Source organism: Kitasatospora sp. NPDC043949 (genome assembly GCF_056435365.1).
In genome coordinates, this window is the sequence record NZ_JBWKEQ010000055.1 from 1 (window position 1) to 51,693 (window position 51,693).

Genomic DNA, 51,693 nt, shown 5'->3' on the forward strand with positions numbered 1-51,693 from the left:
TGGCACGCTGTTGAGTTCTCAAGGAACGGACACTTCCTTCGGACCGCCTTCCAGCGGGCCCTCCGGGCGCTTCGTTCTTTCGTGTTTCAAGCTTACCAGATGTTTTCCGCTCCGTTTCCGGCGCTTCGTTCATCCAACTCGCTGGTGTCTTCTGCGGCTTGACGCCCCGTCCGACGTTTCAAACTCTAGCCGATCTCCACTCCGAAAAGCGAATCGACCGCAATCCAATAAAACGAGCACACCGATATACACACCGGGCCTCGCTCGCACATGGCAAGCCGACCCGGCCCGAACCCGGGACGTGGTGTTTCGAAAGGATTGGCCGCCCCGGGACCGTCCGCGCCGATGCGTGTCCGGTGCTCCCTGCCGAGCGACTGGCTGACAGTACCCCTACTCAGCGCCCGAAACAAATGCCCAGCCCAGGGCGCGCCCGCCAAGGCGAGCACGGACAGACCGTGCTCGACCTCGGCGGACGCACCCCCTACGAAACGCGACGCGCAGGGTCAGCCGACGGCGCCGAGGATCGGCGCCCAGGCGGCACCGGTGAGTGCGGCCACCGCCTGCTGCTCGGAGAGCGGAGGAGCGGCACGGGTCGGCTTCGGCGTCTCGGCGCCGGTGCCGCCGCCGGTGCTGTTCCACTGCACCATCTGAAGCTGCGCGCCGGTCGACTTCAGGGTCACCGTCACCGTCCAGCGGCGGGCGGTGTCGGGACGGACCGGGTGCGCGGCCGCGTTCTGCTGGAACATCACCAGGGCCCCGCCGGGAATCTCGGCGCTGCTCGGCAGCTCGCTCATCTTGCAGGTGTCACCGTCACGCTTGGGCTGCCACTCGCAGCTCAGCCCGTCGCCGTCCTTGAGCGGCAGCTGGAGCCGCACGGCCGAGACACCGACGAAGGCGGCGCCGTGCCCGTCGTCGAGGACCAGTCCGCCGTTGGCGACGCGCCCGTTGGACGGATCCGAGGGGTTGTTGCTCTGCCCGCTCTCCGCGCTGAACCGGCCGCCGGGGAACGACGCCTCCAGAGCCTGGATCATCTGGGTGTCGGTGATCGCGGAACGCGGCATCGCCATCGCCGCCACCCTGATGTCGGATCCTTCGGAGTGCATCCCGGCGAGCACGTCGGGGATCACCAGGCCGGCCGCCGCGATCACGGTGCAGGCGCCGACCCCGGCGATGACGCCGGCCGTGCGCCGACGCCGGCGGCTTCGCCCGCGCTGGACGGCTCCGCGCATGAGCGTGGTGAGGTCTGGTTCGAGGGAGTCGGTCGTGCGGTCCAGGGCGTGTGCGAGGTCTGCTTCGAACGGCATGCTGGCGTCACCTATTTCTGTCGCTGATGGGGGCTTCGTGGCGGTTTCGACCTGCGCGCACCGATGCTCAGTGCGGAACCAGGTCGGACAGGCTGTCGCCGAGCAGGGCACGCACCCTGCCGAGCGCCCGGGTGCCCTGGGAGCGGACCGCGCTGCTGCTCAGCTTGAGCATCCGGGCGGTCTCCTCGATGCTGCGGTCCTCCCAGTAGCGCAGCAGCAGCACCGCCCGGTCGCGGGGCGGAAGTTGGCCGAGCGCGTCCAACAGGGTGAGTCGCAGTGCGGTGTCGGGGCCGGCCGCCGCGCTGTCGGGCATGTTCCCGATGGGGCGCTCGCCGCTGCTCCGTCGACGCCGCAGGCTGAGGAAGGTGCGGACCAGGACCGTCTGGGCGTAGGCGGCCGGGTTGTCCGCCTTGGCCACCCGCTTCCAGTGCACGTACACCCGGCTGAGGGTCTCCTGGACCAGGTCCTCGGCAAGATGCGCGTCGCCGGCCGCGAGGACGTACGCGGAGCGGTACAGCGCCTTCGCCCTCGCCGCCACGAACGCCAGGTACTCATCCTCCTGTGCTGATTTCACTCGGTTCCCGCCTGTTCCCTTGTCCTGTGATCCCCGTGCATACCCCTCATGACTACGTAAGGCGTCAGCATGTCGCGCGGGCGGGGCACCTTCTTTTTTTTCACCGCTGCCGCGTCGGCCGCCCTCTACGGACACCTTCGTCTCCCCGCGGCCGACCCCGCGAGAAGCAGCCCCGGCCAGCGGTGATGCGGTCGGTATCATGCGCCCGGGGGTTCGTTTGCAGGCAGAGGGGAACGGTCGGTGGGTGGGTTGCGGTTCACGGTGCTGGGACCGATACGGGGGTGGCGGGACGGCGGCGAGCTCGCACTCGGGTCGCCGCAGCAGCGGAACCTGCTGCTCTCGCTGCTGCTGAGGGCCAACCACCCCGTGTCGACCGGTCAGCTCGTCGACGACCTGTGGGGCGAGGAGCCGCCCGCCAAGCCCGTAGCCGTGATCCGGACGTACGTCCACCGCCTGCGCCGCGTCCTCGGGCCCGCCCCGCTGACCTCGCTCAGCGGGGGCTACCTGCTCACCGTGGATCCCGGGGAGCTGGACACCCACCGCTGCGAGGAGCTCGTCGGCGCGGCGAAGGAGCTCAGCGGCGCCGGGGAGCACGCCCGCGCCGCCGCGACGCTGCGCCTGGCACTGGCCCTCTGGCAGGGCGAGCCGATGTCCGGACTCTCCGGCCCCTATGCCGAGCGGCAGCGCGGCGAGTGGACCGAACGCCGGGTGACCGTCCTGGAGTCGTGTCTGGAGGCCGAGATCGAGGCCGGACCGTCCGGCGAGGCCGTCGCCGAACTGACCGCGGTCGCGGCCGAGCACCCGCTCAGGGAACGGTTCTCCGAGCTGCTGATGCTCGCCCTCTACCGGGCCGGGCGGCAGGCCGAGGCCCTGAGCGTGTACCGCGACACGGACCGGCGGCTGCGGGCGCAGCTCGGCGTCGCCGCCGGGCCCGGTCTGCGCGAGTTGCAGCGCCGGATCCTGGTGGCCGACACCGCCCTCGTGGCGCCCGCGCCGCCCCGGCCCGACACCACCACCACGGCCCGCCCGCCGTACCACGCGCCGATCCGGCCGACCCAGGTACCGGCCGACCTCGCCGACTTCACCGGCCGCGAGGCGCAGACGGAAGCGGTGCGGGCCGTCCTGCTCGCGCCCCGCACCGTGCCCGTGGCGACGGTGTCGGGCCTGGGCGGCATGGGCAAGACGGCCCTGGCCGTCCATGTCGCGCACGGCCTGGCCGCCGACTTCCCCGACGGCCAGCTCTACGTCGACCTGCACGGGGCCGACGGCCGCCCGACCCCTCCCGAGGAGGTGCTGGGCGCCTTCCTCCGCGCCCTCGGCGTGCCGGCGGAGGCGCTGCCCGCCGGGCTCGCCGAACGCTCCGCCCAGTTCCGCTCGCTGCTCTCCGGCCGACGCGTGCTGATGGTCCTCGACAACGCCCGGGACGCCGAACAGATCAGGCCGCTGCTGCCCGGCCGGCCCGGTTGCGCCGTGCTCGTCACCAGCCGGGCCAGGCTCGGTTCACTTCCCAACGCGCAGGTCGTCGAGCTGCCGGCCTTCGCCCCGGAGGAGGCCCTCGACCTGCTCGGCCAGGTGGTCGGCGGGCAGCGGTTGCGGGCCGAGGCGGACACGGCCCGGGAGCTCGTGCGGCTCTGCGGTCACCTCCCGTTGGCCGTGCGCATCCTCGCCGCCCGCCTCTCCTGCCGGCCGGGCTGGACCATGGCCCGGCTGCTCGACAAGCTGTCCGAGAATCGTCGCCGGCTGGACGTGCTGCGCACCGAGGACCTCGCCGTCGAGTCGGCGTTCCGCTTCGGCTACGACCAGCTGACGCCCGACCAGGCCCGGGCCTTCTGTCTGTTGGCGGTGCCGGACGTGCCCGACCTGTCGCCGGGCGCGGTCGCGGCGGTGCTCGACCTGCCCGAGCACGAGGCCGAGGAGCTGGCCGAGTCGCTGGTCGACTGCTCGATGCTGGAGACCGCGCCGCCGGACCGCTACCGGTACCACGACCTGCTGCGCGCCTTCGCCCAGCGGCTCGTCCCGGAGACAGCGGCCGACGTCGAGGCCGGCACGGGCTCGGCCCCGGAGGCGGACCGCCCGGCCGCCGTCCTCACCCGCCTGGTGATCCGCCAGCACGCCGAGACCGTCGCGGCCCTCGGCCCGGCCGCCACCCGCGCGGCCCTGACCGGCGCCGGTGCACCGTACGCTCCCGACTGCCGCGCCGTGGCCCGCGGTCGCGGCGAGTACCACGGCATCGGCGCTCTGGTCGGCCAGTACGCCGGGCTCCCCCGGCCACCCCGGCTCGATCTGGTGGCCGAACTGCTGCTCGGGGGCAGCCTGTTGTGCGAGACCGGCCAGGCCGCCCGGCCGCTGGGGCACGCGGCCAAGGTCCTGCTCCAGGCCGCCGTCCGGCAGGGCGACCGAACGGCCGAGGTCAGGGCCCGGCTGGTGCTCGGTCGGCTGCTGACCGAGGTCGGCTCCGAACCCGCGGCCCTCGGCGAGCTGATCAGGTCCCGCGACCTGTGCATCGCCCACGGCCTGCCGGGGCCGCTGCTCGCCCTGGCCCACGCCTCGCTGGCCGCCCTGTTCCTTCAGGTCGGTCGGCCGGGCGACGCGGTCGACGGCTTCGCGGCGGCGATCGCGGTCTGGGAACGGCTCGGCGACCGGCGCTCGGTGGCGGGCGAACTGCTCAACCTGGCCGGTGCGTTCACCGAGCTCGGCCGGCCCGAGGCGGCGGTCCGCGTCGTCGACCAGTCCCTGCTGATCTGCCACCAGCTCGCCGACCACGAGCTCCAGGCGCTCGCCCTCGACTCGTTGGGGACGATCGCCCACGATCGCGGCGAGTTCGAGCAGGCCCTGCGCCACCACCGCGGCGCCCTCGCCCTGCTGCGGCCGGACGACCGGCGCCGGACGGGCCGCACGCTCCTGCGGCTCACCGAGTCGCTGCGAGCCGTCGGCCGCGGCGACGAGGCGGTGGAGGCGGCCGACCGGGCGGTCGAGGTGCTGACGCTCGACGGCGACCGCCGCGGGCGGGGGCTGGCCTTGGCGGCGCTCGGTGACGCGCTCGCCGACCGCGGCGCCGCCGAGGACGCGGCCCGGGCGTGCCGGTCGGAGGCCTACGACATCCTGGCCTCCATCGGCTCCCCCGAAGCCGACCGGCTGCGCGCCCTGATCGGCCTCGGCGGGGCCGCCGACCGGCCCCGCCGGCAGTGGCCGTCCTGGCTGCCGGCGTGATCCTCCCCTCGCCCCGGGGGTGTTCGGCTGGCGGGCCGACGGCTCAGCGCAGCTCCCACACCTGGTTCTCCGCGTTCGAGCAGGCCGCCACCCTGACGTAGTAACCGGCTCCGTCGGACGTCAGACAGCCCTTGGTAGCGCCGTTGACGATCTGGTAGCCGCCCCGAACCTGCGTGAAGGACCAGAGCTGGTTGTCGGTGAACGGCGGGCTCGTCCAGATCTGCACGCGCCCGTCGCCCGTGTCCAGGTCCAGCACCTTGGTGTAGTTGCTGGAGGCGTTGCGCAGGAAGTACTTCCCCTCGAAGACCTTCTCCAGCCGCCACACCTGGGCCGACGTGCCGTTGACGCTGAAGGTGCCGACCCGGTTGCCGTTCTGGTCCCCGGAGTAGGAGTTGTCCAGCGCGCCGCCGACGCTGGCGATCTGTGCCTGGGAGGGCAGCTGTGGCTGCGGTTTCGGCTCCGGTGTGGGCGGCGTGGGCGGCGCCGACGTCGCGGACGGTGTGGGCGTGGGCGGTTCGTGGGAAGCGGGCGGGGACGGGAGGGCGGAGGTCGGCGCGGGCGGGGCGGGGTTCTGGCCGGCGGTGGGCGCCGTGGAGGCCGGAGCCGGCACACCGGGCTGGGACGGGGAGGCGGAGGTCGGCGCGGGCGGGGCCGGGTTCTGGCCGGCGGTGGGCGCGCCGGAGGCCGGAACCGGCACACCGGGCCGGACGGGCCCGGCGGAGGTCCGCCCGGCGACCGGCTCGGGCTCGGCGCCGGGCGTGGGGCTCCCGCCCGCTTCCGGTCCGGCCGACGGCACCGGGGCCGTCGGCTCGGCGGGCTGCTGTCCGGCGGGTTGGCGGTCGGCTGCCACCGCCGCGGGAACGGCCGGGCCCGAGAGGCCGGCCACCGGGCCCGCGACGGCGGCGGCGTCCGGCGCGCCGTCCTCGTCGGACCGGATCACCGTCGCGCCGGAGGCCCCGACCACGCAGAGCAGCGACAGCGCCGTCACCCCGATCAGCCCGCGCAGGCGGAACCTGGCCCACGGTGCGCGTCCGGCGACCGGCCGGGGCCCGACCGGAGCCGGCGGCGCCGTCTCCTCGGCCGGTGCGAGGGCGTCCCGTACCGCCGCGGCCATCGCCGCCGCGTCGGGCCAGCGCTCGCCGGGATCCTTGGCCATCGCCCGCTCGACCAGCGCCCACACCGGCGCGGGCACGTCCTCCGGAAGCGGCGGCACGGGCTCCGTCAGGTGCTTGAGGATCAGTTCGAGGGCGGTCTCCCCGTCGAAGGGGAGCTTGCCGGCGAGGCATTCGTAGAGGACGACGCCGAGCGCGTAGAGGTCCGCCGAGGCCGTGACCGTCCCGGTGGAGGCCTGTTCGGGCGCCTGGTAGGCGGCGGTGCCGAGCACCATGCCCGGTACGGTCAGCCGGGCGTCGCAGCCGGGCCGGGCGATGCCGAAGTCCGCGATCACCGTCCGGTCGCCGCGGACCATCAGGTTGGCCGGTTTGATGTCCCGGTGGACCACCCCGGACTCGTGCGCGGCCTCCAACGCCTCCAGCACCTGGAGCGCCATCCGGAGGGTCTCCTCCACCGGCAGCGCGCCGTGGCGCTCCAGCACGGCGCTCAGCGGTTCCCCGTCGATCAGCTCCATGACCAGGTAGCCGACCGAGGGTCGCCCGTCCACGGCGCTGTGCCCGTAGTCGTAGACGCCGACGATGCCCGGGTGGCGCAGCTGCGCCATGACGCGGGCCTCGGCGTGGAAGCGTTCGGCGAAGCCGGATTCGTCCAGCAGGGCCGGCTTCACCACCTTGACCGCGACCCGGCGGCCCAGGACCTCGTCCTCGGCGAGCCACACGTCGCCCATCGACCCGCCGCCCAGCAGGTCCACCAGCCGGTAGCGGTCGGCGAGCACGGTGCCGCGCATGATACTCCCTGAATCAAGCCCGAGGACCGGAGCGAATCCGGAGACCGGCCCGGTTCCATGGGCGCACCTTGGTCCGGGGCGCCCTCCGAGGATCATGACACCGGCAAAACAACTACTGGCTGTCCATCATATGAATCACGATCGACTCAAGCCATTCCCGCCCCATGCCCCACCCCACGCCCCCGCGTCTCGACGGCCGCGTTGACGCAGCCGACCGGGTGGGGTGTCAGGCACACTCCCCCGGCTGCGACCGGTCACCGGTCACCGGTCCACTCGAAGGAACGCCGTCGTCGAGCCTCGCGGAAGCCGTCGGCGGGGAGGCGGCTCGTCCTCGGTCCCGGACGGCCGCGGAGCAGGCCGTCAAGGCCTCCCGAAGCGCCGGACCGACTTCTCGCGCTTCTCGCGCCAAAGGTTCGTAGCAAAATTACCTGTCACTGGAATGCAGGTCACCAGGCCTTTTCGCATCGCGCCCCCGGACCGGCCGACCTAGCGTGGTTCGCGGCGCTCCTCCCCGACATTCCTCGCCGCACGCGAGCCATGGGACTGAGCCTCAGATCCGCCCGAGCACAGCTTCGGCGGCACACGAACAGATGAATTCAGAAAGGCTCACGCATGGGCTTCAACCGTGTCGACGCGGTGATGGCCGTTCCCGACAAGCCGAACCAGCTCTGGGTGTTCTCCAACACCGACTACCGGCGCGTCGAAATCACCGTGACGAGCAGCCACCCGTACCCGGACAAGCTCATCCTCAAGGGCACCATCCGCGAGGACTGGCCCAGCCTGTCGGACTTCGCGAAGATCGACGCCGTCATGAAGGTCCCGGACGGCAGCAACGAGTACTGGGTCTTCTCCGGCGACCGGTTCGTGCGGATCAACGTCGCCAACGGGGAGCCGCACAAGGACACCAAGACCTACGGTCCGGCGCCGCTGAGCGAGTGGGAAGGCCTCACCAAGGGCTGACGGCCGCCTCGGGTGCCCGGACCGCACCGGACCCGCCGCATCCCAGCGCTGGACGCCCGGCCGGGCCGCCCCCGGCCGGGCGTCTCACGTACCCGTACGTGCCCCGAGCCGTCGGTCCCTTCGTCCACCCCACCTCCCCCGCCCACGTTCGCCCGCTCCGATCGGAGACCTGCCCATGGGTCAGTTCGTCACAGACGTCAACGTCCTGGTCGCCTACGACGACCCGGTGCGGAGTCCGTTCCACACACCCACCGGGTGGGAGTGGATCGACGTCGACCTGAACAAGGGCGCGCACGGCGCCTACCTGTACCTCGTCTTCGAACGGTCCGCCGACGACCGGCCCGTCACCGGCATCCGCGTCCTGAAGGACGACGAGAAGCCGCCCGCCGGGTACCAGAAGCTGCCGGTCGACCTCAACAGGGGGACGCCCGTACACGGCACGGCCCTGTTCCTGGCCGTCACCCGCCAGGAAGGCGCAGGCCGGCCCGTCGTCGACCTCACCGTCACGCACTGGAAGGACGGATCGCAGGAGATCCCTCCCGAGACGGGCTACACCCGCGTCGACACCGATCTCAACAAGGGCGCCAAGGGCGACCTCATCTACCTCGACTACCTCCGGGCCACCGGGAACGCACCCTCCGGTTCGCCCGCCACGCCGGACCAGGAGAACGCGTGAACACTCCCCACTCCCCGCAGAGCGCTCCGTCGCTGCCGGACTCGCTGCTGAAGGCCCTCAAGCGCAAACCCCGCCCCGGCGGTCTGAAGGCCATCCGACACGTGGTCTTCCTGATGCAGGAGAACCGTTCCTTCGACCACTACTTCGGCAGCAACTTCCGAGGAGTGCGCGGGTACGACGACCGCAACCTCGTCACGTTCCCCGGGACCGACGGCCGCACCGTCCTCGACCAGCCCGACCCGGACCACCCGTCCACGCCCCGGAGGCCCTACCAGCTCAGACCGGACCAGGGTACGGCCGAGCCGGCGGCCCACACCTGGCCCACCGGCCACCAGGCGTGGAACAACGGCCGCTACGACCAGTGGATCAAGGCCAAGGGGACCGTCACGATGGGCTACTTCGACCAGCCGGAGGTCGTCGGCACCTACCGGGCGCTGGCCGAGCGGTTCACCGTGTGCGACGCCTACCACTGCTCGGTGATGAGCGAGACCACCTCGAACCGCAACTACCTCTTCAGCGGATTCGGCGGCTGGGAGCCCGACGGGTCGCGGGTCACCGGATCGGCCGCGCACGACCGCGAGAACCCCGATGCGACCTACGCGGGGGACCGGACGCCGGGCTACAACTGGTCCAGTTACCCCGAGATCCTGGAGGGCAACAACGACCCCTTCGGCTCCGACGGGATCAGCTGGCGCGTCTACCAGGGCTGGGACAACTACTACGACAACAACCTGGACTTCCACGCCGAGTTCAAGCGGATCTTCCAGACCGTGCTGAAGACGGCCAAGCTCGACTACCTGAGCCTGTACGACTTCTACAAGGATCCGAAGCGCGTGCGCCCGGAGGACGTGGAGGCCCTCGCCAAGGCGGTCGCCGACCTGCCGCCGGCCGACCGGAGCCTCTACGACCGCGGGCTCTTCCGCTGCCCGCCCCCGCCGGACTCGAAGCAGAACCCGAAGAACTACCGCGACTTCGTCTACGCGTTCGCCCAGGACGTGGCGGCGAAGAGGGTCCCCCGGGTCTCGTACCTGGTGCCCTCGGACGCGGACTCGGAGCACCCGGGCGACGGCGGTTCGGCCCCCATGACCGGCGAGGAGGTCGTCGCCCAGGTCCTGGACGTCATCGCCTCCGACGAGGACATGTGGGACTCCACCGTGCTGTTCATCAGCTACGACGAGAACAACGGCTTCTTCGACCACGTGCCGCCGCCGGTGCCCCCGCAGGGCGTCGACGACGAGTACGTCGGCAAGGAGCCCATCGGCCTGGGCATGCGCGTGCCGATGATCGTCGTCTCCCCGTGGACCGTGGGCGGCTACGTCAACTCCCAGGTCTTCGACCACACCTCACAAATCCGGTTCCTGGAGGAGTGGTTGGGCGTACGGCAGCCCGCCATCAGCCGCTGGCGGCGCACCGTGGCCGGCAACCTCACCTCGGTCTTCGACTTCGACCGCACCGGCGACCCGCCACCGCAACCCGCCGACCCCACCCGGCGCCTGGCCCGCCCGCTGCCGTACCAGCCGGACGCCCACGGCGCCCTGGACCAGAAGCAGGGCGCGTTCGTCCTCCAGCCGACCAACACCGGCGCCGCCGCCGTCCACCTGACCCTGTACGACAACGTCGGCACGTCCGGCGCCTACGACGCCCCTCGACACTTCGACGTGCTCGGCACCACCACGCCCGCCACCAAAGTGCCGGTGCGCGGAGGAAGTTACGACTTCTACCTCACCGGCCCCAACGGATTCCGCCGCGAGTTCGCCGGGAAGGCCGCCGGGGCCGCAGCCGAAACCTCCGTGGCCACCGCCATCGCCACCGCCCCGAAGCGCGTTCTCACCCTGACGATCACGTCGCCGAGCGCCACGCCGCAGACCGTCACCGTGGCGCCCCGGCACTACAGCACCGCGAAGGCGCTGACCGGGACCGTCGTCACGGGCAAACCCCTCGTCCTCGCCTGGGACACCGATGCCGCCGACGGCTGGTACGACCTGGACCTCGCGATCGCCGAGGACGCGTCCTTCCGCCGCCGCCTCATGGGCCACGTCGAGAACGGCCGGCCGAGCATCAGCGGCTGAACGGCGAAGAGGCCGGCGCCGGGGCGCGGCGCCGGCCTCTTCGGGTGTGAGGCGTCCTACCGGCGGCCGCGGGCCGGTGCGGGGTTGAGCTTGGCACTGAGCACCGACAGGAAGGTCGGGAGCCTGTCCACCGCGGTCTTGGGGACGGGGGTGACCTGGACGGTGTCCCGGACCACGTCCTGCACGACGAGCTTGTAGGTGCCGCCCTCCTCGACGAGTTCGGCGGCGTAGAGCAGTGTTTCTTCCACCAGTGATCCTCCGGTTGTCTGTCGTACGGCGGGTCAGGAGCCGTTGAGCCAGGCGTTCCACGCCTTGGTCGCCTGCTCCTCGTCCGCTCCCTCGGCGAACAGGTGGTGGCCCAGCCAGATCGGCCAGTTCCAGGTGCCGCCGTTGAAGAACCGGTACAGCGCGTCCGGGCCGCGCAGGCCGATGAAGTCGGGGCTGAGCCAGTCCACGACGACCGCCTCCGGGCCGCCGTCCGTACCGGGGACGTGGAGTTCGAGCCGGTCGCCGACGGCAGCGTCCTCGGCGAGGCCGAGGCGTCGGCGCAGGGCGGCGAAGTCGGCCGGGTCGGCGGTGGGTTCGGGGCGCTGGGCCTTGACGTAGACGGCGGGGCGGCCGCCGAAGTGCCGCAGGTACTCGGCGAGGCCGTGCTGGTAGAAGTGGACGTGCTTCTCGGCCGCGTCCGCCTTGGTGTCCCAGGTCGCGTCCCAGACGCCCTCGTGCACCCAGTGGATTCCCATCCGCAGGTGGCTCGTTCCGCTGTCCACCGGCTCGATCCGGTAGCTGAGCGTGTTGGAGAACTCGTCGCCCAGGGTCGCCCGGACGGCGAAGTGGCTCGGCGGCTCCCACACCACGACGGTGCTGTCGGACCGGGTGGCCTTTCCGCCGACGCGCGGCTCGACCTCCATCGGGTACAGCCAGCCCAGGTTGCCGGCGCCGGTGGCGACCGCGGCCCAGACCTGTTCGGGTGTCGCGGGCAGGTCCTGTTCCTTGCGGACCTCGAACTCTCGGGTCATGGTCGGTTCTCCTTCGTCGTCGGTCGGGTGTCAGTAGGTGAGCGGGAGGGCGCTCAGCCGCCGTTGCAGCGGGTTGGGCCGCCATTCGAGGGCCGCCCCGCCGGCGGCTTCGTCGGCCAGCCGCAGCTGCGGGAGCCGGCGGACCAGCGTGCTGACGGCCACCTCCACCTGGAGCTTGGCCAGCGGGCCGCCGAGGCAGAAGTGCGGTCCGTGGCCGAAGCTCAGGTGCCGGTTGCCGGGGCGGGTCAGGTCGAGCCGGTCGGGGTCCTCGAAGCGCTCGGGGTCGCGGTTGGTCGCGGCGAGGAACAGGTACACCAGCTCGCCCTCGCGCAGCGTCCGCCCGCCGATCTCGACGTCCTCCGCGACGACCCGGACGATCGCCTGGGTCGGCGTGTCGTAACGGGCCAGTTCGTCCACGGCGGTGCGGATCAGCGCCGGGTCCTCGCGCAGCCGGGCCAGCTGGCCGGGGTGGCGCAGCAGGGCGAGCACGCCGTTGCCGACCAGGTGGGTGGTGGTCTCGTCGCCCGCGGTGATCAGGACGAAGCAGGTGGACAGCAGTTCGGAGTCGGTGAGCCGGTCGTCCTGCGCCTGCGTCGCGACCAGGGCGCTGATCAGGTCGTCGCCCGGTTCGCGCCGGCGCTGCCGGATGAGCCCGGACAGGTACTCCTCGTACTGCCCGATCGCCTCCTCGGACTTGTCGATGTCCTCGCCCAGCCGGCCGAAGCGGCGGAACCAGGTCTTGACCTGCGGGCGGTCCTCGGGCGGGATGCCGAAGAGCTCACAGACGACGGACATCGGCAGTGGGGAGGCGACCGCCTCGATCAGGTCCATGGCCGGGCCCGCCGCGAGCGCCTCGTCGATGAGCCGGTCGACGATCCGCTGGATGCCGTCGCGCAGGGCTTCGACCCGCCGGGCGGTGAACGCGCGGTTGGCGAGCTTGCGCAGCCGGGCATGGTCGGGCGGGTCGGTGTTGGTCATCACCCGGCCGAGCCGGTCGGTGAGCCGGCTGAAGGCCTTCAGGTCGCCGCCGAGCGCGCCGTAGGCGCGGGTCATCCGGTCCCGGTCGTTGGACAGCCGCAGGTCTCCCAGGGCTGCCTCGACGTCGGCGTACCGGGTGAGGTGCCAGATGCCCTCGGCGCTGCGGTGGACCGGGCTCTCGCGCCGCATGCGGGCGTAGAACGGGTACGGGTCCCGCCGGGCCTCGGGGGTGAGCAGGTCCGCGGCGAAGTCGTGGGGCGGGGCGAGGCCCGCCGCGGGGCGGGCCTCGTCCGTGGTGTCGGTCGCATTCACAACGGGCCGCGTTACCGCTGGGCGTCCATGGCGTCGGCGAGGCTCCTGGGCCGCATGTCGGTCCAGGACTTCTCGACGTACTCCAGGCAGGCGGCGTTGGTGTCGGGGCCGTGGGCGACGGTCCAGCCGTCGGGGACGTCCGCGAACTGGGGCCAGAGCGAGTGCTGGTTCTCGTCGTTGACGAGCACGAGGAAGGTGCCGTCCTGGTCGTCGAAGGGGTTGGTCATGGGTCAGTCCTCCTGGTGGGAAAGGGTGGTGGTGCCGTCGGTGTCGCCGGTCGTCTCGGTGATCCTGGCGGCCAGGATCGGCCCGATCTGGGCGAGCGAGCCGGCTTGGGTCATCCGGTCGTGCCGGGTGGTGATCTCGTGGGATTCGATCCGGCCGGCGACGTACGGGCGCCAGATTGCGGGCCCCGCGTTGTCCTCGGCCCGGTCGATCGTGGAGTTGAACAGCAGCAGGTCTCCGCCGAACCTGCCGGGGACGAAGTCGACCGCCAGCTTGGCGTTGTTGATCATGATCTCGACGATCACCTCGATCTGTCGCTCGTTCAGGCCGGCCAGCGCGCTGCCCCGCCGGTTCAGGACCTCGGCAACCTCGGCGTAGGTGATCTCCTGGTCGCCCAGCTCGTCCGGGTCGACGTCGAGCACCCCGACGAGCACGTCGCGCACGGTGGGCACCGGCACCTCCGCGAACTGCACGTCCTTCACCGGGTAGGCGTCGAGGATCGCCAGCAGTGCGGTCCGTTCGCCGCGCGACTGCAGCTCGCAGGCGAGCGCGTGGGCGATCAGCCCGCCGGCGGACCAACCGAGGAGCAGGTACGGGCCCTCCGGCTGGATCTTCTGGATCTGGTCGGCGTAGTCGGCCGCCATCTCCTCATAGGACGTCGGCAGGGGTTCGGGCCGGCCGAGGCCGCGTGCCTGGATGGCGTAGACCGGGTGCTGCGGGCCGAGGTGGTTCAGCAGTCCGCTGTACGACCAGCTGATGCCGCCGCCGGGGTGGACGCAGAACAGCGGTGTGCCGGTCCCGGTCGAACGCAGCGGCAGCACCACGTCCAACGCGTCGTCGGGATTGTCCATGACCAGGCGCTCGGTGAGACCGGCCACGGTCGGCGCCTCGAACAGCATGCGCAGGCCCAACTCCAGGCCGAGCGTCTCGCGGACGCGGGAGGCCAGGCGGGCGGCCAGCAGCGAGTGCCCGCCCAGGTCGAAGAAGTTGTCGTCGATGCTCACCTGCTCCCGGCCGAGGACCTCGGCGACGAGACCGCACAGCAGCTGCTCCTGCGGCGTCCGGGGTCCGCGTCCGGCATCCGAGGCCCCGTACTCGGGGGCGGGCAGGGCGGCCCGGTCGAGCTTGCCGTTGGCGGTCAGCGGCAGCGCGTCCAGGGTGACGAACGCCGCCGGCACCATGTAGTCGGGCAGGTCGCGGCGCAGCCGGCCGGACAGCTCGGCCGCCTCGGGCGCGCCCTCGGGGGCGGGCACCAGGTAGGCGACCAGGCGCTTGTCGCCCGGCCGGTCCTCGCGGGCGACCACGGCCGCCTGGACGACGCCCGGGCAGCCCGCCAGGACGGCCTCGATCTCGCCGGGCTCGATCCGCAGGCCGCGCAGCTTGACCTGGTGGTCGGCGCGTCCGGCGAAGTCCAGCGCGCCGTCGGTCCGCCACGACGCGAGGTCGCCGGTGCGGTACATCCGGCTGCCGGACGGCCCGTACGGGTCGGCGGTGAAGCGCTCCGCCGTCAGGCCGGCCCGCCCGAGGTAGCCGCGGGCCACGCCCGTCCCCGCGAGGTACAGCTCGCCGACCATGCCGGTCGGCATCGGGCGCAGCCGGTCGTCGAGCACGTAGGCGCGCGTGTTCGCCATCGGCCGGCCGATCGGCACGGTCGCGGCGTGTTCGGGGAGGTCGCCCACCGGGTGCCAGGTGGCCAGGGTGGTGGCCTCGGTGGGCCCGTAGCCGTTGACCACCGCGATGCCGGGGCAGGCCGCCAGCACCCGGGCGACGGCGGCCGGGGAGACCACGTCGCCGCCGGTCCACACCTCGCGCACCCCGGCGAGCAGGCCCGGGCGCTCCTCGGCGACCAGGCGGAACAGTCCGGCCGTGAGCCACAGTCCGGTCACCCCGTTCGAGGTGATCGTGTGCTGGAGCAGGTCGAGGTCGAGCTGCTCCGGCGGCGCCACCACGACCCGGCCGCCGTTGAGCAGCGGGACCCACAGCTCGTAGGTGGAGAGGTCGAAGGCCGTCGGGGAGTGCATCAGCACCCGCTCGTGTCCACCGCCCCGCCATTCGGGGGTGAGCGCGAGGCCCGCCACGTCACGGTGGGTGACGGCCACGCCCTTCGGTCGGCCGGTCGAGCCGGAGGTGTACATGATGTACGCCAACTGCCCGGGTTCACAGGGGACTTCGACGTCGGACGGATCGGCGGCCTCGGACTGCACCAGTGCGGTGAGCACCTCCCGGGTGAGCACCAGGGCGGCCCCGCTCTCCCGCAGGATCAGGTCGATCCGGGAGGAGGGGAAGCGCGAGTCCAGCGGCACGTAGGCGCCGCCGGCCTTGATGATCGCCAGGATCGCCACGACCAGCTCCGCCGAGCGGTCCAGCATGACCGCGACCGGCGTCTCCGGCCGTACGCCCTGGCGGATCAGCGCCCGCGCCAGGCGGCCGGCCCGCTGGTCGAGCTCCGCGTAGGTCAGCTCGGTGCCGCCGGCCACGACCGCGACCGCCTCCGGGGTGGCCCGCACCTGGCGGGCGAACAGCTCCGGCACCGCGGCCCGGGGCAGCTCGGCCGCGGCGCCGTTGGAGCCGGCGAGCAGTCGGCGGCGTTCCTCGACGGGCATGATGTCGATCCGGCTGATCGGCCGGTCGGGGTCGGCGACGGCCGCGCGCAGCAGACGGGCCAGGCGCTCGAACAGCAGCTCCACGGTGGGCGCGTCGAACAGGTCGGTGGCGTACTCCACGGCACCGACCAGGCCGTCGGGGGCCCCGTCCGGGCGGAACTGCTCGGCCAGGCTGAAGGTCAGGTCGACCCGCGCGGTCCCGGTCTGCGCCTCCAGGTGGCCGGTCTCCAGCCCCGGCAGCGCGAACTCGCCGAGCGGCGCGTTCTGCAGGGCCAGCATGATCTGGAACAGCGGGTGGTGGGCCAGCGACCGCGCGGGGTTGACCACCTCGACCAGGTACTCGAACGGCACGTCCTGGTGGTCGTACGCGCTGAGCGCCTTCTGCCGGACCCGGCCGAGCAGTTCGGCGAAGCCGGGGTCCCCGCCGGTGTCGGTGCGCAGCACCAGGGTGTTGACGAAGAAGCCGACGAGCTCGTCCAGCGCCTCGTCGGTACGGCCGGCGATCGGACTGCCGACCGGGATGTCCGTGCCGGCGCCGAGCCGGGTGAGCAGGGCCGCGAGTCCGGCCTGGAGCACCATGAACATGCTGGCGCCGCGCGCGGCGGCCAGGTCCCGCAGGGCCTGGTGCAGGTCGGCGTCCAGCCGGACCGCGACCCGGTCGCCCCGCTGGGAGGCCACCGGCGGACGCGGCCGGTCGGCGGGCAGCTGCAGCTGTTGCGGGACGCCGGCCAGCTCGTCCTTCCAGTAGGCCAGTTGCCGGGCGAACAGGCTGTCCGGGTCGGCGGTGTCCCCGAGCAGGTCGCGCTGCCAGGCGCTGTAGTCGGCGTACTGCACCGGCAGCGGGGACCACTGCGGGGCCTCGCCCCGGCAGCGGGCCGCGTAGGCCGCGGCGAGGTCACCGGAGAGCGGGCCCATCGACCAGCCGTCGGCGGCGATGTGGTGCACCACGACCAGCAGCGCGTGCCGGTCGGGGGCGAGCGCGTACAGCTCCGCCCGGACGGGCGGCTCCGTGGCCAGGTCGAAGCCGCGCCGGGCCGTCTCCGCCAGCCGTTCGGCCAGTGCGCTCTCGTCGATCTCCATCACCGGCAGCGCTGGGCGCGCCTGAGCGGCGCTCAGCACGACCTGGTACGGCACGCCGTCGATCTCGCGGAAGACCGTCCGCAGGCTCTCGTGCCGGGCGACCACGTCCGCGAGCGCGGCGTGCAGGGCCGGGCGGTCCAGTTCGCCGGTCAGGCTGAGCGCGAGCGGCATGTTGTAGGTGGCGCTCGGCCCGTCCATCCGGTGCAGGAACCACAGGCGGCGCTGGGCGAAGGAGAGCGGCACCCGGTCGGGGCGGGCCTGGGCGGTCAGTGCGGGCCGCACAGCTCCGGAGCCCTCCAGGCCGGCGGCCAGCCCGGCCACGGTCGGGGTCTCGAACAGCGTCCGGACCTCCAGCTCCGCGCCGAGGACCGCCCGGACCCGGGAGGCCAGGCGGGTCGCCAGCAGCGAGTGCCCGCCCAGGTCGAAGAAGCTGTCGTCGACGCCGACCTGGGCCAGGCCGAGCACCTCGGCGAACAGCTCGGCGAGGAGCTGCTCCTGCGGGGTGCGCGGCGCCCGTCCGGCCGCGACCGGGCCGAGGTCCGGTGCGGGCAGCGCACGGCGGTCGAGCTTGCCATTGGCCGTCAGCGGCAGCGCCTCCAGCGCCACGAACGCCGAGGGGACCAGGTAGTCGGGCAGCCGGTCCCGCAGCCAGTCGCGGAGTTCGCCCAGGAGGGCGCCGGCGCCCCGGTTGCCGGTCGGGCGGTTGGTCAGCGAGGACAGCGACGATCCCGTGGCCCGGGCCGGCCGGTACGCCTCGACCGGGGAGCCGTGGAGCGCCCGGGGGTCGGTGAAGACGACGTCCACGGCGTCCGCCGCGGTGGCCGACCAGGTGATGGCCGTCGAGCGGCCGAACTCCGACCCGAGGGCGTGGAAGTCCTCCGGATCGGGGAGGCCGCCGTCCTCCGGGGCGTGCATCCGTTCCAGCAGCTCGGCGAGCGAGCCGTCCCCGTTCTGCACGGCCCGGGCCAGAGCGGCTTCCCGCGCCACCCGGCGGTTGGGCACCCCGGTGACCCGCAGCACGCCCGCGAGCGGCTGGGCGAGCAGCTCGCGCAGTTCGGCCAGGCCGGCGACCTGCCGCCCCCACTCCAGCTCGACCGGCCGGCTCGTGGCCGCCGGGGTGACCGGTGGCTTGTGCAGCGTCACGTCGTAGCGGTAGCGGCTCAGTTCGTTGTGGTGTCGGCCGCGCTTGACCTCCACGGCCACCGCACCGATGTCCGCGCCGTGCTCCCGCAGGACGGTGAAGAAGTCCGGGTCGACCAGGAGCTCCTTCTCCACCCGCAGGGCCTGCTCCACCGTGCGGCGCACCGCCGTGAGGTCCGCACCTTCGCCGACCCGGTGGAGCTGGACGGCGGTGGCCAGCGGACGCAGCAGCCGCAGGTTGCGGACGTCGCCGACGAAGAGCGCGCCGCCGGGGGCCAGCAGCCCCATCAGCTTCCCGATCACGTCGGCGAGGTACTCGGCGGACGGGAAGTACTGCACTACCGAGTTGATCACGATGGTGTCGAACTCCCCGGCCGGGAGCCCGTCGGTGTCGTGCGCCGGGCGGGTCTGCAGCACCACGCGCCCGGCCAGGTCCTCCTGCCCGGCCACCTGGGCGGTGAGCGCCTCGATCGCGGTGGCGGAGAAGTCGGTCGCCCAGTACGTCTCGCAGTGCGGTGCGATCTGCGAGAGCAGCAGACCGGTGCCGACGCCGACCTCCAGCACCCGGCGGGGGCGCAGGGCCAGGATGCGGGCGACGGTCGCGTCCCGCCACTCCCGCATCTGCTCGACGGGGATCGGGCTAGCGTCGTAACTGCTGTTCCAGCCCACGAAGTTCTGGCCGAAGCCGGCGTCCTCGGGAGCGATGGGCAGGGCGTCGTAGATGTCCTGCCACTCGCCCACGTGGTCCGCTTCCAGGGCGCTGTCGCGGGCCTCCTCCTGGCAGGGGACGACGTAGCCGATGAGCCGGTCGTCCTGGGCGAGGACCGCGGCCCGGGCGACGGCCGGGTGCTCGGCCAGGGCCGTCTCGACCTCGCCGGGCTCGACCCGGAAGCCGCGCACCTTCACCTGGTCGTCCGCGCGGCCGACGTACTCCAGCTGCCCGTCGCCGAGCCAGCGGACCAGGTCGCCGGTGCGGTACATCTGAGCACCGGCTGGGCCGAACGGGCAGGCGACGAACCGTCCGGCCGTCAGGCGCGGCCGGTTCAGGTAACCGCGGGCCAGACCCGCGCCCGCGACGTAGAGCTCGCCGGGAACGCCGGGCGGCACCGGCCGCAGCCGGTCGTCCAGCACGTACACCCGGGCGTTGGCGATCGGCCGACCGATCGGCGGTACGCCCGCCCCCGGGGACAGCGGGTCGCTCATGGTCGCGCACACCGTCGTCTCGGTCGGACCGTACGCGTTGACCATCCGCCGGCCCGGCGCCCACCGGGCCACCAGCTCCGGCGGGCAGGCCTCCCCCGCCACGACCAGTGTCGACACCGCCACCGAGCCTTCCGGCACGGCGGCCAGGACGGACGGCGGCACGGTCGCGTGGGTGGCCGCCAGGCCCGGGTCGGTCAGCGCGGCCACCGGGTCCGCCGCCGGGGGCAGTACCAGGGCCGCGCCGCGCAGCAGCGCGGTGTAGATCTCCGACACCGAGGCGTCGAAGCTGGGCGAGGCGAACTGGAGCACCCTGCTGCCGGGTTCGATCGCGAACCGCTCGATCTGGGCGGCGACCAGGCTCGCGACACCGCCGTGGGGGACCACGACACCCTTGGGGCGGCCGGTCGAGCCCGAGGTGTAGATCACGTACGCCGGGTGCCGGACGTCGGGCACGACCACCGGATCGGTGTCCGGCCAGTCGCCCTCGGCCACCATGGCGGCGTCGTCGACCATCAGCGCCGGGCGGGCGTCCGCCAGCATGAAGTCGATCCGCGCCTGCGGGTACACCGGATCCACCGGCAGGTACGCCGCCCCGGCCTTCAGGACGCCCAGGACCGCGACCACCGCCTCCACCGAGCGCGGCAGGGCCACCGCCACCAGCTGCTCCGGGCCCACCCCCCGGGCGATCAGCGCGTGAGCGAACCGGTTCGCCCGCGCGTTCAACTCCCGGTACGTCAACTCGACGTCGCCGCGGACGAGGGCGACCGCGTTCGGCGTCGCCGCCACCTGCGCCGCGAAGGCCTGCGGCACCGGGACGGCGCCCACCTCGCGGGCGGTCGCGTTGCCCCGTTCCAGCAGCCGGTGTCGCTCGTCGGAGTCGAGGAGGTCGATCCCCCCGATCGACCGGTCCGGGTCGGCGGTGACCGCCTCCAGCAGGAGCGTCCAGCGCCGCACGAGGGCCTCGACCGTCGAACGGTCGAACAGGTCGGTGGCGTACTCCGCCGCGCCGACGATCCCGTCCGGGCTGCCGTCGGGGCCGAACCGCTCGACGAGGCTCACCCCGAGGTCGAACTTGGCGGTTCCGGTGGCCACCGCGTAGGTGGCCACCTCCAGGCCCGGCAGCGAGAACCGGCCCATCGGGGCGTTCTGCACGGCCAGGATGGTCTGGAACAGGGGGTGGTGGGACAGCGAGCGGGACGGGTTCAGCGCCTCCACCAGGTGCTCGAAGGGCACGTCCTGGTGGGCGTACGCCGACAGCGCCGTCTCCCGCACCCGCCCGAGCAGTTCGGCGAAGCTCGGATCACCGCTGGTGTCGGTGCGCAGCACCAGCGTGTTCACGAAGAACCCGACCAGGTCGTCCAACCCCTCGTCGGTACGGCCCGCGATCGGGCTCCCGATCGGGATGTCCGTCCCCGCACCCAGCCGCGTGTACAGCGCCGCCAGCGCCGCCTGCAGCACCATGAACAGACTGGTGCCGGTGTTCCGCGCCAGCTCGGTCAGAGCGGCGTGCAGTTCGGGGCTCAGCTCCAGGCCGACGTGGTCCCCGTGCCAGCCCGCGACGGCCGGCCGCGGCCGGTCGGCGGGCAGCCGGAGCAGCTCCGGCAGGTCGGACAGCTGGCGCTTCCAGTAGCCGAGCTGCTCGGCGAACCGGCTCTGCGGGTCGGCTGCGTCGCCGAGCAGGTCGCGCTGCCAGAGCGTGTAGTCGGCGTACTGCACCGGCAGGTTCGACCGACTCGGCGCGCGGCCCTCGCTCCGGGCGGCGTACGCCTCGGCCAGGTCGCGGGCCAGCGGGCCGGTCGACCAGCCGTCACCGGCGATGTGGTGCATCACCAGCAGCAGCACGTGCTCGTCCGGCGCCACCGCGAACAGCTCCGCCCGCAGCGGCGGCTCCGCCGCCAGGTCGAAGGGCCGCCGGGCGAACTCGGCGAGCCGGTGGTGCAGCTCGGCCTGCGAGACCTCGGTCAACCCGGCCCGGGGCCGGGCCTCGGCCGGGTCCAGGACCCGCTGGCACGGGACGCCGCCCACCTCCGGGAACACCGTCCGCAGGCTCTCGTGCCGGGCCACCACGTCGGCCAGCGCCTCGTCCAGCGCCGCCCGGTCGAGCGTCCCGGTCAGCTGGAGCGCCAGCGGGATGTGGTAGGTCGCGGCCGCACCGTCCATGCGGTGCAGGAACCAGAGCCGACGCTGGGCGAAGGACAGCGGTACGGCCTCCGGCCGCTCCCGCGCGGTCAGCGCCGGGCGGGCGTTGCCGGCCTCCATCAACGACCCGGCCAGACCCGCCACCGTGGGCTCCTGGAACAGCGCGCGCAGCCCCAGCTCCACGCCGAGCACCGAGCGCACCCTGGCGGCCAGCCGGGTGGCGAGCAGCGAGTGCCCGCCGAGGTCGAAGAAGTCGTCGTCGACCCCGACCTGCGGGCGACCCAGCACCTCGGCGAACAGCTCGCACAGGATCTGCTCCTGCGGGGTGCGCGGTGCCCGTCCCACAGCCGTGGTCACGTCCTCGGGCGCGGGCAGCGCGGCCCGGTCCAACTTCCCGTTCGGCGTCAGCGGCAGCGCCTCCAGCAGCACGAACGCCGACGGCACCAGGTAGTCCGGCAGGCGCTCACGCAGGTACGCCGCCAACTCCGCCGGACGGACGGTCGTGTCCGGACGAGCCGTGACGTAGCCGACGAGCCGGTCGTCCTGGGCCAGGACCGCGGACTGCGCGACGGCGGAGTGCCCCGCCAGGGCCGCCTCGATCTCGCCGAGTTCGACCCGGAAGCCACGGACCTTCACCTGGTCGTCGGCGCGGCCGACGTACTCCAGCTCCCCGTCGGCGCGCCGGCGCACCACGTCCCCGGTGCGGTACATCCGCTCGCCGACCGCCCCGAACGGGCAGGCGACGAACCGCCCCGCCGTCAGGCCCGGCCGGTCCAGATAGCCGCGCGCCAGCCCCGGCCCCGCGACGTACAGCTCCCCCGCCACGCCCGGCGGCACCAGGCAGAGCCGCTCGTCCAGCACGTACACCCGGAAGCCGGCGACCGCACGGCCGATCGGCGGCACGCCCGAGCCCGCCGCCAGCGGGGCGCTCATCGTCGCGCACACCGTCGTCTCCGTCGGACCGTACGCGTTGACCATCCGGCGCCCGGGCGCCCACCGCGCCACCAGCTCCGGCGGGCAGGCCTCGCCCGCCACCACCAGGGTGGTGGCCGTGAGGTCGGCGCCGTCCAGCGCGGCCAGGGCCGAGGGCGGCAGCGTCACATGGGTGACGTCGAGCCGGCGGTCCGTCAGGGCCTCCAGCGGGGCCTCGGCCGGGGCCAGGACGAGGGTGGCGCCGGTCAGCAGGGCGCTGCACAGGTCCCAGAACGACGCGTCGAAGCTGGGCGAGGCGAACTGGAGCACCCGGCTGCCGGGCACCACGCCGAGCCGCTCGACCTGCGCCGCCACCAGGCCCGACACGCCGCTGTGGCTCACCACCACGCCCTTGGGGCGGCCGGTCGAGCCCGAGGTGTAGATCACGTACGCCGGGTGCCGGACGTCGGGCACGACCACCGGATCGGTGTCCGGCCAGTCGCCCTCGGCCACCAGGGCCGGATCGTCGACCACCAGCGCCGGACGGGCGTCCTCCAGCATCAACGCGATCCGCGCCTTCGGGTACGTCGGATCCACCGGCAGGTACGCCGCCCCGGCCTTCAGCACGCCCAGGACGGCCACCACCGACTCCACCGACCGCGGCAGCGCCACCGCCACCAGCTGCTCCGCACCCACACCCCGGGCGATCAGGGCATGCGCGAACCGGTTCGCCCGGGAGTCCAACTGACGATACGTCAGTTCGGTACCGCCGGAGACCAGCGCGACCGCGTCCGGTGCCGCCGCCACCCGCGCCGCGAACAGCGCCGGCAGGCTCGCCGCGGCCTCCCCTTCCTCCACGGCGGGGAGCAGGTCACCGCTCTCCTCGGCGGACAGCAGGTCGATCCCGCCGATCCGCCGGTCCGGAGCCGCGGCGACCGCGGCCAGCAACCTGGTCCAGCGGGCGACCAACGTCTCGACCGTCGCGCGGTCGAACAGGTCGGTGCTGTACTCGACCGCGCCGCTGAGCCCGGCCGGCGCACCGCCGGGCCCGTACTCCTCCGCGAGGCCGAAGGTCAGGTCGAGCCGCGAAGTCCCGGTGGGCACCGCCACTCCGGAGACCCGGAGGCCGGGGAGTTCGAAGTCGCCGCCCGGCGCGTTCTGCACGACCAGCCCGGTCTGGAACAGCGGGTGGTACGACAGCGACCGGGACGGGTTCAGTGCCTCCACCAGGTGCTCGAACGGCACGTCCTGGTGCCCGAACGCCTCCAGCGCCGCCTCCCGCACCCGCCCCACCAGCTCGGCGAACGACGGATCACCGCCGGTGTCCGTGCGCAGCACCAGCGTGTTGACGAAGAACCCGACGAGGTCGTCCAGCGCCTCGTCCGTACGCCCCGCGATCGGGCTCCCGATCGCGATGTCCGTCCCCGCGCCCAACCGCGTGTACAGCGCGGCGAGCGCCGCCTGCAGCACCATGAACAGCGTCGCACCCGATCGCCGCGCCAACTCCACCAGGGCGGCGTGCAGTTCGGCGTCGATCCGGATGTCCAGCAGGTCGCCGCCGTACGACATGGCGGCCGGGCGCGGCCGGTCGGCGGGCAGTTGCAGCTGGTCGGGCAGCCCGGCCAGCGCCTCGGTCCAGTAGCCGATCTGGCGGGCGAACACGCTGCCCGCGTCGTGCTCGTCGCCGAGGATCTCGCGCTGCCACAGGGTGTAGTCGCCGTAGGTCACCGGCAGCGGCGGCCACGCGGGTGTCCCGCCGCCCTGCCGGGTGGCGTAGGCGGTGGCGAGGTCGTGGGCCAGCGGGTCCATCGACCAGCCGTCGCCGGCGATGTGGTGCATCACCAGCAGCAGCACGTGCTCGTCCGGCGCCACCGCGAACAGCTCGGCCCGCAGCGGCACGTCCGAGGTCAGGTCGAAGCCGCGCACCGCCGCCTCGCGCAGCAGGGCCGGCAGCTCCGCCTCGCCGGCCGCGCGCGCCGTCAACGGGACGACGGCCTCGGCGGCCTCCAGCACCCGCTGGTGCGGGACTCCGCCGGTGTGCGGGAAGACCGTACGCAGGGTCTCGTGCCGGGCCACCACGTCCACCAGCGCGGCGCCCAGGGCGGCCCGGTCGAGGCGGCCGGACAGCCGCAGGGCCAGCGGCAGGTGGTAGGTGGCACTCGGTGCGCCGAACTGCTGGAGGAACCAGAGCCGGCGCTGGGCGAACGACAGCGGCATCGGCTCACGGCGCGGCCGGGGCACCAGGGCCTGCCGCGCGGTGCCCGCGCCGTGCAGCCCGGCCGCGAGCCCGGCGGGCGTCGGCGTCCGGAACAGGCTGCGCAGCTCCAGCTCGACGCCGAGGGTCGCCCGGACCCGCGACATCAGGCGGGTGGCGAGCAAGGAGTGCCCGCCCAGGTCGAAGAAGTCGTCGTCGACCCCGACCCGCGGCACGCCCAGGACCTCGGCGAACAACTCGCACAGGATCTGCTCCTGCGGGGTGCGCGGCGCGCGCCCGGCTCCGGCCGGGCCGAGGTCGGGGGCGGGCAGCGCCGCGCGGTCCAGCTTCCCGTTCGGCGTCAGCGGCAGTGCGTCCAGGAGCACGAAGGCCGACGGCACCAGGTGCTCCGGCAGCCGCTCGCGCAGGTACGCCGCCAGTGCCGCCGCGGTGGCCGGGTCCTGCGTCGAGGCCACCGCGTACGCGACGATCCGGGTCTCGCCCGGCCGGTCCTCGCGGGCGATCACCGCGACCTGGGCCACGCCCGGGTGCGCGGCCAGCTCCGCCTCGATCTCGCCGGGCTCGACCCGGAAGCCGCGCACCTTCACCTGGTGGTCCACCCGGCCCGCGAACTCCAGCTCGCCGTCGGCCGACCACCTGACCAGGTCACCGGTGCGGTACATCAGCGCGCCCGCCGGGCCGTACGGGTTCGCGACGAACCGCGTGGCGGTGAGCCCGGGCCGGTTCAGGTAGCCGCGGGCCAGCCCCGCCCCGGCCAGGTACAGCTCACCCGTCACGCCGGGGGCGACCGGCCGCAGGGCCGGATCCAGCACGTACGCCCGGCAGTTGTCGATCGGACGGCCGATCGGCACCGGAAGCGGGCAGTCGGCGGGGTCGGCCGGCAGCGGGAAAGCGGTGATCACATGGGTCTCGGCAGGCCCGTAGTGGTTGTGCAGCGTCCGGCCCGGGCGACGGGCCTGGAAGCGGCGCACCGCGCCGCCGAGCCGCATCGCCTCGCCGGCCTGCGCGACCAGCCGCAGACTCGGCAGCTCCAGCCCGGCCTCCTCGGCGGCCTCGGCCAGCGCCTCGACCACCAGGTTGGGTGCGAACAGCTCGGCGACCCGGTGCCGGTCGAGCCAGTGCGCGAACAGTTCGGCGCTGCGGCGCTGCTCCTCGGTCGGCACGACCAGGGTCTTGCCGTACAGCAGCGCGGAGAGCACCTCCTGCACCGAGACGTCGAAGCTGATCGCGGTGAACTGCGCGGTGCGGGTGCCGGGTTCGCCGCCGACGGCCTCGTGGTGCCACGCCAGCAGGTTCAGCAGCCCTGCGGCGGGCATCACCACGGCCTTGGGCCGGCCGGTGGAGCCGGAGGTGTAGATGACGTAGGCCGGGTGCCGCGCGTCCACGGCGACGGCCGGGTCGTGCTCCGGCCGCTCCTCTGCCGGGGTGACGGCCGCGAGGTCGTCCAGGACGACGACCGGCCGGGCGTCCTCCAGCATGTACGCGATGCGGGCGGCCGGGTAGTCCGGGTCGACCGGCAGGTACGCCGCGCCCGTCTTGAGCACGGCGAGGACGGCGACCACCAGCTCGGCGGAGCGCGGCAGCCGCAGGGCGACGACCTGCTCCGGCCCCACCCCGCGCGCGATCAGCGCGTGCGCCAGGCGGTTGGCCCGGCGGTTCAGCTCGCGGTACGTCAGCACGGTGTCCTCGAACACCACCGCCGGGGCCTGCGGGGTCGCCCGGACCTGCGCCTCGAAGAGGGCCGGCAGGCCGTCGGCGGGAACCGGTCGGGCGGTGTCGTTGCGCGCCACCAGCAGCTCGTGCCGCTCCTCGGCGGTGAGGACGTCGATCCGGCTCAGCCGCCGGTCCGGCTCGGCGACCACCGCCGCCAGCAGGCGCAGCCACCGGGCGACCAGCGCCTCCACCGTGGTGTGCTCGAACAGGTCGGTGCTGTACTCGACCCGCCCGACGATGCCCTCGGCCGGCCCGCCGGTGCCGCCGCGCTCCAGCAGGTGGAAGCCGAGGTCGAACATCGCCGTGGGCGTGCGGACCAGGAGGATCTCGGCGCCCAGACCGCTCAGCTCGAACTCCGTGCGGGGCACGTTCTGCAGCGCGAGCAGCACCTGGAACAGCGGCTGACGGGCGAGCGACCGGGACGGGTTGAGGGCCTCGACGACGTGCTCGAACGGCAGGTCCTGGTGGGCGTACGCGCCGAGCGCGTCCTCCCGGACCCGGCCCAGCAGCTCGGCGAACGACGGGTCGCCCGAGGTGTCGGTCCGCAGCACCAGGGTGTTGACGAAGAAGCCGACGAGGTCGTCCAGCGCCTGGTCCGTCCGGCCGGCGATCAGGCTGCCGACCGGGATGTCGTCGCCCGCGCCGAGCTTGTCCAGCACCGCCGCCAGCGCGGCCTGCAGCACCATGTAGACGCTGGCCCCGTGCTCCCGGCCCAGGCGCACCAGTGCGCCGTGCAGTTCCGCGTCCAGGTCGATCGCGAGGTGGCCGCCGGCATATGAGGGTGCGGAGGGGCGGTGGCGGTCGACGGGAAGCCGGATCTGCTCGGGCAGGTCCGCCAGCGTCCGTGTCCAGTAGGCCGTCTGGCGGGCGAACAGGCTGTCCTGGTCGGCCGCGTCGCCAAGCAGCTGGTGGTGCCACAGGGTGTAGTCGGCGTACTGGACGGGCAGCGGCGCCCACTGCGGTTCCTCGCCCCGGCAGCGCGCCGCGTACGCGGTGGCCAGGTCGGTCGACAACGGGCCCAGCGACCAGCCGTCACCGGCGATGTGGTGGACCACCACCAGCAGCACGTGCTCGTCCGGTGCCGTCTCGAACAGCTCGGCACGCAGGGGTGGTTCGGTGGCGAGGTCGAATCCGCGCGCCGCGGCCGCCACCAGCAGCTCCGGCAGGTCCGTCCCGCCGGTCCTGGTGACCGGCAGCCGCGGCCGGACCGTCCGCGCGTCCAGCACGTCCTGGTACGGCACCCCGTCGACCTGCGGGTAGACCGTGCGCAGGCTCTCGTGCCGGTTGACGACGTCAGCCAGCGCCTCCTCCAGGGCCGCCCGGTCCAGCGGGCCGGAGAGCCGCCACGCCAGCGGCATGTTGTAGACCGAACCGGCGCCCTCCAACTGGTCCAGGAACCACAGCCGGCGCTGCGCGAAGGACAGCGGGACCCGGTCGGGCCGGTCAACGTGGCGCAGCGCGAGCCGCGCCTGGCCGGCTCGGCCGAGTCCGGCGGCCAGCCCGGCCACCGTCGGCGTCTCGAACAGGCTGCGCAGTTCCAGTTCGACGCCCAGGGTGGCACGCGCCCGGGCCACCAGCCGAGTCGCCAGCAGCGAGTGTCCGCCGAGCTCGAAGAAGTCGTCGTCGACCCCGACCTCGGCCACGCCCAGCACCTCGGCGAACACCTCTGCGAGGACGTGTTCCTCCAGTGTGCGCGGGGCCCTGCCGGTCCTCGGCGCGGTGTGGACGGGTGCGGGCAGCGCGCGCCGGTCCAGCTTGCCGGTGGCGGTCAGCGGCAGGCTCCCCAGGGGCACGAAGGCAGCCGGGACCATGTAGTCCGGCAGTCGCTCGCGCAGGTGGGCCCGCAGCTCGTCCGGCCGGAGTTCCGCCCCGGCGACGGCCACCGGGTAGGCGACCAGCCGCACGTCCCCTGCGCGGTCCTCCCGGACGGTCACCGCGACCTGGGCGACCTGCGGATGTTCCGCCAATGCCGCCTCGATCTCGCCGAGTTCGATCCGGAAGCCGCGCACCTTGACCTGGTCGTCGGTCCGGCCGAGGAACTCCAGGTTCCGGTCGGCGCCCCAGCGCACCAGGTCGCCGGTGCGGTACATCTGCGCACCGCGCGGACCGAACGGGTCCGCCACGAACCGTGCCGCGGTGAGCGCCGGCCGGTTCAGGTAGCCGCGGGCCAGGCCCGCGCCGGCGAGGTACAGCTCACCCGCCACGCCCGCGGGCACGGGCTGCAGCGTGCTGTCGAGGACGTACAGCCGGATACCCCCGAGCGGCCGGCCGATCACCGGGCGCGGACTCGATTCCAGCGGTGCGACGACGGCGTCCACCGTGCATTCGGACGGCCCGTAGTAGTTCAGGCAGGACACGCGGTCGACGGCCCGCAGCCGCTCCCACAGCTGGTCCGGAACGGCCTCCCCGCCCATCGAGACCACCGCGGGACGGCGCCCCGGGTCGTCCAGGAGCCCCCGTCCGACGAGCACTTGCAGATAGGACGGGGTGGCGTTGACGTAGTCCAGGCCGGCGCGCTTGACGTAGTCGACGAAGGCGTCCGGGTCGGACCAGGTCGCCTCGTCCAGGACGTGCAGCTCGTGGCCCGCGTACAGGCTGGACAGCTGGTCGCAAGAGGCGTCGAAGGACACCGAGGTGGTCAGCCCGATCCGCAGCCGCTCCTTCGTCCCCCGGGGGAACAGCAGCGGACGCTGGCTGACGAACAGGTTGAGCAGGCCGCCGTGGGTCGACACCACGCCCTTGGGCCGGCCGGTGGAGCCGGAGGTGTAGATCACGTAGGCCGGGTGCCTCGGTTCGACGGCCACCAGGGGGTCCGTCGCGGGGCAGTCGGCCACCAGCGCGGCTGTCGCCGGGTCGTCGAGCACCAGCCACCCGGCCGGGCGGGCCTCCGGCAGCCGGTCCCGGGTCCGGGCATCGGTCACCATCAGGACCGGGCCGGCGTCGTCCATCATGTGCCCGATCCGCGTGGCCGGGTACTCGGGATCGACCGGGACGTAGGCCGCCCCGGTCTTGAGCACCGCGAGGATCGCCACCACCAGCTCGGCCGACCTCGGCAGGGCCACCGCCACCAGCCTCTCCGGCCCCGCGCCCCGCACGATCAGGGCGTGCGCCAACCGGTTCGCCCGCTCGTCCAACTGCTCGTACGTCAGCGAGACGTCACCGCACACCAAGGCCACCAGGTCCGGCGTCGCCCGCACCTGTGCCCGGAACAGCTCCGGCGCGCTCGCGGCCGGAAGCTCCACCTCCGGTCCGGTGCCCAGTGCCGTCAGCTCATCGCGCTCCTCCGCGGAGAGAAGGCCGTACCGGCTCAGCCGCCGCTGCGGGTCGGCGACCGCGGCGCGGAGAAGTCGCTCCAGGCGCCCGAACATCGTCTCGACGGTGGCCGGGTCGTAGAGGTCGTCGGCGTACTCGACGATCCCGTCGATTCCCTCCGGGGAACCGTCCCGCGCCTGCCGCTCGGACATGGTGAAGATCAGGTCGAGTTTGGCGGTGGTCGTCGCCAGGGGCATGTCGTCGACGTGCAGCCCGGGCGGGGCGAAGTCGGCCCGGGGCGCGTTCTGCAGCGCCAGCATCACCTGGAACAGCGGGTGGTGCGCCAGCGACCGCGCCGGGTTGAGGGCTTCGACCAGGTGCTCGAACGGCAGGTCCTGGTGGGCGTACCCGGCCAGCGAGGTGTCCCGGACCCGCGCCAGCAGCTCGGCGAAGGTCGGATCGCCCGAGGTGTCGGTGCGGAAGACCAGGGTGTTGACGAAGTAGCCGACCAGCTCGTCCAGTGCCTGGTCGGTCCGGCCGGCGACCGGGCTGCCGACCGGGATGTCGTCGCCCGCGCCGAGCTTGCTCAGCAGTGTCGCCAGTCCGGCCTGGAGGACCATGAACAGACTGGTGCCGTGTTCCCGGGCGAGCTCGCGCAGACCGCGGTGCAGCTCCGCGTCCAGTCCGACGTGCACGAAGCCGCCCCGGTGCGAGGCGACCGCCGGGCGGGGCCGGTCGGCGGGCAGCTGGATCCGCTCCGGGAGATCGGCCAACTGCCGTGTCCAGTAGGCCGCCTGGCGGGCGAGCAGGCTGTCCGGCTCGGCGGATCCACCGAGCAGCTCGTGCTGCCAGAGGGTGTAGTCGGCGTACTGGACCTGCAGTTCCTCCCACTGCGGTTCCTCGCCGCGGCAGCGCGCCGCACAGGCGGCGGTCAGGTCCCGCGTGAGCGGGCCCAGCGACCAGCCGTCACCCGCGATGTGGTGGAGCACCACCTGGAGCACGTGCTCGTCCGGCGCCAGCTCGAACAGGTCGACCCGCAGCGGCGCATCGCCCGCCAGGTCGAACGGCCGGTCCTTCGCCGCCGCCATCAGGGCGGGCAGCTCGGCCTCGGTGGTCCGGCTCACGAGCAGCCGCGGGCGGCCCGCCACGACGTCCAGCACCTGCTGGTGCGGCACGCCGTCCACCGCCGGGAAGACGGTGCGCAGGCTCTCGTGTCGCCCGACCACGTCCGCCAGGGCGGCCTCCAGGGCCCGCCGGTCCAGGGCCCCGGACAGCCGCCAGGCCAGGGAGATGTGGTAGTTGGCGCCAGCGCCCTCCAGCTGGTGCAGGAACCACAGCCGCCGCTGCGCGAACGACAGCGGGATCAGCTCGGGGCGCTCGCGCCGTACCAGGGCGGCCTGAGCCGGTCCGGCCGCCGCCAGGGCGGCGGCCAGGCCGGCCGGGGTCGGCGCCTCGAACAGGGTCCGCAGCGGCATCTCCACGCCGAGCGTGGCACGGATCCGGGCGGCCAGGCGGGTCGCCAGCAGCGAGTGCCCGCCCAGGTCGAAGAAGCCGTCCTCGACGCCGACCGAGGTCGCGCCGAGGACCTCGGCGAACAGCTCGCACAGGACCTGCTCCTGCGGGGTACGCGGCGCGCGGCCGGTGCCCGCGGTGGCGAGGTCGGGAGCGGGCAGGGCCCGGCGGTCCAGCTTGCCGTTGGCGGTCAGCGGCAGCGCGTCCAGCACCACGAAGGCCGACGGCAGCATGTGCTCGGGCAGCCGCCCGGCCAGGTGCGCGCGCAGGTCGGCCGCGCGCGGTGCGGTGCCGGTGGCGGGCACCAGGTAGGCGACCAGCCGGGTGTCATCGGCGCGGTCCTGCCGGGCCAGCACGGCGACCTGGGCGACGCCGGGGTGCGCGGCGAGGGCCGCCTCGATCTCGCCGAGCTCGATCCGGAAGCCGCGCACCTTCACCTGCTGGTCGGCCCGGCCGACGTAGCGCAGGCTGCCGTCCGCCGCCCGGCGCACCACGTCGCCGCTGCGGTACATCCGGGAGCCGGCCGGCCCGAACGGGTCGGCCACGAACCGCCCGGACGTCAGACCCGGCCGGTTCAGGTAGCCGCGCGCCAGGCCCGCGCCCGCGACGTACAGCTCGCCGGGCACGCCCGGGGCGACCGGGCACAGGCCGCCGTCGAGCACGTACGCCCGCAGGTCCGGGATCGCCGTGCCGATCTGGCCGGCCGGGGTACCGGACCGGTCGAGTGCCGCGTGGGTGACGTGCACCGTGGTCTCGGTGATGCCGTACATGTTGACCAGCCGCGGCGCGTCGTCCGGGTGCCGCTCGTACCAGCTCGCGAGGCGGGCGGGCTCCAGCGCCTCGCCGCCGAACACCACCGTGCGCAGGGCGAGTTCACGGCCGGTCCCGGGCGCCTCGGCGTCCGCCTGGATCAGCTGGTGGAAGGCGGACGGCGTCTGGTTGAGCACGGTCACCCGCTCGCGGGCGAGCAGTTCCAGGAAGCGGCCGGGCGAGCGGCTGGTCTCGTGGTCCACGACCACCAGCCGGCCGCCGTGCAACAGCGCGCCCCACAGCTCCCACACCGAGAAGTCGAAGGCGTAGGAGTGGAAGAGCGTCCAGACGTCCTCGGCGGAGAAGCCGAACAGTTCCCGGGTGGTGTCGAACAGCCGCACCACGTTCCGGTGCGGGACCACGACGCCCTTGGGGTCGCCGGTGGAGCCGGAGGTGTGGATGACGTAGGCGGGGTGGGCGGGGTCGACCGCGACCTCCGGGTCGGTGTCCGGCTGTCCGTCCAGGTCGGCGGTGTCCAGCAGCAGCCGGTCCACGCCGTCCGCTCCGGGCAGGTCGCCGGTCCGGCCGGTCGTCACGAGCAGCGCGGGCCGGGCGTCCTGGAGCAGGTAGGAGATCCGGGCCGCGGGGTACTCCGGGTCCACCGGCACGTACGCGGCGCCGGCCTTGAGCACCGCGAGGATCGCGACCACCAGCTCGGCCGAGCGCGGCAGCGCCACCGCCACCAGCCGCTCCGGCCCCACGCCCCGGCCGATCAGGGCGTGCGCGAGCCGGTTGGCCCGGGCGTTCAACTCGCCGTAGGTCAGGGCGACTTCGCCGTCCTTGAGGGCGACGGCGGCCGGGTTCGCCCGGACCTGCCGCTCGAACAGCGCGGTGATGCTGCTCTCCGGCGCCTGCGCGCCGAGGCCTCCGCCGTCCGGGAGCAGCGCGCTCAGCTCGTCGGCGGACAGCACGTCCACCCGGCCGATCCGCCGGCCGGGGTCGGCGGCCACGGCCCGCAGCAGTCGCAGCCACCGCTCGACGATCCCGGCGGCGGTGGCCCCGTCGAACAGGTCGGTGCTGTACTCCAGGACGCCCGAGAGGCCGTCGGGCTGTTCGGCCAGGACGAAGGTCAGGTCGCACTTGGCCGTCCCGGTCTGGACCAGATCGGTCGCCACCCGCAGCCCCGGCAGCTCGAACGCGCCGAGCGGAGCGTTCTGCAGGGCGAGCATGGTCTGGAACAGCGGGTGGTGCGCCAGCGTCCGGGACGGGTTCAGTGCCTCCACCAGCTGCTCGAACGGCACGTCCTGGTGCGCGTACGCGGCGAGCGCGTCGGCGCGCACCCGGCCGAGCAGTTCGGTGAAGGACGGGTCGCCCGACAGGTCGGTGCGCAGCACCAGGGTGTTGACGAAGAAGCCGACCAGGTCGTCCAGCGCCTCGTCGGTGCGTCCGGCGATCGGCGTTCCGATCGGGACATCGGTACCGGCGCCGAGCTTGCCCAGCAGCGCGGCCAGCCCGGCCTGGAGCACCATGAACAGGCTGGCCCCGCCGTCCCGGGCGAGCGCGCGCAGGCCCTGGTGCAGCTCGGCGTCGATCCGCACCGGCAGCTGGGCGCCCCGGTAGGACATCGCCGTCGGCCGGGGCCGGTCGAACGGCAGCTCCACCTGCTCGGGCAGGTCCGCCAGCTGCGCGCGCCAGTAGGCGAGTTGGCCGTTCAGCAGGCTGTCCGGGTCCGAGCCGTCGCCGAGCAGGTCCCGCTGCCACAGGGCGTAGTCGGCGTACTGGACGGTCAGCGGCGCCCACTCCGGCTTCGCGCCCTCGGCGCGGGCCGCGTAGGCGGTCGTCAGGTCCTGCGAGAGCGGCCCCGTCGACCAGCCGTCACCGGCGATGTGGTGCACCACCAGGAGGAGCACGTGCTCCTCCCGTCCCAGCCGGAACAGTTCGGCGTGCAGCGGCGGCTCCGCGGCGAGGTCGAATGCGCGCCGGGCCGCCTCGGCCAGCCGGTCCGGCAGGTCACGCTCGCCGACCTCGGTCATCCGCAGCCGCGGCCGGGCCGCGTCGGGGTCCAGCACCCGCTGGTACGGCACGCCGTCGACCGCCGGAAACACCGTGCGCAGGCTCTCGTGCCGCTCGACCAGGTCCGCGAGGGCGGCCGCCAGGGCCCGCTGGTCCAGCTCTCCGGACAGCCGCAGCGTCAGCGGGATGTTGTACGTGGCGCTCGGGCCCTCCATGCGGTGCAGGAACCAGAGCCGGCGCTGCGCGAAGGACAGCGGGACCGTCCCCGGCCGCTCCCGCCGTCCCAGGGCCGGCCGTGCCCGGCCGGCGGCGTCCACCGCCGCCGCCAGCTCCGCCACCGTCGGCGCGTCGAACAGGTCGCCCAGCCGCAGTTCCACGCCGAGGATCGTCCGCGCCCGAGCGACCAGCCGGGTGGCCAGCAGCGAGTGCCCGCCGAGGTCGAAGAAGCTGTCGTCCAAGCCGGGCTCGGACACCCCGAGGACCTCGGCGAACAGCCCGACGAGCAGGTGCTCGGTCGCGGTGCGCGGGGCGCGGCCCGGCGTGGCGGGCTGTGACTCGGGCGCGGGGAGGGCCCGCCGGTCGAGCTTGCCGTTCGGCGTCAGCGGCAGTGCGTCCAGGACCACGAACGCCGACGGCACCATGTACTCCGGCAGCCGCTCGCGCAGCCGGGCCCGCAGGTCGTCCGGCTGGACGACCTGCCCCGCCGCGGGAACGGCGTAGGCGACCAGCCGGGGTTCCTCCTCGTTGCGCACCGTCACGGCGGCCCGGGCGACCTGGGGGTGTTCGGCGAGCACGGCCTCGACCTCGCCGAGCTCGACCCGGAAGCCGCGAACCTTGACCTGGTCGTCGGTCCGGCCGAGGAACTCCAGGTTCCCGTCCGGGTTCCAGCACACCAGGTCCCCGGTGCGGTACATCCGCGATCCGGACGGCCCGAAGGGGTCCGCCACGAAGCGCCCGGCCGTCAGCACCGGCCGGTTCAGGTAGCCCCGGGCCAGTCCCGCGCCCGCGATGTACAACTCACCCGGCACGCCGGTCGGCAGCGGCCGCAGGGCGCCGTCGAGCACGTGCAGCCGGGCGTTGGTGACGGGTCGGCCGATGACCGGGCGCGGGCTCGAACCCACCGGCGCGACCACCGAGTTGACCGTGCACTCGGACGGCCCGTAGAGGTTGAGTCCGCGAACCCCTCCGGCCTCCCGCAGGTCCGCCCAGAGCTGCTCGGGGACGGCCTCGCCGCCCGCCGCGACCAGCGTCGGCCGCCACTGCGGATCGCTCAACAGCCCGTGCGTGACCAGGACCCGGAGGTAGGACGGGGTGGCCTCGATGTAGTCGAGCCCGCAGCGCGCGGCGTAGCCGACGAAGGCGTCCGGGTCGGTCCAGGTCGCGTGGTCCAGAACGTGCAGCTCGTGGCCCCCGAACAGGGCGAGCAGCTGGTTCAGGGAGGCGTCGAAGGACACCGACGTGGTCAGCGCGACCCGCAGCCGCTGCCGTCCGTCGAGCACCGGCCGGAACATGGCCTGCCGGTGGTCGGTGAGCAGGTTCAGCAGGCCGCCGTACGTCGGCAGCACGCCCTTGGGCCGCCCGGTGGAGCCGGAGGTGTAGATGACGTACGCCGGGTGTGCCGGATCGACGGCCACCCTCGGGTCCGTATCCGGCAGCGCGTCCAGGTCGGCGGTGTCAAGCACCAGCCGGTCGACGGAGCCCGCCTCGGGCAGCCGCTCGCCGCTGCGGGCGTCGGTCACCAGCAGCGTCGGCCGCGCGTCGTCGAGCAGGTACCCGATCCGGGCGGCCGGGTACTCCGGGTCGACCGGGACGTACGCCGCGCCGGTCTTCAGCACCGCGAGGATCGCCACCACCAGCTCGGCCGAGCGCGGCAGCGCCACCGCCACCAGCCGCTCCGGTCCGGCGCCGCGGGCGATCAGGGCGTGCGCCAGCCGGTTCGCGCGCGCGTCCAGCTCCGCGTACGTCAGCGAGACGTCCCCGCAGACCAGCGCGACGACGTCCGGGGTCGCCCGCACGTGCTCCCGGAACAGCTCCGGCAGGCTCGCGGCCGGGACCGCCGCCGCCGGCCCGCTGCCGACGGCCGCCAGCTCGCCGTGTTCCTCGGCCGTGAGCAGCTCGATCCGGCCCACCAGGTCGTCCGGGTCGCAGTCCGCGAGGGTGTCGAGCAGCAGGAGCAGCCGCTGCCGGTGCGCGGCGAGGTCGTCGTCGCCGTACGCCTCCGGTGCGCCGTGGAGCCTGAGGAGCGGGGGGTTGCCGTCCCGGTAGTCGAACACCCAGACCGCCAGGTCGGTGGTCGAGCCCGACACGAAGTGGTGCACGGAGGCGGGGTGCCCGGCGAAGCTCGGCCTGGAGTTGAAGGCCATGATGTTGACGATCAGCGGGAACGCCGTCCCGATGCCGCCGGGCGCACCGAGGTCGCGCAGCAGGTCCTCACTGCGGTAGCGCTCGTGCGCGACGGCCGCCTCGACCTCCCGTGCCGTCTGGGCGACGAGCTCGCGCCACGACATGTCCGGCCGCACCGTCATCCGCAGCGGCACCACGTTGGACATCGTGCCGGGCACGGCCATCAGGTCGCGGTCGGCGCCCCGGCGGGCGGTGACGGGCAGGGCGAGCACCACGTCCTGGGCGCCGGTCAGCCGGTGAGCGTAGAGCGCCGTCGCCGCGATCAGCAGCCGGGACCACCGGACGCCGACCCGGCCGGCCGCCGCCCGCAGGGCGTCCGGGCGCCGCAGTTCCCGTTCCTCGGCCAGCCGGAGGGCGAGGTTGGGGTCGGTCGGGGAGGCGCCGGTGAGCCGGGTGGGGGCGGGCCGGTCCGCGAACCGCTCCGTCCAGTAGGCGCGGTCGGCGGCGAAGTCCGCGGACGAGCGGTAGGCGGCGTCGCTGTCGACCAGGTCCCGCAGGGAACCGAACGGGCACGGCGGCTCGGCGCCGCCCCCGGCCAGCGCCGAGTACACCTCGCCGACCCGCTGCCGGACCAGCGAGCTGCTCAGCGCGTCCAGCACCACGTGGTGGTAGTTCAGGTACCAGAGGTACTCGGTCGGTGACAGCCGGATCAGCGCGTGCCCGAACAGCGGGTCGCGGGAGAGGTCCAGCGGGCGCAGCAGGTCACGTTCCATCCACTCCCGGGCCGCCGCACGGGGGTCGGGCTCCCCGCTGAGGTCGAGGTGCGCCGGCGCCCAGTCCCAACTCTCCCGGAGGACCTGGCGCGGGCCCTCGCCGTCGTCGAGGAAGCTCACGTGCAGGGCGTCGACCTCGTCGACCACCCGGCGCACCGCGGTCTCGAACAGCTCCCGGTCCACCGGCCCGTGGATCTCCAGGCACTCACCGACGCGGTAGCCCGGGATCGGGTTCCGGGACCGCTGTTCGGCGAGCCAGATCTCGCGCTGGGCCGCTGTCAGGGGAAGGGTGTCGCCATCGCGACGGGACATGGGGGTACCTCCGAAAGTGTGGGCAGGCGTGGTCGCAGGGCGCGCCGGAGCACACCGATCGCGGTGACGTCACGCGGTGGGTGCTCGGGTGGCGCGGCTGCTGCGGTCAGGCGGCGAGTTCGCCGGCCTGGAGCTGCCAGAGGGATGCGTAGAGTCCGTGCTGGGCGAGGAGTTCGTCGTGGGTGCCCTGTTCGGCCACGACGCCGCCCTTGTCCATGACGTAGATCCGGTCGGCGTGGCGGACGGTGGAGAGCCGGTGGGCGATCACGACCATGGTCCGCTCGGCGGCGAACCTCCGGAGCGTGCGCTGGATGGCGGCCTCGGTCTCGTTGTCCACGGCGGAGGTGGCCTCGTCGAGGATCACGACCGGCGCGTCCTTGAGGATCGCCCGCGCCAGGGCGATCCGCTGCCGCTGGCCGCCCGAGAGCGCGGCGCCGCGTTCGCCGATCAGGGTGTCGTAGCCGTCCGGCAGCGTCGCGACGAAGGCGTGCGCCTCGGCCATCATGGCCGCCTTGACCACGGCCTCGTCCGAGGCGCCGAAGCTGCCGTAGCGGATGTTGTCGGCGATGCTGCCGTCGAAGAGGAACGGGTCCTGGGCGACGAACCCGACCGCGTCCCGCAGGTCCCGGCGCGGCAGGTCGCGCACGTCGCGCCCGTCGAGCAGCACGGCACCGGACTCCGCGTCCTGGAAGCGCATCAGCAGCTTGGCGACGGTCGTCTTGCCGGAGCCGGTGGCGCCGACGAGGGCGGTGACCTGGCCTGCGGGAATGGTCAGCGAGAGGTCCTCCAGCACCGGCGGGCGGCCGGGGTAGGCGAAGGTCACTCCGTCGAGGACGATCTCGCCCCGCACCTTCCCGGTGTCGAGCGGTCCGCCGATGCCCTCTGCCTCGACGGGCAGGGCCCGCAGGTGGTGGACCCGGTCGTAGGCGGCGAGCGTGCGCTGGTACTGGTCGACGATGCCGCCGAGTCGGTTCATCCGCAGCAGCACCATCTGGGGCAGCCCGATCAGCGGGCTGAACACCTCGAACGGCAGGCTGCCGTTGAGTACCGACCGGCCGCCGATCAGCAGGGTGCCGGCCATCGAGCTGGTCGTGCAGACCCGGACGGTCTCGGCGTGGCGGATCGTGCTCCGGTCGGTCCGCTCGTTGCTCTCCTGGGCCACCGCGCTCAGCCGGTCGATGCGCTCGGCCTCGTAGTCCTCGGTGCAGAAGCTCTTGACGGTGGCGCCGGCCTCCAGGCTGTTGACCAGCTGGCTGTGCAGCCTGGCCCGGTTCTCACCGGAGACGGCGTAGTCGGCCGTGACCTTCTCCTGGTAACGGAGCGACAGCCAGGCGATGACCGGGATGGGCAGGAACGCGATCCAGGCGATCTGCGGTGCCAGCAGCAGGAACACCGGCACCAGGATGGCCAGGCTGGTGCCCAGCTGGAGCACGTCGTTGGCCGAGGTGGTGAAGAAGGCGCCCAGCTGGCGGACGTCGTCGGTGAGCACGCCGGCGATCCGGGTGGTCCGTTCGCCTTCCAGGTGCCGCAGTTCGAGGTGCTGGACGTGATCGTACGTGCGGCTCCGCCAGTCGTGCTCGATGTCCTGGCCGAGTCGGCGCCACTGGAGGTTCGAGGAGTAGGAGAGGCCCGCGACGGCGGCACAAGCGACGGCCACCAGCCCTGCCAGGCCCCAGAGTTGGGCGGACGCGGTGGTCAGACCGATGCGGACCAACGGCGCGGCCTCGCCCTTGATGAGGACCAGAGCCGTCCAGCCGAGGAAGGTGGCGAGCGCCATCTCCGCGACCTGGCAGGCGACCGAGAGCGCGGAGGCGCGGAAGAGCCGGCGCCGGTGCGGTCCGACGACCTCCAGCAGGGGGTGGCGTTCGGTTCCGGTCCCGGCCGGCTCGCCGGCCGTGTCGGCCGTTCCGCGCCAGGCCTTCCGAAGGACGGCCACGGTCGCGGTCGCGACCCCGCCGAGTGCCACCAGTTGCCTGCTCAGCGCCGACCCCCGGATCAGCGCGACGCCGGCAGCCACCCCGCCGCCGACGGCGAGGACCGGTCGCACGACGAGGCCGCGGTCCGGGCGCGGGGCCGGTGCGGCGGGCCGCGCCGACGCCGGACTCACCGTCCCGGTCGGCCCCTGCACGACCAGGGCGACGGCCCTGCGGACGATCCGGCCGACGTCCACGGCGCGCACCCGCGCGTCGTGCCGGACGAGGACTCCACCGGTGACCGGACTCGCCTGCGCCTCGGTGATCCCGGGGACGCGCCGCAGGGCGGCGGCGAGGATCTCGGCCGTCCGGGGCCGTCCGAGGACCGGCTTGACGTCCCAGCGCTGGCGCCCCGGGATGACCGAGCGCGGGCGCACGTCCGAATCCACGGGAAGGTTCCCGGCTGCTGCGGCCAGCAGAGATGGCATGTGTACGATCACCTGTTTGCGGAGGTCGCGGATGGACCGTCATTGGGCATGACGGAGCACCGCGGCAAATGGAAAGTCTGAAGGGGAAAGCGATACGGCCGACGGGGCGGCGGTAGCTGCTCGGGCACATCTTCCGAGACCGTTCGAAACATGCGCCCGAGCGACTGATCGGTCCGCGGGGCGGAGCGTCAGGGAGTCTTGCCGGCGCCGACGGTCGCGGTCGCGCGGATCTTCGGGGCCCTCGACTCGTGCTCGACCCGGTGGACGGGCTCGGTCTTGTCCTTGTGCGGGACGGGGCCCTCGGCGGCCCGGTGGTGCTCGTCGGAGGTGATCTGCGCGGCCACCATGTCGGCGGCCACCTCGGCCGCGAGGTCGTGGATTCCCTCTCCGGCCTCATGGGCCGCCTTCTTCACCTCCATGGCGATGCCGACGGACGTCTTGACGACGCCACGGACCAGCGGCTTGAGGAGCCGCTTGGCCAGCGGCGCGACGATGAGGCCGATCAGGAAGGGCGGTACTACGGGCGGCATGATGCTCCAACCTCTCTACGCAGACGGATGACAGGGGACCCCGGGGGCACTGCGAACTCCGGAGCACACACAACAGGGCGGACGGAAGCACCCATGTCCGAAATTCTTCGTTCCCGTGCCGGATTCCCTGCTGGGCCGAAAATTCCTCTGGGGTCCACCGCCCGCTCCCTGGCCACCGTAGTCGAGCCAGGTCCACCGAGAGCAAACGTCCTTGGCGGAATTCACCCGTGCGAGTGCTTTAAATCCAATCCGCCTCCACGGGCTGGAATATGCATACTCACCAAATAAGCCAATTATCCTATTTAACTATCAGGTCCCGTCCTGGGCCCCTCGTTCCACCCGTCGGCGCAACACGGGGAACGGCAGCCCGCCACCACCCAGCACGGCCTCGTGGAAGGTCCGCACCTCGAAACCGGCCCCCTTCTCGGCCTCCGCCCGGGCCCGCAACCGAACGAACTCCAGGTAGCCCGCACGGTAGGACAGCGCCTGCCCGGGCAGGTCCGTCGAGTACCGCAGCAGGTCCGAGGCGATCTGGCCGTCCGCCTCGGTGGAGTTGGCGCGCATGAAGTCCCGGGCCTGCTCCAGGCTCATCGTCCCGAGGTTGAGCCCGGTGTCCACGACGAGGCGCTGCGCGGTGAATCGCTCCTGCGCAAGGCGCCCGTAGGCGTCCCAGGGGTCGTCGTAGAGGCCCATCTCCCAGCCGAGGCCCGCCGCGTACTCGGCCCAGCCCTCGTTGAAGGCGCCGAACTCGGCCACCTCACGACGCAGTTGCGGCAGCACGCGGTTCTCGGCCTGCCGGGCGAGGTGGAAGTGGTGCCCGGGGGCCAGCTCGTGGTGGATCAGGGAGGCCGCGCCGATCAGCGAGCGCCCTTCCAGACCGGAACCGTTGTAGCGGTAGCGCCCGATCGGGGCGGCCGGAGTGGGCAGCTCGTAGTACCCGAAGGTCATCCCCGCCTCCAGCGCCGGATCCAGCCGCGCCAGTCCGTACGGCGCGGCCGGCAGCACCGCGAACCAGCGCGGCAGCAGCGGGGCGAGCCGGTCGAGGTAGCCGCGATAGCGGGCCTCGACCTCCTCGGGAGTCCGCGCGTAGAGCCGGGGCTCGGTGCGCAGCCGCTCGTGGAACTCCCCCTCCGGGCCGTGGAATCCGAGGGCGGCTCGGGCCTCCCGCATCCGCTCGGCGAGCTCCCGGCACTGCTCCCGGCCGAGCTCGTGGAGCCGCTCGGGCGGCGTGTCGCCCCCGCTGTGGATCCGGACGAACTCCCGGTACGCCTCCTCACCGCCTTCATACCGGGCCCAGCCGACGGCCTGCGGCGCCTCGCGCTGGTAGTCCGGGTCGTCGAGGACGGCGCGCAGGCCGTCGAAGGCCGGCAGCAACTCGGCTTCCACCAGCCGCCGCACGCCGCTCCGGACCCGTCCGCGCTCGGCCGGCCCCAACTCACCGAGCCGGGCCTCGTCCACCTCCACGCGCTCCGCCACCGACGCCCGCAGGCCCGCGAGGGTGGCGCGCACCCCGGGCAGGGCCGGAGCGGGCACCCGGAAGCCGCGCGCGGCCTGCCCCGCCGTCTTGTCACCGATCGAGCCGACCACCCGGGCCAGCTCGCGCACCAGCACCAAGTACCGTTCGGCGTCCGCTGGTTCGCCGAACCGGTGGCTCCGCAGGGCCGCGTCGACGTACTGCGACAGCGGGAACAGCCGGTACGGCGTGGCCGCGGGCGTCAGCCAGTAGCAGCGGTGGGCGCGCACCTCCTGCTCGGCCAACCCCGCGAGGAATCCGACGGTGTCGGCATCGGTGCCGGACAGCTCCGCGCCGTCGAGCGTCCGCGCCCGGGCCAGCACCTCCTCGGCGAACCGCGCCCGTTCCTCGGCCTCGGCGGGCGACGCTCCGGGGAGCGTCTCGACCGGGAGCCCCTGGCGGACTCTCAGCAGTGGATCGCGCTCCAGCAGGAACTCCCAGTAGCGGTCCGCCAGATGGCTCGTCGCCCGGCCCGGCTCGTTCGTCCTCGCGCTCATGCGGCCAGTGTGGCGGTGCCGGGCCTGCCGCCCCACCCGGTCGCCCGAAACAGCGGCCTCGGTATCCCCCGAACGGATGAGGCGGCGGGTTTCGCCCCCGACCCGTGCAGAAGGCGACCGCATCAACCGGAGCCCCGGGATGTCACCGTGCGCACGGACGTTCTGATGAGCTTACTTGTCCCCGGTCGGCGCGCCGGGAGGGTCGGCTGTGCGTGCGCCGCATCCGGTTTCCGGGATCGCGGCGCCCTCATCACCCGGACCGCCCGCCGTAGCGTGCTCGGCGACCCCTGCGCCTCCGGCCGCCGCCACACCGCCCCGGAGGTCCTGATCGCGCCCGAGCGGAGCACCGTCGCATGACCGTCACCCAGGACAAGCCCCTGCACCACCACACCGGCGCGGGGTTACCCGCCCCGTTCGCCGTCGCGGGGACCGGGGTGCACCTGCCCCCGACCGTCGTCACCAACGAGCAGCTGACCCGCTCCCTCGACACCAGCGACGCATGGATCACCAGCCGCACCGGCATCCGTGAACGCCGGCGCCTGGCCCCGGACCTGGCCACCTCCGACATGTGCGTCGACGCCGCGCACCAGGCCTTGGACGCGGCGGGCACCGCCCCCGCCCAGTTGGACGCGGTGATCGTCGCCACCTACACCTGGGACCAGCCCCTGCCCTCCACCGCGCTGATCGTCAAGGACGCCCTGGGCGCCCACCGAGCCCTGTCCCTGGACGTCACCCAGGCGGCCTGCGCCTCCGGCGTCCAGGCCGTACTGATCGCCGCCCACCTCCTCCAGAACCCTTCCATCACCACCATCCTGGTCCTCGCCGCCGACTGCGCCTCCAGGATCACCGACCCCACGGACCGCACCACCGGCGTCTTCTTCGGCGACGCCGCGGCCGCCGTCGTGCTCACCCGCTCCGAGACCGCCGGCGCGGGCCTGCTCTCCTACGACCTGGGCTCCCAGCTCTCCTACGACGTCCAGGTCCCGGCCGGCGGCTCCCGGCTGCCCACCAGCGCGGCCACCCTGGCCGCCGGCGCCCACTACCTGCGCATGGACGGCCGCTCCGTCTGGAACACCGCCACCACCCGCCTGCCCGAGAGCATCACCAGCGCCGCCCGGCAGGCCGGCGTGCCGCTCGACGAGATCCGGCACTTCTTCCTGCACCAGGCCAACCTGAACCTCCTCACCGAAACCGTGAAGGCCATGGGCGTCCCTCAGGACCGCGTCCCCGTCACCGTCGACCGGCTCGGCAACACCGGATCGGCCGGCCTGTTCACCGCACTCCACTCCACCGTCGCCGCGGGCGGCCTGCGACCGGGCGACACCTACGTCCTGTCCGGGATCGGCGCGGGCTTCCAGTGGGGCACCCTCTGCCTCCGGCACGCCTGACCCCGACCACCGTGCCACATTCGAACACTCTTACCGGGCAAGCGAGTTGACTCGCCAGTGGCAGAACTCGGTGGCACCATGACGGCCATGCCCCGTCGTACCCCGCCGCCCGTCCGGACGGCCGCCGCCACCGTCCTGGCCGCCGCACTGACCGTCACGGTGGCCGGCTGCGGGGGCGCGGCCCGTCCCTCGACGAGCACCCCGCTCGCCGAACACGGGACCGTCCGGATCGCCGCGTCCAGCGAGACGCCGAGCTTCGACCCGTACACGGCCTTCGGCGCGGCCCAGGCCCGCTACGCCTACGACTCGCTGGTCAACGTCTCCGCCGACGCCACCCTGGTCTCCGGCCTGGCCTCCTCCTGGGAGGCCACCACCACCACGGCCGTCTTCACCCTCCGCCCGGGGATCACCTGCTCCGACGGCACCCCCCTCACCGCCACGGCGGTCGCCCGCGCGCTGACCTACGCCGGAGACCCGGCCAACCAGCTCGCCGGCGCCCAGACCGTCCTGCCCAGCGTCCCGTACACCGCGAGCGCCGACGACGCGACCGGCACCGTGACGGCGACCACCACCACCCCCTTCCCGTTCCTCACCCGCACCATCGGCCTGCTGCCGATCGTCTGCCCCGCCGGCCTCGACCGGCCCCGGACGCTGGACCGCTCCACCCGGGGCACCGGACCGTACGTGCTGACCCACTACACCCCGGGCGGGCCGTACGAGTTCACCGTCCGCGAGGGCTACACCTGGGGCCCGGCCGGCGCGACCACCGCGGAGCCCGGCCTGCCGGCCCGCCTCGTCATCTCGGTGGTGCCCCAGGCCTCCACCACCGCGAACCTGCTGCTCACCGGGGACGTCGACATCGCGGACGTGAACGGGCCGGACCGCACCCGGCTCACCGGCCACGGCCTGTCCACCACCGACGTGGCGACCGTCGTCGGGATGACCTTCTTCAACCAGCGCCCCGGCCGGCCGCTGGCCGAACCGGCCCTGCGCCGGGCCCTGGTGTCCGCGCTCGACCGCCAGGGCCTCGCCAACGTCGCCGTCGGCGGCACCGGCACGCCCGCCACCGACTTCGGCGCCGAGGGCGCCGTCTGCCACGCCGACCTCGCCGCCGCCAACCTGCCCGCGCAGGACGCCACCGAGGCACTGCGCGCCGCCGGCTGGACCCGTGGCCCGGACGGCCGGCTGACCAAGGACGGCAAGCCGCTCCGGCTGCGCCTGATCACCAGCCCCGACCTCGGCCCCACGCTGTCACCCGTCGCCGAACTGATGGCCCGGACCTGGACGGTGCTGGGCGCGGACGTCAAGCTGGTCACCGAGAGCCTGCCCGCACTCGTCAACGCCATGTACCAGACCGGCGACTTCGACGTCGTGGTCGGCACCTCCCCCGGCTTCGCCCTGCCCATCGGCTTCATCCCCTTCTTCTCCGGCCCGCCCCCCGCCCAGGGCCTCAACTTCGCGGGCGTGGCCAACCCCGAATACGACGCCCTGGTCGCCCAGGCCCTCCGGGAACCGGACACCGAAGGCTGCGCCACCTGGAACCGGGCCGCCGCCGCCCTCTTCCGATCGGCCGACGCCCTGCCGATCGCCGACGGCCGGAGCAGCGTGTACGGGCGCAGCACCACCTTCGCCACCACCTTCGGCGGCCAGCTCGTCCCCACCAGCATCCGCCTGCACCGATGACCGGGGGAACCCGCGTGACCGTACCCCGCCGTTCGCCGCCTCTGCCGCATCTGCCGCGGCACCTCATGCCCCGTCTCCTACGGCACCCGTGGACGGCGTTCCTCGGCCGGCGCACCGCCCGGCTGCTCCTCTCGCTCGGGGTCGTGCTCACCGCATCGTTCGCGATGATCCGCCTGGTGCCCGGAGACCCGGTCCGCGCGGCGCTCGGCGTCGACGCCTCCCCCGCCCTGGTGGCCGCACGCCGGCACCAACTCGGGCTCGACGAACCCTTCCTGGCCCAGTACCGGCACTATGTCGACGGCCTCGTGCACGGCGACCTCGGCACCTCGCTGGTCACCTCGACACCGGTCGCGGAGCTCGTCCGCACCCGGCTGCCGGCCACCCTGGAGATCGCCGGCCTGGCCTTCCTCGTCACCCTCGCCGTCGCCCTGCCCGGCGGCCTGCTCGCCGCCGTCCGCACCCGGGACGGCCGGCACCCGCGCAGCGAACTGGCGTTCACCACGCTCACCGCCGGCCTGGCCGGGATCCCCGACTTCGTCCTGGCCGCCGGGCTCACCGCGCTGCTGGCCGTCGGCCTCCAACTGCTGCCGGTGGCCGGCACGGCGGGCGCCGGGTCCTTCGTCCTGCCGGTCCTCGCGCTCTCCGTGGCGCCCACCGCCGTCCTGGTGCGCATCGTCCGGGTGGAGGCGCTGAAGGTGCTGTCCGAGGACTACCTGCGCACCGCCCGCGGAAAGCGGCTGTCACCGCTACGCCGTTACCTACGGCACGCGGCGCCGAACATGGCCACCGCCGCGCTCACCGTCGCCGGAGGCCTGCTGCCCGCCCTGATCGCCGGCACCGTGCTGGTGGAGAAGGTCTTCGCCTGGCCCGGCATCGGTTCGGCCCTGGCGCAGTCCGTGAGCTCGCAGGACTACCCGGTGATCCAGGCGATGGTCCTGATCCTCGGCACGACCGTCCTGCTCGCCGCCCTCCTGGTCGACGTGCTGCTGGCGCTGCTCGACCCGCGCTCGACGATCCGGGAGAGCTGAGGTGCCGATGCCCCTTCCCACCAGGTACCTCCGCTCGCCCATGGCCTGGGCCGCCACCGCCATGCTGGCCTCTCTGATCGTGCTCGCGCTGGCGGGCCCGCTCGTCTGGGGCGCGGCGGCCGACCTGCCCGACCCCTCGGCGGTGCTCCAAGGCCCCTCCACTGCCCACCCCTTCGGCACCGACAACCTCGGACGGGACCTGCTCGCCCGGGTCCTGACCGCCACCCGGCCCTCCCTGCTGCTCGCGCTGGCCGCGACCGCGATCGGCGCGAGCACGGGCATCCTCCTCGGCGCGTCCACCGCCGTCGTCGGCCCCCGCGCCCGCCGCCTGCTCGCGGCACTGATCAACCTCCTGCTCGCCTTCCCCGCACTCCTGGTCGCGCTCTTCCTCGCGGTCGTGTTCGGCGCGGGCGCGGCCGGGGCGATGCTCGCCCTCGCCGTCGCCGGTGTACCCGGCTTCGCCCGGCTCGCCCAGACCCTCGCCGCCGCCGTCGCGGGCACCGACCACCTGGCCTCCGCCCGGGTCCTCGGCCTGCGCCGGCACCGGCTGCTGTGGCGGCACGTCCTGCCCAACATCGCCGAACCGCTGCTGCTGAGCGCGACCACGGCGGCGGGCACCTCCCTGGTCGCGCTCTCCGGGCTGAGCTTCCTCGGCCTGGGCGTCCAACCGCCCGGCTACGACTGGGGGCAACTGCTCAACCAGGGGCTCGACCGGATCTACGCACAGCCGCTGCCCGCCCTCGCCCCCGGCCTGGCCATCCTCTACGCGGCGGTGACGTTCCAACTGCTCGGCGAGGTCCTGGCCGGAGGCGCCGCCCGGCGCAACCCGGCGGACCGTACGGACCGTACGCCCCGGCGACGGATCGCGCCGGGTGGGCCGAGTGCACCGAGCGGGCCGAGCGGGCCGAGCGGGCCGAGTGCACCGAGCGGGCCGAGCGGGCCCGACGAGGACGGCCTCGTCCTCCACGTCGAGGAGCTGAGCGTCGAACTCCCCACCCCGGAAGGCGTGATCCGGCCGGTCCGCGGCGTGAGCCTCTCCCTGCGGCCGGGCGAGATCGTCGGACTCGTCGGCGAGTCCGGCTCCGGCAAGTCGCTCACCGCGCTCGCGATCGCCGACCTGCTCCCCGAGCGCGCCCGGGTATCCCACCGCACCCTCCGGCTGCTCGGCGCCGACCTGGACGCCATGACGCCGAAGCAGCGCGACCAGCACCTCGCGACCGGCCTGGCGATGGTCTTCCAGAACCCGGCCACGGCACTCAACCCGTCACTCCGGATCGCCACCCAGCTCACCGAGGCACCCCGCACCCATCTCGGCACGAGCCGCACCCAGGCCCTGCGCGATGCCGCGGACGCCCTGCAACGGGTGGCCCTGCCCCCCGCCCTGCTACGGTCACGCCCCCACCAGCTCTCCGGCGGCCAGCGCCAGCGCGTGATGATCGCCGCCGGCCTGATGATGCGGCCCGGCCTGATCATCGCCGACGAACCGACGACCGCCCTCGACACCACCGTGCAGCGGCAGATCACCGAACTGCTCTCCGACCTGCGGCGGGACACCTCCGCCGCCGTCCTGTTCATCAGCCACGACATCGCGCTCGTGAGCGGATTCTGCGAACGCGTCCTGGTGATGTACGCGGGCTCCGTCGTCGAAACCCTCCCCGCCGACCGGCTCGCCACCGCCGCCCGGCACCCCTACACCCGGGCCCTGGTCGCCTCGGTACCGGACCTCACCGCGGACCGCGACCGGCCGCTGCCCACCGTGGCGGGCGCGCCGCCCGACCCGATCGCACCCGCCCCGGGCTGCCCGTTCGAGCCCCGCTGCCCGTACCGGCAGGACCGCTGCGCCCGGGAGGCTCCGCAGCTGGACGACGTCGACGCGCTCCAGCGGGTCGCCTGCTGGTACCCCCCGCCGGCGCCGGCAGAGACGGACCGGGCGACGGAACATACGGAACATCAGGTGGAGGCGGACCCGTCATGACCAGCCTGCGGCTCTGCGACCTCACCGTCCGCCACCACGGCCCGCGCGGCCCCGTCACCGCCGTGGACCGCGTCTCACTGGAGGTCCCGGCCGGCACCACGCTCGGGCTCGTCGGCGAGTCCGGCTCGGGGAAGTCGACCCTGGCCCGCGCGATCGTCGGGCTCGCCCCCGTGCACGGGGGCCGGGTCCTCGTCGACGGCCAGGACGTCCGGGTCCGTACCGTCCGTGCCCGGCGCCGGCTCGGCCGCCTGGTCCAGATCGTCCTCCAGGACCCGGACACCGCGCTCGACCCCCGGATGACCGTCCGCCAGACCCTCGTCGAGGCCGCCACCGTCTTCCAGTGGCTCGACCGGCACGCCCGTACCGAGCGCGTCGCCGCGCTGCTCGACCTCGTCGGACTGGACCCCCGGCTCGCCGGCCGCCTGCCCCGGCAGCTGTCCGGCGGCCAGCGCCAACGGGTCGCCGTCGCCCGCGCCCTGGCCGTCGGACCCGGACTCCTGATCGCCGACGAGATCACCTCGGCACTCGACGTCTCGGTACAGGCGTCCGTCCTCAACACGATCCGCGAACTCCGGCAACGGCTCGGCCTGTCCATGCTGTTCATCGGCCACAACCTGCCCGCGGTCTGCTACGTCTCCGATACGGTGGCGGTGATGCAGCGCGGCCGGATCGTCGAAACGGGCCCCACCGACGCCCTCCTGCGCGACCCGCAGCACCCCTACACGCGCGAGCTCCTCGCCGCCGTCCCCCGCCTGTCCGGCCCACCGCCCTCCCGGAGGTCCCGATGACCGTCGACCGACCCGACGCGGTGGTGGTCGGGGCCGGGGTGATCGGCACCGCCGTCGCCCTCGAACTCGCCCGCACCGGACGGCAGGTGGTCGTGGTGGACAAGGCCGGCGCGGCCGGCCACGGATCGACCGGCGCGTCCAGCGCGATCGTCCGGTTCAACTACTCCACCTTCGACGGCGTCGCCACGGCCTGGGAGTCCCTCCACCTGTGGGCGTCCTGGCCCGAGCACCTCGGGCTCACCACCGACCGCCGCCCGCTCGCGGCCTTCCGCCGCACCGGCGCCGTGCTGCTCGACGCGCCCTTCCCCGAACCCGCCGACACCGCGGCCCTGTTCGACCTGGCCGGCGTCCCGTACGAACGGTGGGACACCGCGACCCTGCGCGGGCGCCTGCCCGGGATCGACGCCGGGCGGTACTGGCCGCCGAAGCCCGTGGACGACGACGCCTTCTTCGACGGCCCGGCCGGTGAGCTCGGTGCCCTGTTCACCCCGGACGCCGGGTTCGTCGACGACCCGCAGCTCGCGGCCCAGAACCTCGCCGACGCGGCGGGCGAGCTGGGTGCGCGCTTCCTGTTCCACCGCACCGTGGTGGCCGTCGACCGGCACGCGGACCGCGTGGCAGGCCTCCATCTGGCCGACGGGGCCCGGATCGCCGCGCCGGTCGTGGTCAACGCCGCCGGCCCGTGGTCGGGAGGCCTCAACCGGCTGGCGGGTGTCGGCAGCGACTTCACCATCGGTGTACGCCCCCTGCGCGAGGAGGTCCACCAGATCGCCGCGCCCGACGGCTCCACCACCCGCCTCACCAGCGGCCCCACCGCCCGCCCCGGGCCGGTTCCGGTCGTCGCCGACCTCGACCTCGGCACCTACCTGCGCCCGGTTGCCGGGGGCCGCCTGCTCATCGGCGGCACCCAGCCGGCCTGCGACCCACCGGAGTGGATCGACGACCCGGACGAAGCCGACCCGCGCCCCACCGCCCACCGCTTCCGGACCCAGGTGACCCGCGCGGCCCGCCGCTTCCCCGGGATCACGGTCCCCAGCCGGCCCGTCGGCGTCGCGGGCGTGTACGACGTCGCCGACGACTGGACCCCGATCTACGACCGCACCGCCCTCGACGGCTACTACGTCGCCATGGGCACGAGCGGCAACCAGTTCAAGAACGCACCGCTGGTGGGCCGCTACCTCTCGACCCTGATCGACCTGGTCGAGGCCGGCCACGACCATGACGGCGACCCGGTCCGCTACCGCTGCGAGCACACCGGCAACGTCGTGGACCTGGGCGCGTTCTCCCGCCGCCGCCCGGTCCGGACCGGCTCCGCCCGCACGGTCATGGGCTGAGGGTGCGCAGTTCGCTCACCAGATCCGAGACCACCCCGACCACGAACCCGGGCTCCTCGGTCGGGAAGTCATGGCCGGTTCCCGTCGGCGTGTGCACCACCCGGGACGCGGTCGACGCCGCCAGGTAGCGGGTCCGGGCCCCGAGGTAGAAGCGGGCCATCCGCTCGGCCTCGGCGGCGTCACCGGCGGCGGCCAGCACCGGCTCCCCGCCCGTGAGGTCGCGGGGTATGACCAGCACCAGCGGCAGGTCGCCGAGGTCCCCGTCGTAGACCACGGTCTCCCAGCCCACCTCCGCCAGGCCGACGGGCGAGAGCTCCGCGAAGATCGACGCGGCGGCGCAGTACTGGCCGGTCCGACTGTCCCGGCCCCGGCCCCGGTGAACACCGAACAGGTGCCGCACCGCCGTCAGCAGGAACTCTCGGCGCATGCCCGCGACCAGCCGATTGGGCGGCGCGAAGGCGATGACCTCCAGGGGCGTCGGATCCAGCAGCACGAGTCCGGCCACCACGTCCGGCCGCCGCCTGGCGGCATTCGCGACCAGCAGCCCGCCGAAGGAATGGCCGACGAACACGTACGGGGCCCGCTCCCCCGCCGCCTCCAGCGCGGCCACCAGCTCCTCCGCCTCGGCCGCCGTCGTCCTCGGGAAAGGCCCGACGTCACTCCAGCCCGAGCCGAACCGGTCGACCAGCACCGAGCGGGTCCGGGCCGCCATCATCGCGTGCAACTGCCCGAACTCCTCGCCCGGCGCGTGCCCGCCCGGCATCCAGACCACCGTCGGCCCATCCCCGGCAACCCCCTCGGCGAGGACGTGCATCCGGCGTCCGCCCACCCCGACCAGCCGCCCCGGCGCCCCGCCCGCCCCCGCGCCCCGGCCGACCAGCACCAGATGCCGCACCGCGCCGACCGCCAATACCACACCCACAGTCACCACTAAGCACCCGAGTGCCACCAGCCATCCCGCACCGCCCCCGACCAGCCCGACCCCCACACCCACCACCAGCACCGCGACCGGCACTCCCGCCCAGTCCCGGCTCAGCGACGCGAGCAGGGCATCCGCCACCCGTCCGTTCCGGCGCATCGGTCCTCCACGGCATCCGAGAGGCGACCTCTCCCCCTGTTCTTCCCCCATCCCCCCACTCCGACGCACCCACACGAACACATATTCGACATGGCAGGCCCTGCCCGCCCTGCGCCCCACCCACCGCGCGCCCCGCCGCCGTGTCGCTGCCCATCGGAGAGGAGCCGGCCACCAGGCCACATCTCCACAAATGCAAAGAACCCCCATCCGGTTTCCCGGATGGGGGTTCTCTGTGAATGATTGTTCGGCGGCGTCCTACTCTCCCACAGGGTCCCCCCTGCAGTACCATCG

At 73.7% G+C, this 51,693-nt stretch carries 22 protein-coding genes; 10 read left to right on the forward strand and 12 right to left on the reverse strand.

Annotated elements, in window-relative coordinates; all coding sequences use genetic code 11:
- Nucleotides 1-503: 503 nt before the first annotated feature.
- Together AC07AL_RS32150 and AC07AL_RS32155 are read right to left on the reverse strand one after the other, a co-directional pair.
- Nucleotides 504-1,304: a hypothetical protein gene (locus AC07AL_RS32150; protein WP_363587257.1), complete on the reverse strand. Its 801-nt coding sequence runs from the start codon at nt 1,302-1,304 to the stop codon at nt 504-506.
- Nucleotides 1,305-1,371: 67 nt separating this feature from the next.
- On the reverse strand, nt 1,372-1,878 hold the full coding sequence (locus AC07AL_RS32155) for a SigE family RNA polymerase sigma factor (protein WP_363587258.1): 507 nt from the start codon (nt 1,876-1,878) through the stop codon (nt 1,372-1,374).
- 261 nt (nt 1,879-2,139) lie between these two features.
- Here AC07AL_RS32155 and AC07AL_RS32160 point away from each other — a divergent pair, with 261 nt between their 5' ends.
- Nucleotides 2,140-5,088 (forward strand): AfsR/SARP family transcriptional regulator, encoded by a 2,949-nt coding sequence (locus AC07AL_RS32160; protein WP_478319131.1) that lies wholly within the window; start codon nt 2,140-2,142, stop codon nt 5,086-5,088.
- A gap of 43 nt (nt 5,089-5,131) precedes the next feature.
- On the opposite strand, the gene AC07AL_RS32165 is transcribed toward AC07AL_RS32160, so the two are convergent.
- Entirely contained in the window at nt 5,132-6,988 is a 1,857-nt protein-coding gene (locus AC07AL_RS32165) for a serine/threonine protein kinase (RefSeq protein WP_478319133.1), read from the reverse strand.
- A 612-nt stretch (nt 6,989-7,600) separates the two neighbouring features.
- Here AC07AL_RS32165 and AC07AL_RS32170 point away from each other — a divergent pair.
- The 3 genes from AC07AL_RS32170 (at nt 7,601) to AC07AL_RS32180 (ending at nt 10,693) form a co-directional block, all read left to right on the forward strand.
- The gene (locus AC07AL_RS32170) at nt 7,601-7,948 is read left to right on the forward strand and encodes a hypothetical protein (protein WP_363587261.1); all 348 of its coding nucleotides are present in this window, start codon (nt 7,601-7,603) and stop codon (nt 7,946-7,948) included.
- A gap of 175 nt (nt 7,949-8,123) precedes the next feature.
- Nucleotides 8,124-8,624 carry an MVB12 family protein gene (locus AC07AL_RS32175; RefSeq protein WP_363587262.1) on the forward strand — a complete coding sequence of 167 codons (501 nt, stop codon included), beginning with the start codon at nt 8,124-8,126 and terminating at the stop codon, nt 8,622-8,624.
- On the forward strand, nt 8,621-10,693 hold the full coding sequence (locus AC07AL_RS32180; protein WP_478319136.1) for an alkaline phosphatase family protein: 2,073 nt from the start codon (nt 8,621-8,623) through the stop codon (nt 10,691-10,693). The genes AC07AL_RS32175 and AC07AL_RS32180 overlap by 4 nt, the downstream gene beginning before the upstream one ends.
- A 56-nt stretch (nt 10,694-10,749) precedes the next feature.
- Here the strand turns inward: AC07AL_RS32180 and AC07AL_RS32185 are convergent, their stop codons facing one another.
- From AC07AL_RS32185 to AC07AL_RS32220, 8 genes are all read right to left on the reverse strand, one after another.
- On the reverse strand, nt 10,750-10,941 hold the full coding sequence (locus tag AC07AL_RS32185) for a hypothetical protein (RefSeq protein WP_244293816.1): 192 nt from the start codon (nt 10,939-10,941) through the stop codon (nt 10,750-10,752).
- A 33-nt stretch (nt 10,942-10,974) separates the two neighbouring features.
- Nucleotides 10,975-11,712, reverse strand: coding sequence for an SRPBCC family protein (locus tag AC07AL_RS32190; protein WP_363632670.1), 738 nt, complete (start codon nt 11,710-11,712; stop codon nt 10,975-10,977).
- A gap of 30 nt (nt 11,713-11,742) precedes the next feature.
- Nucleotides 11,743-13,002: a cytochrome P450 gene (locus AC07AL_RS32195; protein ID WP_363632671.1), complete on the reverse strand. Its 1,260-nt coding sequence runs from the start codon at nt 13,000-13,002 to the stop codon at nt 11,743-11,745.
- Nucleotides 13,003-13,013: 11 nt separating this feature from the next.
- Entirely contained in the window at nt 13,014-13,229 is a 216-nt protein-coding gene (locus AC07AL_RS32200; RefSeq protein WP_363587266.1) for an MbtH family protein, read from the reverse strand.
- Nucleotides 13,230-13,232: 3 nt separating this feature from the next.
- Complete coding sequence (locus tag AC07AL_RS32205) at nt 13,233-37,187, reverse strand: non-ribosomal peptide synthase/polyketide synthase (RefSeq protein WP_478319137.1); 23,955 nt, start codon at nt 37,185-37,187, stop codon at nt 13,233-13,235.
- 106 nt (nt 37,188-37,293) lie between these two features.
- On the reverse strand, nt 37,294-39,588 hold the full coding sequence (locus AC07AL_RS32210; RefSeq protein WP_478319139.1) for an ABC transporter ATP-binding protein: 2,295 nt from the start codon (nt 39,586-39,588) through the stop codon (nt 37,294-37,296).
- Nucleotides 39,589-39,776: 188 nt separating this feature from the next.
- Nucleotides 39,777-40,118, reverse strand: a complete 342-nt coding sequence (locus AC07AL_RS32215) for a DUF5132 domain-containing protein (protein ID WP_363587269.1) — start codon at nt 40,116-40,118, stop codon at nt 39,777-39,779.
- 309 nt (nt 40,119-40,427) lie between these two features.
- Entirely contained in the window at nt 40,428-42,128 is a 1,701-nt protein-coding gene (locus tag AC07AL_RS32220; RefSeq protein ID WP_478319141.1) for a DUF885 domain-containing protein, read from the reverse strand.
- A gap of 353 nt (nt 42,129-42,481) precedes the next feature.
- On the opposite strand from AC07AL_RS32220, the gene AC07AL_RS32225 reads away from it, so the two are divergent.
- The 6 genes from AC07AL_RS32225 (at nt 42,482) to AC07AL_RS32250 (ending at nt 50,324) form a co-directional block, all read left to right on the forward strand.
- Nucleotides 42,482-43,516, forward strand: a complete 1,035-nt coding sequence (locus AC07AL_RS32225) for a 3-oxoacyl-ACP synthase III family protein (RefSeq protein WP_400989595.1) — start codon at nt 42,482-42,484, stop codon at nt 43,514-43,516.
- An 87-nt stretch (nt 43,517-43,603) separates the two neighbouring features.
- The gene (locus AC07AL_RS32230) at nt 43,604-45,199 is read left to right on the forward strand and encodes an ABC transporter substrate-binding protein (protein ID WP_478319143.1); all 1,596 of its coding nucleotides are present in this window, start codon (nt 43,604-43,606) and stop codon (nt 45,197-45,199) included.
- A gap of 65 nt (nt 45,200-45,264) precedes the next feature.
- Nucleotides 45,265-46,227 carry an ABC transporter permease gene (locus AC07AL_RS32235; RefSeq protein WP_363587273.1) on the forward strand — a complete coding sequence of 321 codons (963 nt, stop codon included), beginning with the start codon at nt 45,265-45,267 and terminating at the stop codon, nt 46,225-46,227.
- 7 nt (nt 46,228-46,234) lie between these two features.
- Nucleotides 46,235-48,202: a dipeptide/oligopeptide/nickel ABC transporter permease/ATP-binding protein gene (locus AC07AL_RS32240; protein ID WP_478319144.1), complete on the forward strand. Its 1,968-nt coding sequence runs from the start codon at nt 46,235-46,237 to the stop codon at nt 48,200-48,202.
- Nucleotides 48,199-48,990: an ABC transporter ATP-binding protein gene (locus AC07AL_RS32245; protein WP_363625564.1), complete on the forward strand. Its 792-nt coding sequence runs from the start codon at nt 48,199-48,201 to the stop codon at nt 48,988-48,990. The genes AC07AL_RS32240 and AC07AL_RS32245 overlap by 4 nt, the downstream gene beginning before the upstream one ends.
- On the forward strand, nt 48,987-50,324 hold the full coding sequence (locus tag AC07AL_RS32250; protein WP_478319145.1) for an NAD(P)/FAD-dependent oxidoreductase: 1,338 nt from the start codon (nt 48,987-48,989) through the stop codon (nt 50,322-50,324). The genes AC07AL_RS32245 and AC07AL_RS32250 overlap by 4 nt, the downstream gene beginning before the upstream one ends.
- Here the strand turns inward: AC07AL_RS32250 and AC07AL_RS32255 are convergent.
- Entirely contained in the window at nt 50,314-51,402 is a 1,089-nt protein-coding gene (locus AC07AL_RS32255; RefSeq protein ID WP_478319147.1) for an alpha/beta fold hydrolase, read from the reverse strand. The two genes, AC07AL_RS32250 and AC07AL_RS32255, sit on opposite strands and share 11 nt — an antisense overlap.
- Between the last annotated feature and the right edge of the window lie 291 nt (nt 51,403-51,693).

What these genes read in the sequence shown, in the direction of transcription:
- AC07AL_RS32150 (WP_363587257.1), bottom strand. Translation starts at nt 1,304, where the DNA reads ATGCCGTTCGAAGCAGACCTCGCACACGCCCTGGACCGCACGACCGAC.
- AC07AL_RS32165 (WP_478319133.1), bottom strand. Translation starts at nt 6,988, where the DNA reads ATGCGCGGCACCGTGCTCGCCGACCGCTACCGGCTGGTGGACCTGCTG.
- AC07AL_RS32170 (WP_363587261.1), top strand. Translation starts at nt 7,601, where the DNA reads ATGGGCTTCAACCGTGTCGACGCGGTGATGGCCGTTCCCGACAAGCCG.
- AC07AL_RS32175 (WP_363587262.1), top strand. Translation starts at nt 8,124, where the DNA reads ATGGGTCAGTTCGTCACAGACGTCAACGTCCTGGTCGCCTACGACGAC.
- AC07AL_RS32190 (WP_363632670.1), bottom strand. Translation starts at nt 11,712, where the DNA reads ATGACCCGAGAGTTCGAGGTCCGCAAGGAACAGGACCTGCCCGCGACA.
- AC07AL_RS32200 (WP_363587266.1), bottom strand. Translation starts at nt 13,229, where the DNA reads ATGACCAACCCCTTCGACGACCAGGACGGCACCTTCCTCGTGCTCGTC.
- AC07AL_RS32205 (WP_478319137.1), bottom strand. Translation starts at nt 37,187, where the DNA reads ATGTCCCGTCGCGATGGCGACACCCTTCCCCTGACAGCGGCCCAGCGC.
- AC07AL_RS32210 (WP_478319139.1), bottom strand. Translation starts at nt 39,588, where the DNA reads ATGCCATCTCTGCTGGCCGCAGCAGCCGGGAACCTTCCCGTGGATTCG.
- AC07AL_RS32215 (WP_363587269.1), bottom strand. Translation starts at nt 40,118, where the DNA reads ATGCCGCCCGTAGTACCGCCCTTCCTGATCGGCCTCATCGTCGCGCCG.
- AC07AL_RS32220 (WP_478319141.1), bottom strand. Translation starts at nt 42,128, where the DNA reads ATGAGCGCGAGGACGAACGAGCCGGGCCGGGCGACGAGCCATCTGGCG.
- AC07AL_RS32225 (WP_400989595.1), top strand. Translation starts at nt 42,482, where the DNA reads ATGACCGTCACCCAGGACAAGCCCCTGCACCACCACACCGGCGCGGGG.
- AC07AL_RS32230 (WP_478319143.1), top strand. Translation starts at nt 43,604, where the DNA reads ATGCCCCGTCGTACCCCGCCGCCCGTCCGGACGGCCGCCGCCACCGTC.
- AC07AL_RS32235 (WP_363587273.1), top strand. Translation starts at nt 45,265, where the DNA reads ATGCCCCGTCTCCTACGGCACCCGTGGACGGCGTTCCTCGGCCGGCGC.
- AC07AL_RS32240 (WP_478319144.1), top strand. Translation starts at nt 46,235, where the DNA reads ATGCCCCTTCCCACCAGGTACCTCCGCTCGCCCATGGCCTGGGCCGCC.
- AC07AL_RS32245 (WP_363625564.1), top strand. Translation starts at nt 48,199, where the DNA reads ATGACCAGCCTGCGGCTCTGCGACCTCACCGTCCGCCACCACGGCCCG.
- AC07AL_RS32250 (WP_478319145.1), top strand. Translation starts at nt 48,987, where the DNA reads ATGACCGTCGACCGACCCGACGCGGTGGTGGTCGGGGCCGGGGTGATC.
- AC07AL_RS32255 (WP_478319147.1), bottom strand. Translation starts at nt 51,402, where the DNA reads ATGCGCCGGAACGGACGGGTGGCGGATGCCCTGCTCGCGTCGCTGAGC.